The following is a 57,441-nucleotide window of genomic DNA, read 5'->3' as shown; positions in this document are numbered from 1 at the left end:
ATCCGGATCGCGCAGCATGACGTAACAGAGACCGACCACCAGCCCCAGATAGCCCAGCCCCGCGACGGACAGCCGCCAACTGCGCCGCCAGGCCGCGTAAGCGAGGACGACAGCCCAGGTCAGCGTGCCGAACGACAGCAGGACGCCGACCGCGCCCGCGGCCGTCACGGTGACGCTCATCCAGCGCGGAGGCCGCCAGGGCACACCCACCCCCAGGCCGCCCGGCATGGCGGCCGCACCACCGACGGCCGTTGCGGGCAAGGCCCAGCCGACCGGGGCGGTCGGCGGCGGCGCGGGCGACAGGGCGGTCGGCGGGGCGGTCGGCGGGGCGGTCGGCGGCGGCGCGGGCGGCGGGGCAACGGCCACGGGAGCCGACGGCGTGGCTGGGGAGTCGTCGACCGCGGGTGTCGGCGCGGCCGTCGGGCCGCCTGCGATCGCCGGAGCCACAGCCACGGACACCGACGCGGTGGCGACGGCTTCCGGGCGCGGCTCGGCCACGTCCGGCACCGGGGCCGTCGAGGCGGCGGGCAGGCCGAGCGACGGGTCGGAACGCAGGATGCGCCGGTGCAGCTCTTGGAGAGCGTTCCCCGGAGCGATGCCGTACTCCTCGCGCAGCAGCTCGCCGACCTCCCGGTACGCGGCGAGCGCCTCGGCCTGCCGGCCACTGCGGTAGAGGGCGAGCATGAGGTGCTGCCGCAGCCGCTCCCGCAGCGGGAACTCCGCCACCAACTCCACCAGCTCGCCGGTGAGCTCACGGTGCCGGCCCAGGTGCAGCTCCAGCTCGACCCGGGTCTCCAGCGCGGCGGCGCGCAGCTCGACCAGCCGGAACCGCGCCGAGTCGAAGAGCGGGCCGGAGAGCCCGGCCAGCGGCTCGCCCCGCCACAGCTCGGTGGCCGCCCGCAGCTCGGCGACCGCCTCAGCCATCCGGCTCTCCACCCGGAGCTGCTGCGCCCGGCGTACCGACCGTTCGAGCCGGACGGCGTCCACCGACTCCGGCGGCACCCGCAGCACGTAGCCCCCCTCGGTCAGGGTGAGCACCTGGCCGGGCGTACGCGGGGAGCGGTCCGGCTCGAGCACCCGCCGCAGCCCGGCGACGTACTTCTGCACCACGTTCGGGCCGTTCGCCGGCGAATCCTCCGGCCAGACGGCGTCGACGATCTGCCCGGTCGGCACGGGGCGGCCAGCGGAGAGCAGCAGGACGGCCAGCACGGCGCGTTGCTTGCCAGGGCCGATGTCGATCTCGTGGTCGCCGTGCCAGGCACGCTGAGGGCCGAGAATCTCGAAGCGCAACGTTGCTGACATGCGATTTCCGCTCCTGACAACCCCGGCTCGTGCCGGCGGCAGCCGCACGGCAGTCGGACGGCAGCATAGCGGCAGCGATTCGGCAGAGGCCTCCCACAACATCGTCTCCGGCAACCGCCAGACGTGCGAGAAAGAGATCTGCCATGACACAGCACACCCGTACCGCCGGGCGCCTCCGCCGGGTCGTCACCAGCACCGCCGCCGCCCTGGCCGCGACCGTCCTCGTCTCGGGGTGCGCAGCGGGGTCCGGTCCGGCTGCACCGGCCACGGGGGCCGAGCCGACGCCGAAGGAGACGCTGCTCGCCGCCGTCCCCGACGACACGGACGGACGATTCCGCTTCGCCGGCAAGGATTCCGACACCAACCTCTCCGGCCTGGTCGATCCGGCCGCGAAGGGGGTGGAGCTGACCATGGTCGTCAAGGATGCCGAGCTGGGCCTCACCACCCGGATGACGTTCTTGATCGTGTCCGAGCGGGTCTGGATGAAGGTGAAGTTCACCGGCGCGGATGGCCTCACCGGCCTGCCGAAGCTGCCGGACCGCTGGCTGGAGCTGGACCGCGCCAAGCTCGCCGACGCCGAAGCCGCGCCGGTCTGGGAGGGCGCCGACGTGGGCAACGCGGGCCCGCTGATCGAGGCGGCGACGGCGGTCGAGGAGAAGGGCGACCGGAAGTACGCCGGCGCGATCGACCTCACCGCCGGCACGGCAGCCGAGGTGCTGGACGCCGAGCAGATGACCGCGCTGGGCGCGGCGGCGAAGGCGGTGCCCTTCACGGCAGAGGTGGGGCCGGACGGCAACCTCAGCCGGCTGACCCTCCAACTGCCGGCCGCCGGGGACCACAAGGCGTACGCGTACGTCGTGGAGTACCGCGACTACGGCAGCGCGCCGCAGGTGACCGCGCCCACGGGCGCCGCCGCCCAGAAGGCGCCGAAGGCCGCGTACGACCTGCTCAACGGCTGACCGACGGGAAGACGCTCGGGGAGGGACGCGGCCACACGGGGGGCCGCGCCCCTTTCCGTTCTCTCCCGCCTCCCTCGTTGATCAAGAGGTTTGCGTCAGCCTGCGCGAGCAGAGTGGCGCAAACCTCTTGATCAACACAGCTCAGCGACGGCTGGGGAGGGCGCGGAGGAGGGGGGACAGGCGGGACTTCAGGCTGGCCAGGCCGCCGGGGAAGAAGTACACCGCCAGGATGAAGACCGTGCCCAGGACGAACAGCGGCTGGCTCAGCGGGCGGCTGAGCACCGCCGGCAGGCTCTCCACCGCGTCGCTGGTGCCGAAGGCGGTGAGGCGGTGGTCCAGGTACATGTACAGGATGCCGCCGAGCACCGGCCCCCACCGGGTGCCCGGCCCGCCGAGCACCACCATGACCAGCAACGACAGGGTCAGCTCGCTGGACGTGATGTGCGGCGACGCGCCGCCGACGATCAGGCAGTAGACCGCTCCCCCGCTCGCCGCCAGCCCGCCGGACAGGGTGAACGCGACCAGCTTGAACCGGTACGGGTCGAGCCCGAGCACCCCGATCCGCCGCTCGTCGTCGCGCAGCCCCGCCAGCACCCGCCCGGTCGGCGAGCCGGAGACCCGGTGCACGATGAACACCACCAGCGCGAGGTACGCCAGCGCCAGCCAGTACAGGTTGACCGTGTTCGCGACCCCGACCAGCCCGGCGGGCAGCCCGGAGACGTCCAGCGGCAGCCCCTCCTCGCCGCCGGTCAGCCCGCCGAAGTCCCGGGCCACCAGGATCGCCCCGACCTGGGCGAAGGCGAGGGTCACCATGGCGAACGCGATGCCGGCGGTGCGCAGCGCCACCGCGCCGAGCAGCCCGGCCAGGATCGTGCCGCCGGTGATCGTGAGCAGTGCGGCCTGCCACAGCGGCAGTCCGGCCCGGGTGACCAGGATGTCGGTGCCGTACACCCCGGCGGCGAAGTAGAGCGCGTGCCCGAAGGACAGCATCCCGGTCCGGCCGAACAGCAGGTCGTACCCGGCGGCGAGGCCGCCGAAGACCATACAGACGGCGAGCAGTTGCAGGGTGCCGGGCGAGTTCAGCGGCCCCTCGAACACCCCGGGCAGCGATACCGTCGAGTACGGCAGGATCGCCGCGACGACCAGCGCGACCAGCGGCAGGTACGGCCGCAGCCCGTGCCAGGCCCGCCGGCGCGGGGCCAGCTCGGCCGGCACCGCGGCGGGCGGGGCGGCGACGTCGGGGCTCTTGACCTCGGTCATGCGTGAGCCACCTTTCCGGCGATGCCCTGGGGGCGCAGCAGCAGCACCACGGCCAGCAGCGCGACGACGCACAGGTCGCCCACGCCGGAGGCGCCGTAGTAGTTGACGAACTGTTGCAGCAGGCCGACGGCGACCGCGGCGTACGCGGAGCCGACCACCGAGCCCATGCCGCCGATCACCACCACGATGAACGCGAAGATCAGCAGCGATCCGCCCTGGCCGGGCGAGACGGTGCCGAAGTAGACGCCGCCGATCGCGCCGGCCAGCGCGGCGGCGGCCCCGCCGATGGCGAAGACCAGGGTGAACGCCTTGCGCACGTCGATGCCGAGGGCGGTCACCATCTCCCGGTTCTCGACGCCGGCCCGGATGATCAGGCCGTACCGGGTCCAGCGCAGGAACGCCAGCAGCGCGGCCAGCACCAGCGCCGCGGCGACGATCAGCAGCAGCCCGCCGTTGGGCACCTGCGCGCCGAGCATGCCGGTGACGTCCCGCGTCCACCCGGGACGGGGGAACGGCCGGGCGTCCGCGCCCCAGGTGGCCTGGAGCAGCGCCACCCCGGCCAGCGACAGGCCGACGGTGACCAGCACCTGCTCGATGGTGCGCGAGTACAGCGGCCGGATCAGCACCAGCTCGACGAGTACGGCCACCACCGTGCCGGCGGCCACCCCGAAGGCGACGGCGAGCACGAAGCCCAGGCCCTCCGCGCCGGCGCCGGGCAGGTTCCCGGCCGCCCACCACGTCGCGTACGCGCCGACGCCGAGGAACAGCCCGTGCGCGAAGTTGAGCACGTCGGCGAGGCCGAAGACCAGCGACAGCCCGGAGGCGACGAGGAAGTACAGCGCGGCCAGGCCGAGCCCGGTCAGCGTCAGCAGCACGATCGTGCTCACGCGTGTACCTCCCCCGAGCCGACGCCGAGCAGGGACTTCGTCAGGGCCTGCTCCGACAGCAGCTCCCGGGCGTCACCGGCCCAGGCGACCCGGCCGGCGGAGAGCACCACCGCGTCCCGGGCCAACCGGCGGACCACGGCCAGGTTCTGCTCGACCAGCAGCACCGGCACGGACTCCGCGACCCGCTCCAGCACCTCGGCCACCTCGGTCACCACCTTCGGCGCCAACCCCTTGGTCGGCTCGTCCACCAGCAGCAGCCGGTTGTCGTTGAGCAGCACCCGGCCGATCGCGAGCATCTGCTGCTGCCCGCCGGAGAGCGAGCCGGCCCGCTGCCGCCCGCGCCGGTCCAGCTCTGGGAAGAGCGCGTAGACCCGGTCGTACGCCGGGGTGGTGCCCCGCTGCTCGGCGAGCCGCAGGTTCTCCGCGACGGTGAGCCCGGCGAAGACGCAGCGGTCCTCCGGCACGTAGCCGAGCCCACCGCGGACCAACCGGTGGGTGGGGCGGGCGAGCAGGCTCTGCCCGCCCATCCGCACGGTGCCGCGCGCCTCGCCGTTGCGGGGTGTCAGGCCGACGACGGCGCGCAGCGTCGTCGTCTTGCCGACGCCGTTGCGCCCGAGCAGCACGGTGACCCCGGTCGGCGCGACGCTGAACGACACCCCCTGAAGGATGTGCAGCCCCGCGATCCGCACCGACAGGTCCTCGACGGTCAGGATCGGTTCACTCACTGGCTGGCCTCCGATCGCGACTGCGGGGCTCGCAAACCCGGCTCACTCCTCGCGCTCACAGCGCCGCCTCCGATCGCGACTGCGGGGCTCGCAAACCCGGCTCACTCCTCGCGCTCACAGCGCCTCCCCCAGGTAGGCCTCCTGGACGGTGGCGTTGGCCATCACGGTCTCCGGGGTGTCGCAGGCGAGCAGCGCGCCGTGGTGCATCACGGCGATCCGGTCGGCCAGCTCCAGGATCACGTCCATGTGGTGCTCGACCATCAGCACCGACCGGCCGCTGTCGCCGGTCAGCGACTTGATCACCGCGACCAGTTCGGGCACGTCCTCGGCGCTGACCCCGGCCATCGGCTCGTCCAGCAGCATCACCCGGGGTTCCCCGGCCAGCAGCAGCGCGATCTCCAGCTTGCGCTTCTCGCCGTGGGCGAGGGTGCCGGCGAGCGCCGTACCCCGGTGGGCGAGGCCGACCCGGTCGAGCGCCGCGTCGGCGGCGGCGGCCACCTCCCGGTCGGCCGCCGCCCGCCGCCACAACTTCATCGAGCCACCCCGGTGCGCCTGTACGGCGAGCCGGACGTTCTCCCGCACCGAGAGCGAACCGAAGACCGAGGACGACTGGAAGGTACGCCCGAGGCCGAGCCGGGCCCGCTTGTGCGGCGGGAGCCCGGTGATGTCCTCGGAGTCCAGCGTGATCTGGCCGCCGGTCGGCGGTCGCAGGCCGGTGATCAGGTTGAACAGGGAGGTCTTGCCGGCGCCGTTCGGCCCGATGACGCCGAGGAACTCCCCGGGCGCCAGGTCGAGGCCGACGTCGTCGACGATGGCGACCTCACCGATCCGCCAGGTCAGACCGCGGGTGGCGAGCACTGGTCAGCCCTTCATCTGGGCGACCGGCGGCGCCGTCTCGTCGCCGGTCAGGGTCTTCTGGGCCGTCGCCGTGTACGCGGTGCCGCTGCCGGTGAGCTTCGCCTGGAACATCGGCTGGAGCAGGGCGTGGTCCTCGGCGCGAACGGTCATCTTGCCCTTGACCCCGTCGAAGCTCCAGCCCTCCAGGGCCTTGACCATCTTGTCCACGTCGTCGCCGCCCTCCTGCACGGCGCGGACGACCATCTGCGCGGCGGCGAAGCCGTCCGGGTGGAACAGGTCGAGGGTGCCGCCGGGGATCTTCGCCTTGGCGGCCTTGGCGGCCTTGGCGGCCTCGGTGTCGGCGGCGCCGTCGAACCAGTGCGACAGGAAGGAGATCTTGCTGCCCGCCGCGCCGAAGGTCGGCCAGGAGGCGCGGATGTCCAGGCCGGTGACGACCGTGGTGGAGGCGAGCACGCCCTGCTGGTCGAGGGTCTGCCACATCGCGGGGGCGGTGGTGCCGGCCCAGGCGACGAAGAGCAGGTCGGGCTTGGCGGCCTTGATCTGGCTGGCGAACGGGGTGAACTCCGTGGCGCTGGCCGGCGCGCGGACGCTGCTCACGGTCGCCCCGGCGCCGCCGATGACGGCCTTCACGGCCGCCTCGTTCGCGTCGCCGAACGCGCCGTCCTGGGCGAAGACGACCACCTTCTTGCCGGTCGGGTCGCCGATGAACGACTTCGCGGTCACCACGTCCTGGTACGACTGCCGCCCGGACCGGAAGGTGTACTTGTTCGCGGCGGTCACCGCGTCGGTCGCGGCCGGGCCGGAGATGAACAGGACCTTGTTCTGGGCGGCGATCGGGGCCACCTGGAGGGCCACGCCCGACGAGGTCGAGCCGGCGATGATCTTCGTGCCCTTGCCGATCAGGTCCTTGGCCGCGGAGACCGCCTTGGCCGGGTCGCCCGCGTCGTCGACCTCGGTGACCTCGATCTTCCGGTCGCCGACCTTGCCCGTGCCGTTCGTGGCGAAGTCCAGGCCGGCCTTGAACCCTTCAATGTACTGCTTGCCGTAGCTGGCCAGGGCTCCCGACTGGGAGTAGACCAGGCCGACCTTGACCGGGGCGGCGTCGCCGCCCCCGGAGGCGGTGTCCTGCGGGCTGCCACAGGCCGTGGCGGCGAGCGCCGCGGCCATCATCGTGGCGGACAGGAACGCCCGCCGCGTCGTCCGGACCGTCATTGCGACTCCACGTGAGGACTCGGAGGGGGAACTTCATGTGTCGGCTCAACCTAGAAGTGACGTCACCCACGGGCCATGTGGCCGAAACACATAAGTAACAGTGATGGGGTGGCCTAAGGGGACAACAGTCGGCCCGAAGTCCCTCTGCCCGCCACCCCCGGTGGCTGATCCTCCCACCGACCGCCCCGCCCGTGTGTCCCCGCCAGCCACCGCCACCGGCCACGTCAGGTGGCACGCCGCGTCCCGGCCCCACCCGCCCCGGCCCCAGCCCGCCCCCGCACCCGCCGCGGGTCACCATGCTGGCCGGCCGGGCCCCCACTGCGATGATCATGGGGTTGGCGGCAGAATCCGGCCCTGTGGGCGCCGCCAACCCCATGATCAGGCGGCAGGTGACTCGTCCCGCCACCGGTCCGCGGCCAGCCCGGGGCGGCCGGCGGGTGGGCGCATGGGTGGGGCAGCTCCACAGGCAGCGGAACGACATGTCCAACCCGCCAGCCCGCCACGCCCGACCCACCGGATCCCGAGCGGCCCGCCCCCCCCCCGGGGGGGGGCGGGCCGGCGAGGGGTGCGGAGTCAGGTCTGGTCAGCGGGTGGCGAGGCCCGCGCGGGCGGCGACGGCGGTGTCCGGGTGGTCCGAGAAGACGCCGTCGACGCCGAGGCCCAGGAACAGCTCGTACTCGGCGGTGATGTCGCCGCGGGCGTTCGGGTCGGCGCCGATGCGGAAGTCGACCGGGAGGAACTGGTTCTCCGCCCGGAACGTCCAGGCGTGCACGACCAGCCCGACCCGGTGGGCGTTCCGGACCAGGGCCGTCGGGGCGAGCAGGCGGCCGGCGGCGTCCCGGGGCACGATCAGGTTCTTGTGCGCGCCCACGCCGTCCGCGTACGAGGCGATCCACTCCAGGCCGGCGGCCGAGGCCAGGTCGGCGTAGGTGCGGGGATCGCCGGCGACGGTGAAGTCGTACGGGCGGCCGGAGGCGTCCATCAGCTGGGCCAGGTTGACGTCGATCATCTTGTCCAGCTTGCGCAGGTTGGCCGTCTCGAAGGACTGGATGACGACCGGGTCGTTGCGGTGGGTCAGCTTGTTGGCGCGCAGCACCGCGACCAGCGGCTCCTCCAGCGCAAGCCCGATCGAGGCGAAGTAGCTGGGGTGCTTGGTCTCCGGGTAGACGCCGATGGCGCGGCCCCGTGTCCGCCCCTCGGCCCGGGCCAGGTCGATGACCTCCTGGAGGGTCGGCACCTCGAACCGGCCGTCGAAGGCGGTGTTGGCCACCCGCACCTGCGGCAGCCGCTCCTTGGCCCGCAGCGTCTTCAGCTCGGCCAGGGTGAAGTCCTCGGTGAACCAGCCGGTCACCGCCACCCCGTCGATCGTCTTCGTCGCCTTGCGGGCGGCGAACTCCGGGCGGGCGGCGACGTCGGTCGTACCGGAGATCTCGTTCTCGTGCCGGGCGACGAGCTGGCCGTCCTTCGTCGAGACCAGGTCCGGCTCGACGTATTCGGCACCCATCCGGATGGCCAGCCGGTACGCCTCCAGGGTGTGCTCCGGCCGGTAGCCGCTGGCGCCCCGGTGGGCGATCACGAGCGGCCGGTCGGCGGCCCGGGACTGCTCGGGGCCGGGCTGCGGGCCGGCGGAGGCGCTCACGGCCGGCACCACCACGGCCGCCGCGAGCAGCGCGCCGGCCAGGCCGAGGGCGGGAAGGGTACGTCGCAACGCCGTCTCCTGTCGTCGAGGGATGGCGCCCAGCAGACCGGGTCCGGATGACGGCCAGTTGGTCCCGGGCCGACCGGAAGGTGAACCTCCGGGATGGGCGTTTCGGCCCCGACGTTCAGCCGGAAAAGGAAGATTGTCCCGTGCGCCGGTTCTTCCGTCATCCCGTACGGCTGGTGCCGTTCGGCTTCCTGGCGGCGATCCTGCTCGGCACCGGCCTGCTCATGCTGCCGGCAGCGACCAGCGAGCACCGGTTCACCCCGTTGTCCACCGCGCTGTTCACGGCGACGTCGGCGGTCTCGGTGACCGGCATGGCGATCAACGACACCCCGAACTACTGGAACGGCTTCGGGCTGGCGATGATCACCGTGCTCACCCAGGTCGGCGGCCTGGGCATCCTGTCCGGCGCCGCCCTGGTCGGCCTGGCGGTGTCCCGGCGGCTGGGCCTGCGCAACCGGCTGCTGGTGCAGGCGGAGACCGTCGAGTTCGGCATCGGCGACGTCGGCTGGCTGCTGGTCCGGATCGCGGGCACCGCGCTGGCCTGCGAGGCGGTGATGACGGCGATCCTCACCGCCCGGCTCTGGTGGGCGTACCACTACCCGCCCGGGCGGGCACTCTGGCACGGGGTGTTCCACGCCGTGCAGGCGTTCAACAACGGCGGCTTCACCCTCTACTCGGACGGGCTGCGCGCCTTCTCGCGCGATCCCTGGGTGACGCTGCCGCTGGCGCTGGGCGCGATCGTCGGCGGCCTCGGCTTCCCGGCGCTGTTCGAGGCGGTACGCGGGTGGCGGCGTCCGGCCAGGTGGCAGATCACCACCAAGCTGACCGTCTGGGGCACGGTGGTGCTGCTGGGGGCCGGCTTCGTCTACCTGCTGTTCGCCGAGTGGGGCAACCCGCGCACCATCGGCGCGTACGACGTGGCCGGAAAGGCGCTGGCCGCGTTCACCCAGATCGCGCTGAGCCGGACGGGCGGCTTCGACGTGATCGACGTGGCGCACCTGACCGAGGAGAGTTATCCGCTGCTGATCGTGCTGATGTTCATCGGCGGCGGCGCCGCCAGCACGGCCGGCGGGATCAAGGTGTCGACGTTCTTCCTGCTCGCCTTCGTCATCTGGGCCGAGCTGCGCGGCGAGCCGGACGTCACGGTCGGCCGCCGGCGGGTGGCCGAGGCCAGCCAGCGGCAGGCGCTGACCGTGGCGCTGTTGAGCGTGGCGCTGGTGGCCGCCGGCACGCTCGGGGTGGTCCTGCTCACCACCGGAGACCGCTTCTACCAGGCGCTCTTCGAGGTGACCTCGGCGTTCAGCACCACCGGGCTGACGATCGGGCTCGTCCAGCGGCTGCCCGAGCCCGGCGTGTACCTGATGACCCTCCTGATGTACATCGGCCGGGTCGGGCCGCTCACCCTCGGGTCGGCGATCGCGTTGAACACCCGGCGACGGCTGTACCGCTATCCGAAGGAGCAACCCTTTGTCGGCTAGAGGCGACCGCTACGACGGAATCGTGGTGATCGGGCTGGGCCGCTTCGGCTCCCACCTGGCGGGGGCGCTGGCCCATCTCGGCCACGAGGTGCTGGGCATGGACCGCGACGCCGAGCGCGTGCAGCGGTGGTCGTCCCGGCTCGACCGGGTGGTCCAGACGGACCCCACCGAGGAGGGGGCGCTGCGCCAGCTCGGGGTGGCCGACTTCCGGCGGGCGGTGGTCGCCATCGGCGCCTCGGTCGAGGCGAGCGTGCTGACCGTGCTGGCCCTGGTCGAGCTGGGCCTGCCGCAGATCTGGGCGCGGGCGACCTCGGAGAAGCACGCGAAGATCCTCGAATCGGTGGGCGCCCACCACGTGATCTTCCCGGAGGCGGAGACGGGCGAGCGGGTGGCGCACCTGATCGTCAGCAAGATGCTGGACTTCATCGAGTTCGGCGACGACTTCGCCATCGCGAAGGTACGGGTGCCCCCGCCCCTGGTCGGGCGGTCGCTGCGCGAGCTGGCGCCGGCCGACCGCTACGGGGTGCAGGTGGTCGGGGCGAAGCTGCCCGGGGAGCCGTTCCGCTACGCGGGCCCGGACACGGTCCTCACGGCCGGGAGCGTGCTGATCGTGGAGGGCAGCATCGCCCAGGTGCAGGGCTTCGCGGCACTGAGCTGAGCTGTGCGGCCACCCTAGTGTCTGCCGCCCTCCTTTCCCCTCGTCACCTTCCTTTTCCCTGGTCACCACCAGACTTGCCCTTGCCGGACTTCTCGGACTTGGCCGTGGACCCACCGCCCGACCTGCCGGACGAACCGGAGCCGGCGGCCTTCGTGGTCGACGTCTTCTTCGCGGTGGGCTTCGACGGGGGCTTGCTGGGCGGGGCGGTCGTCGGCACCGATCCGGCCACCCCGGAGACCTGCACCCCGCAGGTGGCGCCGCCGAGGCGGAACTCCACCGGCAGCGGGTTGGGGCCCGTGTACGTGCCGGTCAACGCGACCTTCTGGGACGCCCCGGGCGCCAGCGCGCCCGGTTGGGCGGCCGGTCGCACCTCCACGGTCCGGCCCTGCTGGCGTACCGTCGGGTCGGCCTTCGTGACGGTCTGCCGGCCCGGGAAGGTGAAGCTCATCGTCCAGTCGCGCAGCTCCCGGTCGCCGGTGTTGGTGAGGGTCAGCTCGGCCGTGAAGTCCTTGCCGGAGTCCCTGCGCAGCGCGTAGTCCACGGCGCACGGGGCGGGCTGCGGCAGCCCCATCCGGGCCTCGACGGGCCGCTCGGCCCCACCGCTGGCCGGGCTGCGGGACGTCACCCCCCACAGCGCGGCGGTCACCGCGACCAGGCCGGCCGCCGCCACGCCCGCCTCGACCGTGCGCCGCCGGGCCGCCCGCCGGCGGCGGGTACGGCCGGAGAACGGCAGCGCGTCGGTGTCCGACGACCAGGGCAGGATCGTGGTGCCGGCGTTCGCCACGGCCGCCGCGTCGGGCTCCGTCCCGTCGTACGACGCGGGCGCCGGCGAGACCGGCACGATGGCCAGCATCCCGGCCGCCGCGGCGAGGGTACGGGCCACCTCGGCGGTGGTGGGCCGGTCCTCCGGGCGCTTGGCGAGGCAGCGGCGGACCAGCTCGGCGACCTCGGCGGGGAGCCCGGTGACCTCGGGCATCGGCTCGGGGTCGTTGTACATGTGCGCGCGGAGCATCTGCGTGGTCGTGCTCGCCCGCCAGGGCAGCCGGCCGACGAGCATCCGGTACAGCAGCAGGCCGACGGCGTACCCGTCCGTGGCCGGGCTGACCTGGCCGTTGTCCAGCCGCTCCGGGGCCAGGTACGCGGGCGTGCCGAGCAGGGCGCCGTCCGGGCCCTTCTCGCTCTCTCCCACCAGCGCCGAGATGCCGAAGTCGACCACCTTCACCCCGGTCGGGGTGAGCATGACGTTGCCCGGGGTCACGTCCCGGTGCACGACGCCGCGGGCGTGCGCGGTGGCCAGCGCCGAGGCCACCTCCGCGCCGATCGTCACCGCCTCCCGCCAGGGCAACGCCCCGCCCCGGCCCAGCCGGGCGCTCAGCGAGTCGCCGTCGAGCAGCTCCATGACGACGTACGGCACGGTCAGCCCGAGCTGCTCGGACTCGCCGTAGTCGTACACGTTGGTGATGTTGGGGTGGCAGAGCCTGGCGGCGGCCTGCGCCTCGATCCGGATCCGGTGCCGGAACGCCTTGTCGCTGGCCAGCCGGGAGGCGAGCACCTTCACCGCCACCTGCCGGCCGAGCACCTCGTCGTACCCCCGCCACACGACGGACATGCCGCCCGCGCCCAGCTGCTCGATCAGCCGGTACCGCCCACCGAGCAGCTGCGCACCCCTACCGACCTCTGCGCCCATGGTCGCAGTTGTTGCCCGGGCCGCCCGGTCCTACACCTCGCAGGTCAGAATCGGTCAGCGAAGTCACCCGTTCAGGCGGTGGCGAGCAGCTGGTCCACGGGGGCGTAGTCGTCGGTGAGCACCAGCGCGTCCCCGACGAAGGCGGCCAGCGCGTCCCCGGAGAGCAGGCTGGCCGGCTCGGGCAGCACCGCCACCCGCTGCCCCAGCGCGTCCAGCGGCAGCGGCGCGTCGGACGCGACGATGAGGAAGTTGGCCCCCCGCTCGCCCGCGATGGCGGCCGGCGGGGCGACCAGGGCGACGTGCCGGAACGCGGCGGCGACCGTGGCCAGCTCGCTGCGGACGAACCGGCCGGGCGGGTAGTCGATGACGTTCTGCACGTACGTCCCGCCGGGGCGGAGCACCCGGTCGATCTCGACGGCCATCTCCCGCGTCGCCAGGTGCCAGGGCACCACGAGGTGCCCGAAGGCGTCCCCGACCACCAGGTCGCGGCTGTCGGCGGCCTCCCCGCCGAGCAGCACGCGGGCGTCGCCGACGACCGCCCGCAGCCCCGGCCCGGTGCGCACCCCCAGCTCCCGGCGGTCCAGCTCGACCAGGCCGCCGTCGATCTCGAAGACCAGGTTGTCGGTGCCGGGTCGGGTGGCGGTCAGGTACCGGGGCATGGTGAAGCCGCCGCCGCCCAGGTGCAGGGCGTCCAGCCGCCGCCCGGCCGGCGCGACGACGTCGGCGGCCGCGCCGATCCACTGCGTGTACGCGTACTCCAGGTGGGTCGGGTCGGTCAGGTCGACGTACGAGTGCTGGGCGGAGTTCAGCAGCAGCGTCCGCCCTCCCGGCCGGTGCGGGTCGGCCTCGACGCTGGCGCAGTGGTACGCCGTCTCCACGTCGCACGGGTTCGGGGCGACCGTGGTCAGCCCCGCGCCGGCCAGGCCGAGCACGGCGAGGGCGGCCCTGGACCGGGCCGGCCCGCCCGGCCCGGTCGGCCCCTGTCGGCGCAGGTATGCCCCGACCGCCAACCCGGTGAGCCCGAGCAGCGCCGCCAGGGCGAGCACGATGACGGTGCTGGGCAGCGCCGCCACCAGCACGAACCCGGTCAGCAGGGTGGCCGTGATGCCGCCGAGGGTGCCGATCCCGGAGAGCCGGCCGACCACCTGCCCGGTGCGGCGCAGGTCGGCGAGCTGGAGCTTGACCACCAGCGGGGTGACCGCCGCGAGCAGCGCCGCCGGCACGAACACGGCGAGCACGGTGAGCAGCAGTACGGCGCTGGCCGCCCCGCCGCGCAGCACCTCCCCGGCGTACCGGACGACCGGCAGGGTGACCGCGGTGGCGATGCCGGCGAGCACCAGCGCGGGGGCGATCAGGGTGCGCGGGTCCCGCCGGTCGGCCAGCCAGCCGCCGGTCCACGCCCCGTACGCGATGGCGGCGAGCGCGATGCCGATGACCGAGCTGGTCACCTGGAGGGTGACCCCGACGTACGGGCCGACCAGGCGCAGCGAGACGGTCTCCAGCACCAGCACGGCGCCGCTGGAGAGGAAGACCAGGAACGCGGCGAGCCCGTTGGGCAGCGCGCGGACGGGCGGCGGCGCGGGCCGCGGGGACTCCGTCACGACGTCGGACGATGAACTGCTCACCGTCGCGATGGTACGCAGCAAAGCTGGACGGCCAGGTCAGTACATCGACAGATGAACGTGGTTCGTGTGGTCGGCGGCGGGGCTGCCGCTGCCGCTGTACGCCCGCCACCCGGTGTTCGGCATCCAGATCTGCCGGTACCAGATCACGTAGAGCACCCCGAGCCGGCTGGCGTTGTTCTTGAAGTAGTTCGCCAGGCTGTCGCCGTACGCCTTGTCCCCGCCGGTGGCCGTCTCGTCCTTGAAGCCATTGGTGGCGGCGGAGAAGTCGCAGGCCCGGCCCTTGGGATGCTCGCCGCTGCCGCCGCTGCGGTAGCAGGAGACGTACCGCTTGTAGCCGGCGGCCTGGGCCTGCTGGAGCGCGTGCAGGGTGCGCGGGGTGATGCAACCGGAGGTGGTGGGGTCGTTCACGGAGCAGGACTCCGACGGCCAGGAGCCGTCCGGGTTGCGCGGGGCCGGGCGGGCCGAGGCGGAGCCGCCGCTGAACCCGGCGCCGGCGCCGGAGCTGACCCTGGCCAGCGCCAGTTCCGCCTCCCGCTTCTTCTTGGCCAGCACCGCGACCTGCTTCTGCTGCTCGCGGACCTCGATGTCGATGGCGATCTTTGCCTGGTCGGCCTCGGCCCGGGCGGCGGTCAGCTCGCGCAGCTTGCGGCCGTCCCGCTGGGCCATCACGTCCAGCTCCACCGCGCGTTGCAGGAACGCCTCCGGGGAGGCGCTCTGGATCAGCAGGGCCGGCGCGGTCACCCGCCCCAGCCGGTACGACTGCACGGCCACCTCGCCGACCTGCGCGGTCAGCCCCACCAGCCGCTCCTCGACCGCCGTCAGCTGGGCGGCCAGCGCCTTCTGCCGGCGCTTGGAGTTGTCGAGCTTCGCCTTGGCCTCGATGTGCCCCTTGGCGGCGGCCTCCAGCGCCTCGCGGAGCTGCTTGGTGCCGCCCTCGTTGGGCTCGGCGGAGGCGGGCGCCGCCGCGAAGCCGAGCACCAGCGCCACGGCGACGAGCAGCGCGGTCAGCGGCCCGGCGGGGCGACGCCGGATGAGGCTGGTCCTGGGCACTCCTGGGTCCCTTCCCTCGGCCGCCGGCCCCCGGTCGTCCACGGCGCGGCGGCGGTCCCGCCGGCGCCGGACGGCGGCCTGCTGGCGGACCGCGGGTCAGGATACCGGACCGCGCGGTGTCGGCCAGGGCCCGCGAACTGGCGGAACGTCGATGTCGGCGGACGGTAGCCGGGCTGTCGCCGACCGTCGGCCGCGCCGTGCGTCCGTCCCGGCTGGAGGCGGCGCCGGTGGGCGCGCCCGGACCCGGCTGCGCCCCCCCCTTTCAGGACGTCAGCAGCGCCTCGTGGACCTCGGCCCAGACCTGCTCGTTCGCCGCCACCAGCAGCCCCTCGCCCTCGTCGGCGGGATGGTACTCGCGGCCGTCGAACCGCCGGGCCACCCCGCCGGCCCCACGAACCAGCAGCACCCCGGGGACGTGGTCCCAGGGCAGCGTGCGCCAGAACAGCACGAACTGCTGGTCGCCGGCGAGCATGTCCAGGTACTCCCGGCCGGCGCAGTGCTGGCCGGGCAGCAGCTCGCCGATCCGCCGCCCACCGGCCTCGGCGGCCCGGCGGGCCTCGGGCGGCAGGAACCGGGTCATCGCCGTCCCCCGCAGCTCGCCCAGCGACGGCACCCGGTCGGCGGTCCGCACCGGCCGGCCGGCCAGCAGGGTGCCCTCCCCGACGCGGGCGACGCCCAGCGTCTCCGCCAGCGGGTCGAGCACCCACCCCGCGACCGGCTCGCCGTCGGTGAGCAGCGCGACCATCAGCGCGAACGGCCGCCGGCCGGCGGCGAAGTTGGCGGTGCCGTCGACCGGGTCCACCAGCCACACGTCCCCGCCCCCGCGCAGGTGACGCAGCAGGTCCGGGTCCTGCGCGACCGCCTCCTCGCCGACCACCACCGAGCCGGGACGCAGCCGCCGCAGCCCGGCGCCGATCAGCTCCTCGGCCCGCCGGTCGGCGACGGTGACCAGGTCGCCCGGCCCCTTCTCGCTGACGTCGGCGTCGTCCAGCCTGCGGAACAGCGGCAGCACCGCCTCCGCCGCGGCCCGGTGCAGCAGCTCGGCGACGTCGTCCAGGAGGGTGTCAGGCACGCGGCGGCAGCTTCACCACGCTGACGAAGAACTCGTCGATCTGCCGGACCACCGAGATGAACCGCTCGAAGTCGACCGGCTTGGTCACGTACGCGTTGGCGTGCAGCTGGTAGCTGCGCAGGATGTCCTCGTCGGCCTGGGACGTGGTGAGCACCACCACCGGGATGCGACAGAGCTCCTCGTCCTTCTTGATCTCCGCCAGCACCTCCCGGCCGTCCCGGCGAGGCAGGTTCAGGTCGAGCAGGATCAGGTCGGGCAGGACGACGTCCGCGTACTGCCCCTCCCGGCGCAGGTACGCCAGCGCCTCGGCGCCGTCGGAGACGACGGTCAGCCGGTTGCGCAGCTTGTGCTCCTCGAACGCCTCCTGGGTCATCAGGACGTCGCCCGGGTCGTCCTCCACCAGCAGGACCTCGATCGGGCTCCTGCCGTCCGCCGGCGAGGTCATGCCACCGTCTCCTTCACGTCACCCGCGCTGTCGCTGTCCGGGGCCGCGTCGGCCCCCTCCTCCGCCCGCGGCCCGGCCTGGCGGGGCGGCTCGGCCCCGTTCACGCCGTCCCCGGTCGACTCTCCGTCCCCGGCCGGCTCCGTGCCGTCGCCCGGCTCCGCGGCAGCCGCGGCCTCCGCGGCCGCCCGCGCCGCCTCGACGTCCTCGGGCAGGGCGGGCAGGGTGAACCGGATCGTGGTGCCCTCGGTGGTATCGGTGTCCACCCAGACCCGGCCGCCGTGGTACTCGACGATCTTCTTGGCGATCGCCAGGCCGATGCCGGTGCCCGGGTACGCGTCCTTGGAGTGCAGCCGCTGGAAGATGACGAAGATCTTGTCGGCGAACTCCGGCTCGATCCCGATGCCGTTGTCCCGGCAACTGACCTCCCACTCGTCGCCGACCAGCCGGGCGGAGACGTGCACCCGGGGCGGGACGTCGGGGCGACGGAACTTGACGGAGTTGCTGACCAGGTTGGCCAGCAGGTTGGTCAGCAGCGGCTCCTCGCCGCGGATCACCGGCAGCTCGCCCCAGGTCAGCTCCGCGTCGGCGTACTGCCGGGCGGACTCGGTCTGCCCGGCCACGTCGCCCATCACCCGGTTAAGGTCGACCTCGGTGAACCCGCTGGTGAGCCGGCCGATCCGGGAGAACGCCAGCAGGTCGTTGATCAGCCGCTGCATCCGCTGCGCGCCGTCCACCGCGAAGGCGATGTACTGGTCGGCCCGCTCGTCGAGCCGCCCCGCGTACCGGCGCTGGAGCAGCTGGCAGAAGCTGGCCACCTTACGCAGCGGCTCCTGCAGGTCGTGCGAGGCCACGTACGCGAACTGCTCCAGGTCCCGGTTGGAGCGGGTCAGCTCCTCGGCCTGCCTCTGGAGCTGGCCGTTGACCCACTCGATGCTTTCCCGGGCCTCGCGGACCTCGGCCAGCTCCTTGGCGATCTTCTGGCGCATCGCGTCCACGTCGCCGGCGAGCTGCTCCAGCTCCGGCGGGCCGGATCCGGTGATCCGGTGCTGGTAGTCGCCCGCGGCGACCTCGCGGACCTCCTCGGCCAGGCGGGTGAGCGGCCGCACCACGATCCGGTCCAGCGAGACCAGCAGCACCCCGCCGGCGACCACCACGACCAGCGCCGCCACGATCAGCAGCACCACCAGCAGCGTGCTGGTGCGGTAGATGGCCGCCGCGCCCTTCTCGCGCTCGTCGAGGATGCCCTGCTGAAGGCCGGTCAGCGAGGCGCGGATCACCTCGAAGCGCTGGCGCGACTCCTCGGTGATCAACGCCCGCCCCGCCGCCGTGCCGTCCTCGGCGGTCGTCCGGATCACCGGCTCGGCGACCGTCGCGCGCCACTGCGCGGCCTCCGCCTTCACCGCGTCGAGCCGCGGGACCAGGGCGGGGTACGCGCCGAGCAGGCCGCCCATCGACCGGTACAGCTCCTGCTCCCGCGCGCTGCCCTGCGTGTACGGCTCCAGCTCCCGCTGGTCGCCGGTCAGCGTGTACCCGCGGATGGCCGTCTCCTGGTCGACCAGCACGCTGAGCAGTTCCTGCGACTGGTCGCGCAGCGGACCGGTGCGGTCCAGCACCGCGTGGGTGTGCTCCCGGTTCTGCGCCGCCACCGCGATCTCGGCTGCCACCAGGGCGCCGAGCAGCACGCTGACGACGGCCAGCAGCGTCACGACCCGGCGGCGCAGCGTCCAGTTGTCGGGCTGCGGCGTCACCGGCCACCGCCCCGACTGGACCGTCACCGGCCACCGCCCCGCGTGACCAGGAGCATGGCCACGTCGTCGGCCAGCGGGCCGCCGTTGGCCTGCTCCGCCCGCCCGACCAGCCAGCCGGGCAGCTGGGCCAGCGGCACGGCGGCGGTGGCCGGGTCGTGCAGCAGCGCGGTCAGGCCGGGCACGTCGAGCCGCTCGTCGCCGTCGCCCACCCGGCCCTCGATCAGGCCGTCGGTGTACATCAGCAGGGACCAGTCATCGGTGTCGAGCTCCAGGTCGAAGGCCACGGGCCGGCGCGGCCGGACGCCGAGCAGCAGGCCGGCCGGCGCCGGCACCGGGGCGACCCTGTCCCCGCTGAGCAGCAGGGGCGGCGGATGCCCGGCGAGCCGCACGGTCATGGCGTTGCGGGTCAGGTCGAGCCGGGCGGTCGCCACCGTGGCGAAGATCTCCTGCAGCCGCCGCTCGCTCATCAGCACCTGCTCCAGGGCGGGCAGCACCTCGTCGTCGGGCACCCCGGCCAGCACCAGCGCGCGCCAGGCGACCCGCAGCTCGACGCCGAGCGCCGCCTCGTCCGCCCCGTGGCCGCAGACGTCCCCGACGATCAGGTCGACCCGGTCCGGCCGGGTCTGCACCACATCGAAGAAGTCCCCGCCGATCAGCGCGGCGTGCCGGCCGGGACGGTAGAGCGTGTGCACGGCGATCTCGTCGGTCGACATCAGCGGCTGGGGCAGCAGGCCCCGCTCCAGGCGGGCCGACTCGGCCTGGCGCAGCTCCACCTCGCGCAGCCGCCGGGCGTTCTCGTCGGCCCGCTTGCGCTCCACCGCGTACCGCAGCGCCCGGGCCAGCAGCACGCCGTCCACCTGGCCCTTGACCAGGTAGTCCTGCGCGCCCTCGGCGACCGCGGCGATGCCCAGGTGCTCGTCGGAGCGGCCCGTCAACACGCAGACCGCGGCGCCGCCGGCCATGTCCAGCACCCGGCGCAGCCCGTCCAGCCCCTGGGCGTCGGGCAGGCCCAGGTCGAGCAGGACGCAGTCCACGCCCGCCACCCGCTGCCGCGCCTCCCGCAGGCTGGCCGCGACCAGCAGGTCGATCGTCGAGTTTGTCTCGGCGAGCAGCTCGCCGACCAGGAACGCGTCGCCCTCGTCGTCCTCGACCAGCAGCACCCGCAGCCGCTCGCCGGGCGGCAGCACGGCATGCGGCTCGAAGCCACCGGCCGGGTGAGCCTGCGGCACGATGGCGGGGCCGGCCGGACCGGTCCCCCGGTTCGGCCTGGTCACCGCAGCGAGGCGCGGGAATTCGCTGGTGATGTCGGGCTCCTTCCAAGTGCCCTGCTGATCCTGTATCAGACAACGGTCGCACACAAACCGACGGTTCCGGCGCGGGCGGCACGCCCGGCTCACCGCCTGGCAACCAACAAAAACTACAGCGTTCAGGGGTGTCCCGCTTCCGGCCGCGGCGGTGCAGGATGGTGCCCACCCCCGGCCCCACCCCCCGAGGAGTCCCCGTGGGCGCACCGCTTCCCACCCGCGCCGCCGACCGGGCGCTGGCCCGGCCCCGCCGCCGGCCACTGGCCGCCGTCGCCGCGCTCGCCGCCCTGCTCGCGGTCGCCGCCACCGTCTCGTACGACCTGGCCACCCCCGACCCGCGCCCGACCGACGCGCCCGCGGGCGAGTTCAGCGCCGGCCGGGCGTACGAGAACGTGCGGGCGCTGGCCACCCGGCCGCACCCGGCGGGCAGCCCGGCGAACGACCAAACCCGCGCCCACGTCGAGGGCGTGCTGCGCGGACTGGGGCTGGAGACCACGGTGCAGGACACCGTCGCCGAGGAGGCCGGCCAGCTCAGCGGGGCCGCCGCCGGCGCGACCCTGGCCCGGGTCCGCAACGTGGTCGCCCGGCTCCCCGGCACCGACCCGACCGGCCGGGTGTTCCTGGTCGCCCACTACGACTCGGTGCAGTCCGGGCCGGGCGGCAACGACGACGCCGCCGGCACGTCCACGGTCCTGGAGGTGGCCCGGGCGCTGGCGGCCGGCCCCCGGCCCCGCAACGACATCGTGTTCGTGCTGACCGACGCCGAGGAGGCGTGCCTGTGCGGGGCGTCGGCGTTCGCCTCGGCGCACCCGCTGGCCGCCGACGGCGGGGTGGTGCTCAACCTGGAGGCGCGCGGCTCCACCGGGCCGGTGATCATGTTCGAGACGTCCCGGGACAACGCCGGGCTGGTGGACGTCTTCGGCCGGGCCGCCCCGCACCCGGTGGGCACGTCGTTCGCCGTGGAGATCTACCGCGCGCTGCCCAACGACACCGACTTCACCGCGTTCCTGGACCGGGGCTTCGCCGGGCTGAACTCGGCGTACATCGACGGGGGCGCGATCTACCACACGCCGCTGGACACCCCGGCGGCCATGGACCGGGCGAGCCTGCAACAGCACGGTGACAACGCGCTGGGCCTGGCCCGCGAGTTCGGCCGCGCCGACCTGACGGCGCTGCGCTCGGGGCACGACGCCACGTACTTCCCCGTCCCCGGCGGCCTGGCCCGCTACCCGGGGTGGCTGGTCCTGCCGCTGGCGCTGCTCGCGCTGGCCGCCGTGGCGGCGCTCGGCTGGCTGGCCCGACGACGGGGCCGGACGACGTACGGGCGGCTCGCCGCCGGGTTCGGGCTGGCCCTGGTGCCGATCGTCGCCGCGCCGCTGGCCGCGCCGCTGCTCTGGGCGGGGATCACCGCCGTCCGGCCCGGCTACGCCGAGCTGCTCGACCCGTACCGGCCGACGTGGTACCGGCTCGCCGTGGTGGCGCTCGCCGCCGCCGTCCTGCTCACCTGGTACGCGCTGACCCGCCGCCGGGTCGGCCCGGCCGCCCTGGCGATCGGCGGGCTGGGCTGGCTGGCCGTACTCGGGGTGGTGCTCGCGGTGCTGGTGCCCGGCGGGGCGTACCTGACCACCCTGCCGGCCCTGGCCGGGGCGCTGGCCGGGCTGGCCGCGCTCGGCCTGCGGCTCGACGGCCCCGGCCCGGTGGTCGCGGCGACCCTGGCCGGCGCGGTCGCCGTGGTCGTCCTGCTGCCGACCGTGGTGCTGCTGTTCCCCGCGCTCGGCATGGCGATGGGCGGGGTGGCCGCCCTGTTCGCGGCGCTGCTCGGGCTGGCCGCGCTGCCGGTGGTGGACCTGCTGCACCCCGAGGCGGGCGGGCAGCGCGGGCTGGTCGCCCTGCGCGCCCGCCGGGCCGGCGCGCTGCCGGCCGTCGCCGCCGGGCTCGCGGCGGCGGTGTTCGCCGGGGTCGGGCTGTCGGTCGACCGGTTCGACGCCGCCCACCCCGTGCCCACCCACCTGATGTACGCCCTCGACGCCGGCACCGGGCAGGCCCGCTGGCTCAGCGAGGAGGCCGACCCCCAGCCGTGGACCGCGCAGTACGTCGACGGCTTCGCCGAGGTACCGGACTTCCCCTTACTCGGCGAGGCGAAGGTGCGGGTGGGGCCGGCCCAGGCGGCGAACCTGCCCGCGCCCCGGTTGGAGATCCTCTCGGACACCCCGTCCGGGGAGCGGCGGACCCTGCGGGTGCGGGTCACCCCGCAGCGGCCGGTCCGGCTCGCGTCGCTGCACGTCGACGGGGCGACCGCAGTCGAGTCGGCGACGGTGAACGGGCGGCAGGTGGCGGGCGGCCCGGCCGCCGAAAATCGCCCGTGGGGGTTCGGGGTGGTGTTCCACGCCCCGCCGCCGGAGGGGATCGACGTCACGCTGGTGCTGCGGGCCGGGAGCCGACCTATGCTGCGGGTGACGGACGCCAGCGACGGCCTGGACGCGGTGCCGGGCTTCCGTCCCCGCCCGGCGCGCGTGGGGGTGGTCGGCTCGCACAGCTCGGAGATGTTGGCGGTGGCGCGCACGTACCCGCTGTGAGGCTTACGCGCTCGCCCTGCTACCCCCTCGACCGCGGACGCCGGCTAGTCAGTGCTGGTCGGCTCCCCGACGACATACACGCCCTTGCCCTGATGACCTTCGACCAACCCTTCCGCCTGCAGGATCAGCAGAGCGGATCGGACCGGTTCGGCAGAGACGCCGTAGTGGGCAGACATCTCACGTATCGAGGGCAGCTTCGCGCCCGGGCCGTACTCGCCCGACGCGACCTTGTCACGAATGTCCTGGGCGATGCGCTGACGGTCTGAGATTCGGGGCATGGCAACTCCTGGTAGGCCCCAAGATCCTCCCACGCCAACGCTCTGTCGGCCAAGACTTCGCCTGCTTAGCATGCTTGGTTCTTGCACTTTGCATGCTTTGAATTGTAGGTTTTCGGCAGGTGCCCGGCATCGGATCGCCTGGTAGGCAGCCGGCTTCCCGGTTGGGCATCCACCACCCGCTGGCACGGCTGGCGTCCCTCGTCAGCCGTGCCAGCACCTGACCGATCAGTCCAGCAACCAGAGCGGCCCTGCTGCCGTACTCGCCGAACAAGGCTGCGGTGGCAGGGCGGGGCGGTCTCCGCCGGCCGGCAGGCGGCGGAGACTGCCCCCTCCACCACTACCGACGCGATCCGACAAAGGGCGATCACCCGTGCGCGACCTGTTCCGTCGGCTGACGGGCCGACGCGAGACACCACGTCCGACACAGCACGCCAGGCCACCGCAGGTGCGGCGGCCCCTGCGGCCGTCTCAGGTCCGCTACCGGCACTTCAACGAGCGCCGGCGCGGCCTCGACCCCGTCGAGATCCGATCGTTCCTGCACGAGGTGGCCGACGAACTGGCCGTCGCGCAGCGGGAGCTGGTCGCGGTGCAGGAGGAGAACGTACGGATCAAGAACGCCCTGCGCACGTGGCAAAGCGCCCAGGCGGCGAACCGCCGCTACCGATGACCGGCCGCTGGGTGATCCACCTGCCGATCACCGCACCGACCTGCTCCGGGCACGGATCTTCGCCCGTACCGCCGCCCGGGTGCTCGCCCGGCTCAGCGCCCGCGTCGAGCCGGGCGGGGTGACCGTGTCGGCCGAGGACGAACAGCACGTACGCCACTGGGTCTTCTGCGACCGGCTCCTACCCGGCGGCGGCCGGTGCGCCCTGCCGGTCGACCACACCGCGCCCTGCTCACGACTGCCCAAGATCCGCACAACTTCAGGGAAACTGTCCCCTGAACGCGCAAGATGGCGACATTTTCCCTGAAGTTGCTGGCCCCCGCCAGCGAGGGTCGGGCCGCCGCTAATCCTACTTCCAGCGGAAGTGGACGAAGAGGCGGCCGAAGTTCTTCGAGTCCTTCTCGACCCGGTGGTAGAGCTGCTTGACGTCCTTCTGGTCGAGGAACCGCAGCACCCGCTTCTTGAGCTGCCCGGAGCCCTTGCCGGGGATGATCTCGACGAGGGTGGCCTTCTTCGCCACCGCCTCGTCCATGATCCCGCGCAGCGCGCGGTCGATGTCGTGGCCCTTGTTGAAGATGTCGTGCAGGTCCAGCTTGAGCTTCATCCCGCCTCCACCACCTGCGCAGCTCCCATGGCAGCCCATGCTAGGCGGTCCGCCGCCGGGCTGGCCGACCCGCGCCACCGCGCGGGCCGGCCCAGCTCCGTCTCAATGGCCGTTGCCGACCCGGCTCTCCACCCGGCGCAGCGCCTCGGCGTAGTCGGCGTTCGTCGAGTGCATCGCCGCCGCGATGCGCAGGTGCCGCAGCGCGTCCGCCGGGCGGTTCAGGCGCTCCAGCGTACGGCCGAGCACGTGGTGCGCGTAGTGGTCGCTGGGGTCGCGGGCCACCAGCTCCCGCAGCTGCTCCTCGGCGCGGTTGAGCTGGGCGGACTGGAAGTACGCCCGGGCCAGCAGCTGCCGTACGGAGGAGTTGGAGGGCTCGGCCTCGATGATCGGCTCCAGCAGCCGGGCCGCCCCGGACGGGTCGCCCATCTCGAAGTACATGGTCGCCCGTCGGTACTCCGCCAGAAGATCCATGGAGCCGCCTCCTCGTCTCGCGCCGGCACTGATCCGACGCTGACACAACACCGCGCGGATCGCGAGTGTTCCTTCGCCTACCGCAGTTCCCAGGCGCGCACGCCGCCCACTATGCCGGCGCTGTTGGGCACCACCACCACGTCGTCGCCCATCCGGGCCAGCTGGTCGGGGCGGATCAGCCGGGAGTTGCCCCCGCCCAGGTAGAGCCGGTCCCAGCGGAACACCGGGCGCAGCCCCTCCACCACCTGCCGGACCCGGCGGGACCAGAACCCGTCCCCGAGGCGGCGGCGTTCCACCTCCCCCACGTACGTGTCGTAGGTGGTGCCCCAGCGCACCGGCGCGTGCGACAGCTCCAGGTGCGGGGCGAGCACCCCGCCGTCGAACAGGGCGCTGCCCAGGCCCGTGCCGAGGGTGAGCACGAGCTCCAGCCCGGTGCCGGCGACCACCCCGGCGCCGTGCACCTCGGCGTCGTTGAGCACCAGCGCGGGCAGCCCGAACGCCTCCGCGACGGCCGTGCGCGCGTCGTACCCGGACCACTCGGCGAGCAGGTCGGGGTCGACCCTGCTGCGCGGGCCGGACCGGGTCACGTAGTGCGGGGTGGCCACGACCACGCCGTGCCGGACCATGCCGGGCATCCCGACGGTCACCCGGTCCGCCGGGGGCAGCCGCCCGGCGAGATCCAGCAGCGTCTTGACGAACAGCGTCGGCGGCAGGGGGTACGGGGTGGGCACCCGCAACGGTTGCGCCCGCATCGTCCCCGCCTCGTCGAGCACGGACGCCTTGATCCCGCCGCCGCCGCAGTCGATCGCGAGTGTGGTCATCACGCCCGTGAGTGTGCCTCGCGGCGGAGTGACGCACGCTACCGGTCGCCGAAATCCGGTGGACGCGGCGGATAGGCTCGGCCCTCGATGAGCGCCACGTTGGTTGTCAAGGATCTCGCCGCCGGGCACGGCGACCGGCTGCTGTTCTCCGGGCTCGATCTGGTGGTCGCCCCAGGCGACGTGATCGGGCTGGTCGGGGTGAACGGGGCCGGCAAGTCGACGCTGCTGCGTACCCTCGCGGGGCTGCTGCCCGTCGAGGCCGGCGGTGTCACGCTGAGCCCGCCCACCGCGACGGTCGGGCACCTGCCGCAGGAGCCGGAGCGCCGGCCGGGCGAGACGGTACGGGGCTTCCTGGCCCGGCGTACGGGCGTGGCGGCGGCCCAGGCGGCGTTGGACGCGGCGACGGAGGCGCTCACCGCCGGGGCGGCCGGCGCCGACGACGCGTACGCCGAGGCGCTGGAGCGCTGGCTCGACCTCGGCGGGGCGGACCTGGACGAGCGCGCCGAGCAGGTGGCCGACGAGCTGGGGCTCGGCGTCGACCTCGACCACCCGATGACCGGCCTCTCCGGCGGCCAGGCGGCCCGGGCCGGGCTGGCCTCGTTGCTGCTGAGCCGGTACGACGTCTTCCTGCTCGACGAGCCGACCAACGACCTGGACCTGGCCGGGCTGGACCGGCTGGAGCGCTTCGTCACGGGGCTGCGGGCCGGCACGGTGCTGGTCAGCCACGACCGGGAGTTCCTGACCCGCACGGTGACCCGGGTGCTGGAGCTGGACCTGCACCAGCAGCAGGTGCGCCACTACGGCGGCGGCTACGCGGCGTACCTGGAGGAGCGGGAGGTGGCCCGCCGCCAGGCCCGCGCCGAGTACGAGGAGTACGCCGAGACCCGCGCCGGCCTGGAGGCGCGCGCCCGCACGCAGCGCGCCTGGATGGAGAAGGGCGTGCGCAACGCCCGGCGCAAGGCCAGCGACCCGGACAAGCACGTCAAGCACTTCCGCGGCGAGACCTCGGAGAAGCAGGCGGCGAAGGCCCGGCAGACGGAACGGCTGATCGAGCGGCTGGAGGTGGTCGAGGAGCCGCGCAAGGAGTGGGAGCTGCGGATGGAGATCGCCGCCGCGCCCCGCGCCGGCGCCGTCGTGGCCTCGCTCCGCGACGCCGTGGTAGCCCGGGGCGGCTTCACCCTCGGCCCGGTGAACCTCCAGATCGACTGGGCCGACCGGGTGGCGATCACCGGGGCGAACGGCTCCGGCAAGACGACCCTGCTCGCCGCCCTGCTGGGTCGGCTGCCGCTGGACGCCGGGCACGCCGCGCTCGGCCCCGGCGTGGTGGTCGGCGAGGTGGACCAGGCCCGGGGACTGTTCCTCGGCGGGCAGCCGCTGCTGGACGCGTTCCGGCTGGCCGTACCGGAGATGTCGCCGGCGGACGCGCGGACGCTGCTGGCCAAGTTCGGCCTGCGGGCGGATCATGTGGTGCGGCCGGCCGCGTCGCTGTCGCCGGGCGAGCGGACCCGGGCGGCGCTGGCGCTGCTGCAGGGGCGCGGGGTGAACCTGCTGGTGCTGGACGAGCCGACCAACCACCTCGACCTGCCGGCCATCGAGCAGCTGGAGTCGGCGCTGGCCGGGTACCCCGGGACGCTGCTGCTGGTCACCCACGACCGGCGGATGCTGGCCGCGGTCGAGACGACCCGCCGGCTACGGGTGGAGGCCGGGCGGGTCGCCGAGGAGTGACGCCGTGCCGACGGGCGCCGGCGGGGTGACAATGACTCCATGCTCAAGTGGGAGTACGCGCTGTTGGTCCGCCGCCGCCAGGCGGCCAGCACGGACATCGGCTGGGAGATCGTCTTCATCTGGTACGGCCCGGACGGCTCGATGGTCGACGTCACGCCGTACGGCGACACGGCGCTGGCCCACCTGAACCGGGCCGGCGACCAGGGCTGGGAGCTGGTCGCGATGAGCGAGGATCCGTCCCTGCCGGGCAACAGCGAGCTGCACCGGTACCACCTCAAGCGGCCGAAGACGGCGGTCGCGCCGCCCCGGCAGCGGATCCGGGGCGCCGGCCGGGCGGCCCGGCGCCTCCCCCGCTGACGCGTTCCGTCAAGCGGCGGCCGGCCGCGCGTCCGACGGCGACGGGCGGCGGGGAGCATACCGCGCGCGGGAGCGGGTAACGGGCGCACCGGAGGTGGCCCATGGTCGTGCTGGCCCAGACGCCGCCCTCGGCCGAGCGGCTGCGGGCGGTCGACGACTTCCTCGCCGAGGCGTGGGCGGACCAGGCGTCGCACGACGACCGGCTGCGCGACCTGGCGGTCCAGGTGCGCTTCGACCGGGGGGTCGCCCACCTGACCGGCGAGGTCACCGACGCCGGGCAGTTACGGCTGGTGCGGGATCGGGTCGGCCGGCTCGCCGGGGTGTTCGGCGTCTGGAGCCGGGTCCGGGTGGCCGGCCGGGACCCGGTCGTGGTGGACCTGGGCTGCGGGGGCACCAAGCAGTACCCGGGCAACCTGGGGCTGGACATCCTCCCCGCCCCCGGCGTGGACGCCGTGGCCGACCTGTCCGGCTCGCTGCCGCTGGCCGACGACTCGGTGGACGTGCTGTTCGCGGTGCACATCCTGGAGCACCTGATCGACTTCCTGCCGCTGGTGGACGAGTGCCACCGGGTGCTCCGGCCGGGCGGCGTGCTGCACGTGATGAGCCCCTGGTGGGGGCACGTGAACGCGGTCGCGGACCCGACCCACGTCCGGCTGCTGGACGTCCAGACGTTCAAGGGGATCTGCCTCCAGCGGCCGCCGGGCGCCCCGCGCTGGTACCCGCTGCACGTCGGCTGCGACGGCGCCAGCATCTTCGCGGACCTGACCCCGCTCCCGCCCGACGCCACCCCGCCCCCGCCGTCCCACCTGTCCCGCTTCTTCGCCTGACGGGGGAGGCCGGGGGTCAGGGGGTGGTGCTCTCGCGGGGGGTCAGGCGGTAGGGGGCCGAGAGTTCCCTCGGGGGGGCCTGGCGGTCGCCGTCGAGGCGGTTGGCGAGCAGCTCGACCGCGAGCCGCGCGATCCGCTCCTTGTCGGGGGCGATGGTGGTCAGGGTGGGGATCGAGAAGCGGCCGTCCTCGATGTCGTCGAAGCCGGCCACGGCGACGTCGGCGGGGACGCGCAGTCCCGCCTCGTGCAGCGCGCGCAGGGCACCGAGGGCGAGCGTGTCGTTGAAGCAGAAGACGGCGTCGGGGCGTACCCCGGTAGCGAGCAGGTCGCGCATGGCGGCGGCACCGTCCGCGCGGTGCCAGCCCCGTGCGGGCGCGACGAGGCGCTCGTCGTACCCGATGCCGGCGTCGTCGAGGGCGGCGGCGTAGCCGGCCAGCCGGAGCCGGGCGCTGGCGCCCTCGGGGTTGCGCTGCGCGCCGATCGCGGCGATCCGGCGGCGGCCGAGAGCAACCAGGTGGGCGGTGACCTCCCGGGCCGCGGCCACGTTGTCGATCACCACATGGTCGGCCGGGCCGTGGTCGACGCGCTCGCCGAGCAGCACCAGCGGGGTGCCGTCCAGGTCGGCCAGGTCCTCGGCGGTGAGCGCCAGCGGGTTGAGGATCAGACCGTCGATGAGGTGGTCGCCGATGCCGGAGGCGGCCTTGTGTTCCTGTTCGCGCCCGCCGCCGGTCTGGTCGATGAGCACCGTCCAGCCCAGCTCGGCGGCGGCGGTGACGACGTGCCGGGCCAGCTCGGCGAAGTACGGGATGTCCAGCTCGGGCACGGCCAGCGCGATGACCCCGGTGCGCCCCTTGCGCAGATTGCGGGCGGACAGGTTGGGCCGGTAGTTGAGCTCGGCGATCGCCCGCTCCACCCGGGCCCGGGTGTCCGGCCGTACGTGCTGGTAGCCGTTGACCACGTTGGAGACGGTCTTCACCGAGACGCCGGCACGCTCCGCCACGTCCTTCAGCCTGTGTCGCACTTCCGCCCTCCCCGCTGGCCTGCCGGCACTTTACCGTGCCAGGACGCTGGCACAGCCCCTTTACAACGTTGGTTACAACGTTGTAGAAACCAGGGGCGCGGAGTGACGGCGATCACTCGGAGCACCGCACCGACAGCAGCACCACCGGGCGCCGGCCCGGCCCGACCTCCGCCGACGACCCGGGCCGGCCGGCGTACCCCGGTCGGCGGCCCCATCCCTGGGCGGCGCGCGCCGCCGCCCGGCCGACGCGACGAGAAAGGTGGCACCCCTTGCGGACCGCGCAGCTCACCATCGACCCGGCCTTCGCGATCGGGCCGGCCGACCGCCGGCTCTTCGGCTCCTTCGTCGAACACATGGGCCGCTGCGTGTACGGCGGGGTCTACGAGCCAGGCCACCCCACCGCCGACCCGCTCGGCCTGCGCGGCGACGTGCTGGGGCTGGCCCGGGAACTGGGCGTGACCGTGGTGCGCTACCCCGGCGGGAACTTCGTCTCCGGCTACCGCTGGGAGGACGGCGTCGGCCCGGTCGGCGATCGGCCGCGCCGGCTCGACCTGGCCTGGAAGACGATCGAGAGCAACGCGTTCGGGCTGGACGAGTTCATGACGTGGGCCGCCGCGGCCGGCGTCGAGCCGATGATGGCGGTCAACCTCGGCACCCGGGGCGTGCAGGAGGCGTGCGACCTGCTGGAGTACGCCAACCACCCCGGCGGGACCCGGCTGTCGGACCTGCGCCGCAAGCACGGCGCCGAGCAGCCGTACGGGGTGCGGCTGTGGTGCCTCGGCAACGAGTTGGACGGCCCGTGGCAGGTCGGCCACAAGACCGCCGACGAGTACGGGCGGCTCGCCGCCGAGACGGCCCGGGCGATGAAGCTGGTCGACCCCTCGATCAGCCTGGTCGCCTGCGGCAGTTCCAACCGCGGGATGCCGACGTTCGCCTCCTGGGAGGCGACGGTGCTGGAGCACACCTACGAGCACGTGGACTACATCTCCGCGCACACCTACTACGACCCGTCCGACGGCGACCGGGCCAGCATCCTGGCCTCGGCAGTGGACATGGACAACTTCATCACCGAGGTGGTGGCCACGGCCGACCACGTCGCCGCGAAGCAGCGGCACCGCCGCAGGCTGAAGATCTCCTTCGACGAGTGGAACGTCTGGTACCAGTCCCGCCTCCAGGCCGACCTGGACCGGCGCGGCTGGGTCGAGGCGCCCGCCCTGATCGAGGACGACTTCACCGCCGTCGACGCGGTGGTCGTCGGCGACCTGCTGATCACGCTGCTCCGGCACGCCGACCGGGTCGGAGTCGCCTGCCAGGCGCAGCTGGCCAACGTCATCGCCCCGATCCGCACCCGCACCGGCGGCCCCGCCTGGCGGCAGAGCATCTTCCACCCGTTCGCCCTCACCGCCCGGTACGCCCGCGGCACGGTGCTGCGCACCGAGCCGGTCTCGCCGACGTACGAGACGAAGCGGTACGGCGACGTGCCGGTGCTGGACACGGTGGCCGTGCACGACGGGGAGAGCGGGGAGCTGGCCGTCTTCGCGGTCAACCGGGGCTCGGCCGACCTCCCGGTGGACCTGGACCTGCGCGGCCTGCCGGGCCTGTCCGCCGTCGCCCACACCACCCTCGCCGCCGGCGACGACCCGACGGCGACGAACACCGAGGCCGAGCCCGACCGGGTGACGCCCCGGGAGCTGCCCGCCCCCACCTCCGACGGCGGCCGGTGCTCCGTGCGCCTGCCGGCCGTCTCCTGGAACCTGCTGCGCTTCGCGCCCGCACCGGCATAACCGCCGGGGCGTAGCGGCGCACGGTCTCGACGCCGGCGGCGGCCAGCGCACCGGCTCTCGAACAGGCACACTCATCCCGTCCCCAAGGAGTGATCCAGCATGATGCACAGCGAAATGAGCCGGCGCCGACTGCTCGGCCTCGGCGTCGGGCTCGGAGCCGCGGCCACGTTGACCCTCGCCGGGTGCGGCGGCGGCAGCGACGACAAGGGCGCCGCCGCGGGCAACGGCGGCAAGGACTACACGGGCCCCAAGGTCGACCTGAAGCTGTGGAACGGTTTCACGGGCGGCGACGGCGACATCTTCAAGAAGCTGGTCGAGCAGTTCAACAGCGAGCACCAGAACATCGCCGTGGCCGTCACCACCTACCGGTGGGACGACTACTACAGCAAGCTGCCCGGGGCCGTCTCCAGCGGCAACGGCCCGGACATCGCCGTCATGCACATGGACCAGCTGGCCACGTTCGCCGCCCGCGGCATCATTGCCGAGCTGGACGACGTGGCGAAGGCGCTGGAGCTCAGCGAGGCCGACTTCGCCCCCACGGTGTGGAAGGGCGGCCTCTACCACGACAAGCGGTACGGCATCCCGCTGGACATGCACCCGCTCGGCTTCTACTACAACAAGGCGGTCATGCAGAAGGCGGGCCTGGACCCGGCCAAGCCGCCGACGACGCGCGACGAGTACACCGCCGCGCTGACCGAGCTGAAGAAGTCCGGGGTGCAGGGCTTCTGGGTCAGCCCGTTCCAGTTCACCGGCGGCATGACCTTCTACTCGCTGCTGCACCAGTGGGGCGGCACCCTCTTCGACGCCGAGGTCGCGAAGGCCACCTTCAACTCCGACCAGGCGGTCGAGGCGTGCACCTGGCTGGTCGACATGATCAAGCAGGGGCACTCGCCGGCCAACGTCGGGCAGGACGCCGACTACCTGGCCTTCAAGAGCGGGAAGAACGCCTTCAACTGGAACGGCATCTGGCAGGTCAACGACCTGAAGAAGAGCCCGGACGTGCAGTGGGGTGTCGCCCCGCTGCCGCAGATCGGCAGCCAGCCGGCCGCCTGGGCGAACTCGCACAACTTCACCATCGTCAAGCAGCGCGGCGGCGACGGCAACAAGGTCGCCGGCGCCAAGGTGTTCATCAACTGGCTCAGCCAGCACTCGCTGGACTGGGCGGCCGGCGGGCAGGTGCCCGCCCGCAAGGCGGTGCGCGACAGCGCCGAGTTCAAGGCGCTCACCGAGGTCAACGCGCTCGCCCCCGAGCTGGAGTATGCGGCGTTCCCGCCGGCCGCGCCGGGCCTGGGCGAGGTGATGACCACCTTCTACACGTCCTTCAACGAGGCGGCGCTGGGCAAGAAATCGCCGAAGCAGGCGCTCGACGACGGGGTGGCCAAGGCGAACAAGCAGCTCGAGGACAACCGCAAGAAGTACGGGAGCTGATCCCCGGTGGCGGACGTGATCGAGGTCGGGGCGGCGCGCGGTGACGGGCCGCCCCCGGCGGCCGGGCGGAAACGCCGGGCGGCGAGCCGGCGCGGGCACGCCGCCACCCCGTACCTCTTCCTCGCGCCGTACCTGGTCCTGTTCGGACTGTTCGGGCTGGCCCCGATCCTGTTCGGGGTCTGGCTCAGCGTGCACCAGTGGGACCTGCAACTGCCCAACCGGCCCTTCGTCGGGCTGGAGAACTACCGGGACCTGTTCTCCAACGACTCGGCGGTCTACGGGGACTGGTGGTCCAGCGTGCGGGCCACCGCGATCTTCACGGTCCTGTCGGTGCCGCTGCTGCTGGTCGTACCGCTGGGCCTGGCCCTGCTGCTGAACCGCGAGTTCCCCGGCCGGACGTTCTTCCGGACCGTCTACTTCGCCCCGTACGTGCTCGGCGTGGCGGTGATCGGCCTGCTCTGGCGGTTCCTGCTCGACGCCAACCTGGGCCTGGTCAACCGGCTGCTCGGGGCGGTCGGGCTGCCGGGGGACACCCCGTGGGTGACCGACGTGCCGTGGGCGTGGGTCTCGCTGGTGGGGGTGACCGTCTGGTGGACCTCCGGCTTCAACGCCGTGATCTACCTGGCCGGCCTCCAGGACATCCCGCCGGAGCTGTACGAGGCGGCGCGCATCGACGGCGCGACCGCCTGGGACCGGTTCCGCCACGTCACGCTGCCCGGGCTGCGCCCGGTGCTGCTGTTCGTGCTGACCACCACGATCCTCGCCTCGGCGAACGTCTTCGGCCAGTCGTTCCTGATCACCCTGGGCGCGCCCGGCGAGCAGACCCGCACGGTGGTGTGGCGGATCGTGGACGAGGGGCTGCGGTACAACGACGCCGGTCAGGCCGCCGCGATGAGCATCGTGTTCGCGCTGGCGCTGGCCGTGGTCAGCGTCGTGAACTTCCGCCTCCTGCGCTACCGGGCAGACTGAGGGGCCGACCATGACGACACTCCGCCGCGCCGGCCGCTACACGGCCCTGGTGCTCCTGGCCCTGGTGTTCGTGGTGCCGCTGGTCTGGATGATCCTGACATCGCTGAAGACGTACGGCGGCGCGCAGCGGATCCCGCCGGACTGGCTGCCGAACCCGTTCTCCGGGTACGGCTACGACCGGATCCTGAACAACGCCGAGAGCCCGGTGCTGCGCTGGTTCCTCAACAGCATGCTGGCCGCCACGCTGCACGCGCTGCTGGTGCTGGCCACCGCCTCGGCGGCCGCGTACGCCCTGGCCCGGCTGCGCTTCCGCGGGCGCGGGGTGGGCTTCGCCCTGATCGTGGGCACCCTGTTCATCCCGCCCACCTCGCTGATCATCCCGAACTTCGTGATCGTGGAGCGGCTGGGCTGGCTCGACACCCTCGCCGCGGTCGTCGTGCCGAGCGCGGCGAGCGCGTTCGGGGTGTTCTTCCTGCGCCAGTTCTTCCTGTCCATCCCGGCCGAACTGGAGGAGGCGGCCGTCCTCGACGGCGCCAACCACTGGCAGGTCTTCACCCGGGTGCTGCTCCCGCTGTCGAAGCCGGCGCTGGCCACGCTCGCGGTGCTGTCGTTCCTCACCAACTGGAACGACTTCCTCTGGCCGATCTACGTGCTGTTCAGCCCGGAGCAGCTGACCCTGCCGCCGGGGCTGGGCCTGCTCCAGCGCGCGTACAACACGGACTACCCGGTGGTGATGGCGGGCGCGGTGCTGGCCAGCGTGCCGGTGCTGCTGCTGTTCGTTCTCGCCCAGCGGCACATCATCCAGGGCGTCTCGCGCAGCGGGCTGAAGGGATGACGGCCCGCTCGTGGCGGCGCGCTGCGGCCGCCCGCGCCGCCGTACCGCTCGCCGCCGCGCTGCTGGCCGCCGGCTGCGCCGGCCCGACCCCTTCGACCCCCCGGAGTGACGCGCGCATGTTCACCAACCCCGTGGTACGCACCAACGCCCCCGACCCGCAGGCGATCCGGGTCGGACAGACCTGGTACCTGTTCCACACCAACGGCGGCGGGCGCAACGTGCCCGTGCTCACCTCCCCCGACCTGGTCGACTGGGCCGAGGCCGGGGACGCGCTGCCGGAGCTGCCGGGCTGGGCAAACGGGGGAAAGACGTGGGCCCCGGAGGCGATCCAGCTCGCCCCGGGCCGCTTCGTGCTGTACTACACCGCGGCCGGGCGGAAGGCCGGCCGGCAGTGCGTCGGGCGGGCGGTGGCGAGCGCGCCGGAGGGGCCGTACCGGGACGACTCGGCGACCCCGCTCGTGTGCCAGGCGGAGCTGGGCGGGTCGATCGACGCCAGCCCGTACCGGGACGACGACGGCAGCCTCTGGCTGCTGTGGAAGAACGACGGCAACGCCGTCAGGATGGACACCTGGATCTGGGTGCAGCGCCTGTCCGCCGACGGGCTGCGGCTGGTCGGCAAGCCGACGCCGCTGCTGCGGCAGACCGAGCCGTGGGAGGGCAGGCTGGTCGAGGGCCCGTTCTTCCACCGCCGGGACGGCCGGCTGTACCTCTTCTTCGCCGCGAACGCGTACAACCGGAAGGTGTACGCCGAGGGGTACGCGGTCTGCGAGTCGCCCACCGGGCCGTGCGTCAAGGCCGCCGAGAACCCGATCCTGCGCAGCAACGCGGTCGCGTCCGGCCCCGGGCACGCCTCGATGGTCGTCAAGGACGGCCGGACGTGGCTGCTGTACCACGCCTGGCCGCCCGGGCAGGAGGGCACGACCGACCCGGGGCGCCAGGTCTGGCTGGACGAGGTCACCTGGGTCGACGGCCGGCCCGTCGTCCACGGCCCGACGGGCACCCCCCAGCCGCGCCCGTAGGGGGTGGCGGGAGGGGCGGATCTTGCGAGAACACTTGCGCCACCCCCGCCCGGTGTGAAAATTTCCTACCAGCGACAGACAGCCTGCGGCGAATCTTGCCGGATATGCCCCGGTGTCCGTCGTCTCTCCCCCTGCCACGCCGAGCCCCAACGAAGGGACGCACCGGATGAAGGCAACTCGGCTCAGAGCCGCCGGGCTGGCCGTAGCCCTCCTCGGCGCGCTCGTCGCCGCCTCCCCCACCGCCGCCAGCGCGGCGGAGACCGACGCGACCACGACCGCCACCACCTGCACGACCGATCCGGCCACGCCAAAGCGGCAGTTCCGGGCCCTGTGGATCGCGTCCGTGACGAACATCGACTGGCCCACCAAGGCGTCGCAGACCGCGCCCGACCAGATCGCCAAGCAGAAGGCGGAGTACCTGGCCTGGCTCGACCTGGCGCAGCGGCTCAACCACAACGCCGTCGTGGTCCAGGTCCGCCCCACCGCCGACGCGTTCTGGCCCTCGCAGGTCGAGCCGTGGTCGGAGTACCTGACCGGCGTGCGCGGGCAGGACCCGGGCTGGGACCCGCTGGCGTTCGTCGTCGAGGAGGCGCACAAGCGGAACCTGGAGTTCCACGCCTGGATGAACCCGTACCGGGTCTCCATGCCGGCCCCGGGCGGCGCCGGCGCGGACATCTCGAAGCTCGCGCCCAACCACCCGGTCCGGCAGCACCCGGACTGGACCTTCGCTTACCCGCCGGCCGGCGTCGCCGGCAGCCGGCTCTACTACAACCCCGGCATCCCCGAGGTCCGCGAGTTCGTCCAGACCGCGATGATGGACGCCGTCGAGCGGTACGACATCGACGGGGTGCACTTCGACGACTACTTCTACCCGTACCCGAGCGGCACGCACCAGGTGCCGGACGACGCGACCTTCGCGGCGTACAACCGGGGCTTCACCAACAAGGCCGACTGGCGGCGGGACAACATCAACCTGCTGATCCAGGAGATGAACGCCAAGATCAAGGCGGTCAAGCCGTGGGTGAAGTTCGGCGTCAGCCCGTTCGGCATCTGGCGCAACAAGTCGGCCCACCCGCTGGGCTCGGACACCACCGGAAGCCAGTCGTACGACATCATCTCGGCCGACACCCGTACGTGGATCAAGGAAGAGTGGATCGACTACGTCGTTCCCCAGCTGTACTGGTACATCGGGCAGTACCCGGCGGCCGACTACGCCCGCCTGGTGCCGTGGTGGGCCGAGCAGGTGCGCGGCACCCGCGTGCAGCTCTACATCGGCCAGGCCGACTACAAGAGCGGTGAGCCGGTCTACGGGTCGTTCTGGATGAACCCGCGCGAGCTGTCGGACCACCTGACGCTCAACCGGGCGTACCCGGAGGTGCTCGGCAACGTGCACTTCTCGGCCGTCCAGGTGCGGGCGAACCGGCTCGGGGCCACCGACATCTACGCCGCCGAGCACTACTCCCGCCCGGCCCTGGTGCCGGCGATGCCGCACCTGCCGGTCGAGCCGCTGCTGGCGCCGGTCGTCACGGACGTCGAGCGGCAGGACGACGGCGTACGGCTGAACTGGCGCCACCCCGCCGACGGGGCCGGACCGCTCGGCACGGCCACCTCGTACGCGATCTACCGGTTCGACGGGAACAGCCCGGCCGGCGCGTGTGACCTGGCCGACGCGTCCCACCTGGTCGCCACGGTCCGGGCCACCCCCGGCGCCGTGCAGTCCTGGGTGGACACCACCGCCGAGGCGGGCCTGCGGTACACCTACCACGTGACCGCGCTGGACCGGCTGTACAACGAGAGCCAGGCGAGCCCGCCGCGCTTCGTGCACTGACGCCCACGGCGAGAGGGCCCCGGGACGCCGCGTCGTCCCGGGGCTTTCGTCTGTTTCGACACATGCCACCAAACGTTGGCCTACGACACTCATCGATGTCTGTTCGATGATCGACACTGCTCTGACCCGGCGAGCCGCCGGCACCCCCCGTCCCCCAACGGAGGTACCCCCATGCGCAGACGACTCTCCACCCTCCTCGCCTCCGGCGCGCTCGCGCTGGCCGCCGTGCTGGGGGTCGCCTCCCCCGCCGCCGCCGTCACCACGACACAGAAGCTCAGCGTGCTGTCCAGCTGGACCCAGACGAGCGCCACCAGCTACAACGCCTGGAACAACGCCCGGCTCAACAAGGCCGCCTGGAGCGACTACGCCTTCGACTGGTCCACCGACTACTGCTCGTCCAGCCCGGACAACCCGCTCGGGTTCAACTTCAATCTCTCCTGCTACCGGCACGACTTCGGCTACCGCAACTACAAGGCGATGGGCCAGTTCTCGGCGAACAAGTCCCGGCTGGACAGCGCCTTCTACGAGGACCTGAAGCGGGTCTGCGCCACGTACAGCTCGCTGGTCCGGCCGGCCTGCTACAGCCTGGCCTGGACCTACTACCAGGCGGTCAGCGTCTTCGGCTCGGTCGCCGCGGTGAAGCAGGCCGACATCGACCGCGCCGCCCGGCTCCTGCCCGACGCCGAGCGCCGCGCCGTCGCCTGACCGGAACGAAAGGGGCTCTGCCGTCCGGCGGAGCCCCTTCGACGCGGTAGGGTCGCCCGGCTCAGGCCCGCTCCGTACGGCCGGCCGCCCGTCGCCCCGACTCCGCGCGCCGGCGGGGGACGGGAGCGCCGGCCGCGCCGAACCGCGCCGAGTCCGCGCCCAGGTCGGGGTGCTCCACGCCCAGCGCCAGCGCCGCCGCCTCCTCCAGGCCCAGCTCGCTGCCCTCGCCGTACGCGATGTCGAAGGCCGCGTCGCCCAGCGTGCCGCGCAGCTCCGCCTGCTGCTCCGCCCAGTAGGGGCCGTAGATGCCCGGCATCGAGCGCAGGCTCGCCCGGGTCGCCTCGGCCGCGCCGAACAGCCGGGCGGCGGTGCACGGGTCTCCCCCGTCGGCGCAGCGCACCGCGACCGCGTTGAGCGTGTCGCAGGCCCGCCGGTGGAAGCCGTGGGTCATCCGGGACCGCAGCGCGACCAGCAGGTGCTCGTGCGCCGCGACGAGATCGCCCCGGGCCAGCGCCACCATGCCGAGCAGCATGTCGACCGACCGGCGGCCCCGGTCCGCCGGGCGGGTCGCCTCGATCGGTCGCGCCGCGCCGAGCAGTTCCGCCGCCTCCGCCAGCGCGCCGCGCCGCCACAGCAGCTCGGCGAGGCGGAGTACGGCGAACAGCGCGTCGGACGCCACGTCCCGCTCGTGCGCCCAGTCGATGACCTCACGGCAGACCCGCTCGGCCTCGGCGAGCTGCCCCATGTCGATCAGCGGCGCGGCCCGCCCGGCCAGCACCCGGGCCAGCAGCCCCGCGTCGCCGGCCTGCCGGGCCGCCGCCTCGGCCTGCTGGGAGAAGCGCAGCTCCTCGGTGAACTCGCCGTCCGCGCCGGCGTGCAGCGAGTGCATGTGGTACGCCGCCGCCAGCTCGGCGTCCGGAATGGACTCGCCGGTCTCGGCGATCCGGCCGTAGAGCCGGAACAGCCAGAGTCGCCCCTCCCGGGCCAGCCCGCGCTCCCGCCACCACTGTTCCAGCGCGCCGGCCAGGCGCAGCCCGGCGCGGGCGCTGCCGCCGGTGGCGCACCAGCGCAGGGCGGCGCGCAACTCCTTCGCGAGCGGGTCGAGGGCGTACAGCGAGAGCGTCGCCGCACGGCCGTCCGGCCCCAGCCGGGCGCGCGTCAGCGCGTGCGTCGCCCAGGCCAGGTGCCGGTCCCGAGCCGCCCGCTCCTCGCCCGCCTGCACCAGCCGGCGGGCCGCGTACGCCCGGATCGGGTCGAGCATCCGATAGGTGCTGCCCGAGGCGTGCGGCTCGGCCAGGATCATCGACTTGTCCACCAGCACGGACAGCGGGTCGAGCGGATCGTCGTCGAGCAGCCACTCCACGGTCGGCAGGTCGACCGGCCCGGCGAAGACCGCCAGCCAGCGCAGCAGCCGCGCCGCCCGCGCCCCCAACGTCCGGTACGACCAACTGACGGTGGCCTGCAAGGTGAGGTGCCGCTCGCTGGCCGGTCGCCGCGCCACCGAGGCGTCCACGGCATCGCCGGACGCGGCCTTCACCAGGCCGACGGGATCCTGCGGGTCGCCCGTCCAGCCGCTCCCGGGCGGCGGGACCGGGTCCTGCCGGCCCGCGTCCAGCGTGCCGAGGACGTCGTCGAGGCGTTCCGCGAGCTGCCCGACGGAGAGCACCCGCAGCCGGGCGGCGGCCAACTCGATGGCGAGCGGCAGCCCGTCGAGCCGCCGTACCACCCGCCGCAGGTCGGCCGACTCGGCCGGGTCCGGTGCCCGCCCGCCCCGGGCCGCCGCCGTCCGGTCGAGCAGCAGCGCCACGGCGTCGCTCTCCGCGCCGTCCGGCCGGGGCTCCACGGACAGCGGCGGGATCCGCCACACCACCTCCCCCGGCAGCCCGAAGGACTCACGGCTGGTGGCCAGCACCCGCACGCCACCGCCGCCGGCGAGCAGCCGGGAGATCACCTCCGCCGACGCGGCCGGCTGGGCGTCGCAGGTGTCCAGCAGGACCAGCATCCGGCGTACGGCGGCGTACTCGACGAGGGTGTCCACCATGGGCCGGCCTGGCTCCGGGCGTAGCCCCAGCACGGCGGCGACCGCGAACGCCACGAGCCCCGGGTCGGTCACCGCGGCGACGTCGACGAACCAGATCCCGTCCGGGTACTCGTCGACCAGCCCGCCGGCCAGCTCGACGGCCAGCCGGGTCTTGCCGGCCCCGCCCGCGCCGAGCACGGTGACCAGCCGGTGCTCCCGCACCAGCCGCCGCAGTTCGGCCCGCTCGGCCTCCCGGCCGACGAACGAGGTGACCTGGGTCGGCAGGTTGTGCGCCGCCACGTCGGCGGTACGCGGGCGCGGGAACTGCCGTTCCAGGCCGGGCGCGACGAGCTGGAACAGCCGTTCCCGGTCGTCGAAGCCGCGCAGCCGGTGCAGGCCGAGGTCGAGCAGGGACGCGCCCTCCGGCAGCGACTCGGCGTGCCGGGCGGTGGCCCCCGAGCAGAGCACCTGCCCGCCGTGCGCCGCGGCGGCGACCCGGGCGGCGCGGTGCACCTCCGCGCTGGCGTACTCGCCGTCGCGCGGCTCGGCCCAGCCCGTGTGCAGTCCCATCCGGACCCGGGGCGCGGCCTCCGGAGCCGGCCACTCGTGGGTGGCCAGCGCACGCTGCGCCGTCAGGCAGGCGGTCAGCGCCGCGGCGGCGTCCGGGAACGCGATGAAGAACGAGTCGCCCTCGGTCAGCAGCTCCGCGCCCTGCGTACCGGCCAGGGTGCGGCGCAGCAGGCGGCGGTGTTCCCACAGCACCGGCCGGTACCCCGGGCCGAGCAGCTGGGCCAGGCGCGTCGAGCCTTCGATGTCGGTGAACACGAAGGTCACCCAGCCCGTCGGGAGGTGGATACCTGGCGACATGCGTCGAACCTCCGCCCGTGACGTTCGATACATGCTGCACTATGGTCGCACGGTCACGCATCGTGAGAACGGTCGGGCAGACGCCGACCCAAAGGTGCCAGTGGCGTCTGGCCCGGCGTCGCCGGCATCTCCGGCGTCGTCATACGCCGGCGGGGTCGAACGGGCACGATGACGGGCCGGCCGGGGCCCGGGGCCCCGCCGGAGGTCACCGCGTCAGGAGGCGGCGAGGGTGGGGGTCAGCAGCCGCAGCCGCCGCCGCAGCAGCCCCCGCCGGACGGGGCCGGGGCGGCGCCCGGGCCGCCGCGACCGGTCACGGCCACCGTGGACAGCAGCTTGACCGTGTCGGCGTGCCCCTGGGGGCAGGGCGCCGGCTCGCCGGCCTGCGCCATCGGACGGTTGACCTCGAAGGTGTCGCCGCAGGCGCGGCAGCGGAACTCGTACCGGGGCATGGCACAAGGGTACGACCGGTCCTGACGCCGAGCGGAACATGGGCGATACTCGACGGGTGGTGGACGGCGAGGAGAGCACGACGGATCGGCCCCTGCGTCCGGCCGCGCCCCCCGAGGAACCGGGCGGCGGCCCGGCGCACGGCCGGCTGCCCCGACCCCGCCGGCCGTGGCTGAGGTCGGAGCAGCCGACCGAGACGCCCGCGCCCGCCGAGGGGCCGGACGCCGTCGACGCCGCCGCGAAGCCCGAGAAGCCGGGAGACGCGACCGTAAAGGTCAAGGCGGACGGCGTCGAGGGCACCACGGCGGACGAGACCGGGGGCGTCAAGGCGGACGCTGTCGGGGACGCCCCCACGGCGGACGCAGCCACGGCGGACGCAGCCGAGGGCACCAAGGCGGACGAGGCAGGAGACGCCAAGGCGGACGCCACCGGGGACGCCAAGGCGGAGGAAGCCGAGGGCACCACGGCGGGCGAGGCAGGAGACGCCGGGACGGACGGCGTCGACGGCGGAAAGTCGGCCGGGGGCCGGCGGCGCCGGATGCCGTTCGCCCACGCCGTACGCATGCCTCCGCCGCGGCAGGCGGTGGCCGCCGCGGCGCGGGCCACCCGGGCGTGGTCGCGCCGGCCGGGCGGGCGCCTCACGGTGTCCGGGCTGTTCCTGCTCGCCCTGGTCGGGGCGACCGCGGCGGCCGGAGCGCTCGTGGTGCCGGCCACCGCGCCGAAGCCCCGTCCGGTCGCGGTCGACGCCACCGGCACCCCGGGCGGAGCCCTTCCCGGGATCTCCGGCGCGCCGGCGCCGACCGGGCTGCCCGGGTTCCCGGGCGCGACCGCCACGCCGGGCGGGCTGCCCGGCGTTCCGGCGGCGACCGGCCGGCCCGCCGACGCCCTCGCCGCGTGGGCCCAGCAGACCGGGGCGAAGGTGGGCATCTCGCCGGTCGCGATGCAGGCGTACGGCTACGCGGAGCTGGTGCTCGCGGAGACCAACCGCAGCTGCCAGCTCAGCTGGACCACACTGGCCGCGATCGGGTACGTCGAGTCCCGGCACGGGCAGGCCAACGGCGCGACGCTCGGGCCGGACGCGCGGGCGCTGCCGGAGATCATCGGCGACCCGCTCGACGGCAAGGGCGGCCGGTCGCTGATCAGGGACACCGACCGGGGGCTGCACGACCGGGACACCACCTACGACCGGGCGATCGGCCCGATGCAGTTCATCCCGACGACCTGGCAGGAGATCGGGGCGGACGCGGACAACGACGGCCGGAAGGATCCGCACGACCTGGACGACGCCGCCCTGGCCGCCGGCAACTACCTGTGCAAGGGCGGCCGGAACATGACGATCCCGGGCGACTGGTGGGGCGCCATCCTGTCATACAACGACGTCCGCCGATACGCGCAGGACGTCTTCGACAAGGCCAACGAGTACGGGGTCGCCAGCCGGCGTACGTGACGTGATCGCCTGCGTACATTGGAGAACTGGACACTTCCCCCGCGCTGCCGTTGACGGCAAGCTAGACGGGTGATGGTGCGCGAGTGGGATCCCCGGACCGCGTCGTCCGTCGAGATCGCGTCGCTACTGGACACGCTGAACGCGGTGTTCGCGGCCGACCTCCCACAGGATCCGCCCTGGCGGCAGAGTTCGCTGCGGGAGTACCTCTCCGAGGTGATGCCCGGCGAGCGGCGGATCTCGTGGGTGGCCCAGGCGGGGGCGGGCGCCGAGGGCGAGCCCGGCGCGATCCTCGGCCACGTCCAGGTGCTCATGCTCGGCGACATCGGCGTCCTGGAGGTGCTGGTCCACCCGTCGGTGCGCCGCAGCGGCCTGGGCCGGGACCTGGTCCGGCTGGCCGCCCGCCGGGTCTACCAGGAGGGCTTCCAGTCCATCGGCGTCGAGGTCGTCGGCGACACTCCGGCCGTGGCCTTCTACGAGGCGCTCGGCTTCAACCGGGAGTACGTGGAGACGCGCAGCGTGCTGGACCTGTCCGCGGTGGACTGGTCGGCGCTGGCCGCCATGGCCACGGGAGTCGGCGCGGGCTACCGCGTGGAGTTCTGCCCGGGCGGTCCGCCGGACGACCTGATCGAGGCGTACGCGCGGGCGAAGGCCGAGGTGCGCGACCTCGGCGACGGCGAACTGCGCCCCAGCTCGTACGACCCGGAGCGGCTGCGGGACAGCATCGACACACTGCACCGCCGGGGCATGAAGCCGTACATCGTGCTCGCCATCCACGACCGGACCGGCGAGGTGGCCGGGCTGACCGAGCTGGTCGTGCCGGCGCAGCACCCGACCCGGGCCGACCAGTACGACACGATCGTGGTGCAGGACCACCGGGGCTACGGAATCGACCGGGCGATCAAGGCGCGGATGCTGCTGGAGCTGCGCTCGGCCGAGCCGGAGCTGACCGAGGTGCAGACCTGGAACGCGCAGGCCAACGAGGCGATGCTCAAGGTCAACGCCGAGCTGGGCTACCGTCCCGACCGGGAGTGGTGCGAGTACAGCGTGGACGTGGCGGAGCTGGTGCACCGCCTCGACGCCGGCCGCTGACGCGCAAACAGGGCCGTCACCCGGTCGGCGGAACGCGCGGCGGTGGCGGCACGTGCCGGTACTTGGCCACCCGTACCTCCCACTGGCTGCGCCGGCGCATCGCGTCCCGCACCGCCCGGTTCCGATAGAAGGTCTCCGGCGGGCGGGCCAGCCCGTAGATGTCGGCCCACCACTCCCCCGGCTCCGGGTCGAGGATGGTGTCGAGGTGCGACGGGTAGCGCCGCCCCGCCCCGTCCCGCGCGTCGTCGCGGTCGCGCATCGGCTTGAGCACCCGGCCGAACTCGTCCACGACGGCGAGCCGGAAGCCCGCCACCGCGATGAGCCGGCGCAGCATGGCGATGCTGGGCACCAGCGCGCCCGCCTCGATCCGTCCGATGGTGGACGGATGCACTCCCGCCCACCGGGCCAGCTCCCGCTGGCTGGCGTCGGCGCGGCGGCGGACGGCCCGTACGATCCCGGCCGCCGGCCAGGGAATGTCGAACGGCTCGCTCAACATCGTCGGCTGCTCGTCGCCGCCAGCTTCGCCTCCCGGCCGGTCCGGACGGTCCGGACCGTCCGGCGCGTCCGGCGTGGGGCGCTCGGGTTGCTGCCGCCCGTCGGACTGGTCGTGCCGCTCCGGATGGCCAGGCTCGCGGTCGAAGGCTGCCATGAAATGCAGCCTTCCGTCAGCCGCCGGTCGTCCGCAATCCCGCCGGCCGCCCCTGTGGATAACCCGGCATCCTGCGGAAACCGCGGGCGCCGGGCCTCAGTCGACGCCCTGACCCGCCCGACCACCACATGCCTTTCACGGCCCTTTGCTCTGCACCCACTGGCGCAACCTTCACTGTCCGTCAGTTGTGCGCCGGGGGGTGCAGAGCAAAGGGCGAGAAGTGGAGCGTGGGTGGCAGGCGAGGAGAGGCAGCGCCGACGAGTCGATCACGGCATGCCCCGCCGGCGCGCCACGTGCTCCGCGACCACCCGTGCGGTCGCCGGCCACCAGTGCGGTCGCCGGCCACCCGTGCGGGTGGGCGCGCCGCCCGGTGCGGCCGGCGCGGGCGGTCCGGTGGCGGTCAGTAGCGCTGGCGCAGGAGCTGGGCGGCCTCGACCGCCCAGTAGGTGAGGATGATCTGGGCGCCGGCCCGGCGGATCGAGGTGAGCGTCTCCAGCATGACCCGTTCGCGGTCGATCCAGCCGTTCGCGGCGGCCGCCTCGACCATCGCGTACTCGCCGGAGACCTGGTAGGCCGCGACCGGGACGTCCACCGCGGCCCGGACCGCCGCCACCACGTCGAGGTAGGGCAGGGCCGGCTTGACCATCACCATGTCGGCGCCCTCGGCGACGTCCAGCTCCACCTCGCGCAGGGACTCGCGCAGGTTCGCCGGGTCCTGCTGGTAGGTGCGCCGGTCGCCCTCCAGGGCCGACTCCACCGCGTCCCGGAACGGTCCGTAGAACGCGGAGGCGTACTTCACGGCGTACGCGAGCACGGCGACGTCGGTATGGCCGGCGGCGTCGAGGGCCCGCCGGACGACGCCGACCTGGCCGTCCATCATCCCGGACGGCCCGACCACGTGGACCCCGGCGGCGGCCTGGGCGACCGCCATCTCGGCGTACGCGGCCAGGGTGGCGTCGTTGTCCACGCCGCCGTCGGGGGTGAGCAGCCCGCAGTGCCCGTGCGAGGTGAACTCGTCCAGGCAGAGGTCGCTCATGACCACGGTGGCGTCGCCGACCTCGGAGACCACATCCCGGATGGCGACGTTGAGGATGCCGTTCGGGTCGATCCCGCCGGAGCCGCGCTCGTCACGCGACGCCGGCACCCCGAACAGCATGATCCCGCCCACGCCGGCCTGCACCGCCTCCGCGGCCGCCTTGCGCAGCGAGTCCCGGGAGTGCTGGAGCACCCCCGGCAGCGAGGCGATCGGCCGTGGCTCGGTCAGCCCCTCCTTCACGAACATCGGCACGACCAGCTCGGCCGGGTCGACGCGGGTCTCGGTGACCAGCCGCCGCACGGCCGCGTTGCGGCGCAGCCGGCGGGGTCGGATCTCGGGGTACGGCACGGGGGCCTCCTGTCAGCGGAACCTGAGGGCGGTGGGGCCCTGCACCTTCGAGCCGCGGCGCTGCTTGGCCGGCATGGCGGCGAGCTTCTCGCGCAGCTCGACGGCGTAGGCGGCGAGCGCCTCCACCAGGTCGGGCACCGAGGCGTTCTGCGGCTGCACATCGACCCGCAGGCCGAACTCCGTCGCCGTCTCCGCCGTCTTGGGCCCGATGACGGCGACAACGGTACGCGTGTGCGGCTTCCCGGCGATGCCGACCAGGTTCCGCACCGTCGAGGACGACGTGAAGAGCACCGCGTCGAACCCGCCCGACTTGATCGCGTCCCGGATCTCGGCGGGCGGCGGGGCCGCCCGGACGGTCCGGTACGCGGTCACGTCGTCGACCTCCCAGCCGCGCTCGGTGAGCCCGGCGGCGAGGGTCTCGGTGGCGATGTCGGCGCGTGGCAGCAGCACCCGGCCCACCGGGTCGAGGATCTCGTCGTGCGGTGAGAACTCGGCCAGCAGCCCCTCGGACGACTGCTCGCCGGACGGGATCAGCTCCGGTTGGATGCCGAACGCGCGGACGGCGTCGGCGGTCGCCTCGCCGATACAGGCGATCTTGACACCGCCGAAGTGCCGGGCGTCCAGGCCGTGCTCGGCGAACTTCTCCCACACCGCGCGCACCGCGTTGACGGAGGTGAAGACCACCCAGGCGTACCGGCCGTCGACCAGGCCCTTGACCGCCCGCTCCATCTGGGCGGGGGTGCGCGGCGGCTCGACCGCGATGGTCGGCACCTCGCACGGGATGGCCCCGTACGCGCGCAGCCGGGCGCTCATCACGCCGGCCTGTTCCTTGGTCCGGGGTACGAGCACCTTCCAGCCGTACAGCGGCCGGTTCTCCCACCAGCTCAGCGTGTCCCGCTCGCCGACGCCCGCGCCGACGGTGAGCACGACGCGGCCGGTGAAGCCGAGTGCCGCCGCGACGAAGGAGTCCACGGTCGACGTGGTCGTGTACTGGGTCTCCCCCGTGCCGTCGCCGGTCACGCCCACGGCGGTGGTGCCGTCCACCCCGGCGGCGAGCAGACCGTCGCGCACGGCGGCCAGGTCGCCGGCGTCCACGGCGATCGCCAGCGAGCCCCGGTTGACGGCCGCGGCCAGCGCCTCGAAGTCCAGCGTGGTGACGTCCTCGACGTCGGCGGCGGTACGCACGCCGGGCAGCGGCAGGCCCGCGTACGTGGCCACGCCCTCGGCCTGACCGATGCCCGGCACCACCTCGAAGTGCGCCGCGGTACGCGCGACCGCCTGTACCTCCTTGACCACCGAATCGTGGCCGAACGGGTCGCCGGCGACCAGGTGCACCGCGTTCTGGCCGGACCGGGCGGCCGAGATCAGCACCTTCGCCACGTCCCCGGGCACGCCCTCGGCGGGGGTGAACTCGGCGTCGGGCTTGGCCTGGGCGCGGACGGCGTCGAGCAGCGACTCGGGGATGCCCCGGTCGTACACCACCTGGTCGGCGTCGACCAGGGCGTCGTGCGCCCGGCGGGTCAGCAGGCCCGGGTCGCCGGGGCCGGCCCCGACGAACGCGATGCGGCCTACGGGCTTACGGGTGCGGGTCATTCTGTGCTCCCAAATTGCTGGGTCCCCGGGCCGGCGTGTCCTTCTTGGCCGAGGATCGAGTCGGCGCCGAGTTCGAGGAGTTCGGCGGCGAGTGCCTTGCCGATCTCCGCCGCGTCGGCGGGCGTTCCGGTGCGGGACAGCCGGAGGTCTCGGGTACCGTCCGGGCTGATCACCGCCCCGCGCAGGTAGATCTCATGAACAACATCGCCTTCCGCGCCTGAGCCGGCCGGCTCGCCTTCGGCGACGATGGCGTAGGCGGCGACGGGTGCGCTGCACCCGGCCTCCAGGGTGGCCAGCAGCGCCCGTTCCGCGGTGACCGCGGCCCGGGACGGTGCGTGGTCGAGCACCGCGAGCAGCTCGACCAGGTCCGCGTCGTCGACGCGGCACTCCACGGCCAGCGCGCCCTGGGCGGGCGCGGGCAGCATGAGCATCGGGTCGAGCGTCTCGGTGATCACGTCGAGCCGGCCGATCCGGGCCAGCCCGGCCCGGGCCAGGACGACCGCGTCGAGATCGGCGTCCGGGCCGAGCACCCGCGTGAGGCGGGTGTCCACGTTGCCGCGGACCGGGGTGACCTCCAGCTGCATCCCGAGCGCGTGCAGCTGCGCGATGCGGCGCAGCGCGCCGGTGCCGACCAGGGCACCGGGTGGCAGTTCGGCGAGCGTCCGCCCGTCCCTGGCCACCAGCGCGTCGCGCGGGTCCTGCCGCTCCGGCACGGCCGCGATGTGCAGCCCGGGGGCCGCCGCGGTGGGCAGGTCCTTGTAGGAGTGCACCGCGAAGTCGATGGCCCGGGCGGCCAGGGCGTCGCGCAGCGCGGAGACGAACACGCCGACGCCGAGCCGGTGCACGGGGGCGGTCGAGCGGTCGCCCGCGGTGACCACCTCGACAAGTTCGACCTCGCGGCCGGTCGCGGCCGTGAGCGCGGCGGCGACCTGGCCGGACTGGGCCATCGCCAGCGCGCTGCCCCGGGTGCCGAGGCGCAGGGGGGCGGTCATCTCTCACCTCCGGGGTACGGGGTGGTCTCGGTGTCGACCACGTCGGGAACGGTGTCGACCGGGGACGTCTGCGGAACCTGGAGGTCGAACAGCTCGCGCAGCAGCGCGGCGTACTGGTCGCCGCCCGGCTCGGCGGCGAGCTGGCGGACCCGCACGGTGGGCTGGTGCAGCAGCCGCTGCACCACCCGGTGCACCGTCCGGGCGACCTCCGCGCGCTGCTCCTCGGTGAGGTCGGGGCGGCGCTGGGCCAGCCGGCGCAGCTCGGCGCTGACCACGTCCTCGGCCCGGCCGCGCAGCGCGGCCACGGTCGGGGCCACGTCGGCGCCGCGCAGCCAGGTGAGGAAGGACTCGACCTCGGCGGCCACGATCCGCTCGACGGCGGCCGCGTCGGTGGCGGCCGGCCCGTCGGCGAGCAGCGCCGCCATCCGGTCGATGTCGATCACCTCGACACCGTCCAGCTCGGCCACGCCCGCCTCCACGTCGCGCGGAACGGCGAGGTCGAGCAGGACCAGCGGACCCCGCCCGGGGGCGCGGCCGGCGAGCCCGCGGGCCACCACCTCGCGGGTGAGGACCGGTTCGGTGCTCGCCGTGGCGGCCACTACGATGTCCACTGTGGAGAGCACGTCGGTCAGCTCGGCCATCGGCGCCGCGCTGGCTCCGTACGACTCGGCCAGCCGCACGGCCCGGTCGGTCCCCCGGTTGGTCACGGTGAGCGGCCCCGCGCCGAGCCGGGAGAGCGTCGCCACGCCCAGCGCGCCCATCGCGCCGGCCCCGACCACCAGGGCGGGACGGCCGGCGAGGTCGCCGTCGAGCAGCGCGGCGGCCAGGTCGAGCGAGGCGGTGACCACGCTCTGGCCGGCCCGGTCGATGCCGGTCTCCGCGTGCGCCCGTTTCCCCACCCGCAGCGCCTGCTGCATCAGCTCGTGCAGCAGCCGGCCGGCGGCGTCGGCCCCGGTGGCCCAGTGGTACGCGTCACGGAGCTGGCCGAGGATCTGCGCCTCGCCGACGACCATCGAGTCCAGCCCGGCGGCGACCCGGAAGACGTGGTTGACGGCGGCGGCGTCGTAATGCACGTAGAGGTGGTTGGCCAGGGCGGCCGGTGGCGTCCCGGCGTGCTCGCCGAGGACGGCGCAGATGTCGCCGAGCCCACCGTGGAAACCGGACACGGCGGCGTAGACCTCCACCCGGTTGCAGGTGGAGACCAGCACCGCCTCGCTCACGTACGGCCGGGCGATCAGGCGGTCCAGGGTGCGGGTGAGGTCGGCGGGGGCGACCGCCAGCTGCTCCAGGGCGGCGACCGGAGCGGTGCGGTAGGACGTGCCGACGACGAGGAGTTTCACGTGCCGGTCGCCTCCTGGGTGTCGGTCTCCGTGAGCCCGCCGGGCAGGGCGGTGAGGGCGGACCCGCCGGTGGCGGGCAACGCGGTCAGCGACGCCTTGCGGTGCTCGTGGAAGGACAGGATCTGCAGCTCGATGGCGAGGTCGACCTTGCGCACGTCGACGCCCTCCGGCACCGAGAGTACGCACGGCGCGAAGTTGAGGATGCTCGTCACGCCGACCTCGACCAGCTGGTCGGCGACGGCCTGGGCGGCGCCGGCCGGGGTGGCGATCACGCCGATCGCGATCGACTCCTCGGCGGCGATCCGGGGCAGCTCGTCGACGTGCCGGACGACCAGGCCGTTGATCTCCTCGCCCACCCGGGACGGGTCCGCGTCGAGCAGCACGGCGATCCGGAAGCCGCGGCTGGCGAAGCCGTCGTAGCCGGCCAGGGCGTGACCGAGGTTACCCACGCCGACCAGCGCGACGGCCCGCCGCTGGGTGAGCCCGAGCACGAACTCGATCTGGTCGACCAGCAGGGCGACGTCGTAGCCGACCCCGCGGGTGCCGTACGAGCCGAGGTGGGAGAGGTCCTTGCGGAGCTTCGCGGAGTTGACCCCGGCGGCGCTGGCCAGCCCCTCGCTGGAAATGGTCTCGTGGCCGGACTCGGCGAGGTTGTGCAGGGCGCGGAGGTACTCGGGGAGCCGCGCGACGGTCGCCTCGGGCAGGTCCGGAAGCGCCGGTACGGCACCGGCGCGACCGGGCGCGCCAGGGTGACGGTGCTGACTCATGAGACTCCGTGCGGTGCGATCCTCGGCCAGCTCCAGCGGCCGGCCGTGTCGGGACTCCCGCTGGCGACCGAGATTGCCGGCTGAGCTAGCAGGACGCGTCGGAATTACAGAGTAGGCGCTTGTGAAGAGACGCACAAATCGCGATCTTGAAGACCGGCGACCCGCCCCCACCTGCCCCTCCGTCCCACAAGATCGTTATGCGGACCCCTGTTCGGCCGCGCGCCGATTATTGCTCAATCCCGACTTCTTTCACCAATCACACGCCCCGATGGCCGGCCCGCGGTAGGGCTGGCACCACCCGGAACGGGTGGCCGGCGGGATGGGACACGGGGCGCCGCGCTACCTAGCCTCGGACCATGACCGCCGCCACCGTGGACGACCCGCCCGCCGCCTCCCGCCAACTGCTCCGCGACTCCGGGTACGTCCTGCTCGGTTTTCCCCTGGCGTTGGCCAGCTTCGTGGTGCTGCTGGTGGGGCTGGCGCTCGGCGTGGGGCTGGTGGTGACGGTGATCGGCCTGCCGGTGCTCGCCGGGGCCCTGTCCGTCGCCCGCGGCCTGGCCGACGTCGAACGGCTGCGGCTGCCGACCGTGCTCCGGCAGTCCCGGGTACGCCCCGACTACCGCCGCCCCGAACCGGGTGCCGGCCCCTGGCGGCGGATCCTCGCACCGATCCGGGACGCGCAGTCCTGGCTCGACCTGGCCCACGGAATCCTCAAGCTCCCCGTGGCCATCGTCACCTTCGTGGTGACCGTCACCTGGTGGGCCGGCGCGGTCGTCGGCACCCTCTACTGGGCGTACGACTGGGCCATTCCGCACCCGCCGGAGAACGAGGAGCTGAGCGAACTGCTCGGCCTGGGTGGATCGGCCGCCGCCCGGATCGGCCTGAACTGCGCGATCGGCGTGTTCTTCCTGATCACGCTGCCGCTCGTGGCGCGGGGCTGCGCGCTGCTCCAGGCCGCCTTCGCCCGCGCTCTGCTGACCGGCGTGGCCGAGATGCGCAGCCGGATCACGGTGCTGGAGGAGCAGAAGCGGGCGGCGGTCTCCGCGGAGGCGGCGGCGCTGCGCCGGCTGGAGCGGGACATCCACGACGGCCCGCAGCAGCGCCTCGTCCGGCTCGCCATGGACCTGAGCCGGGCCCGCCACCAGCTCGTCACCGACCCCGAGGCGGCCGGCCGGACGCTGGACGAGGCGGCCACCCAGACCCGGGAGACGCTCGCCGAGTTGCGCGCCCTCTCCCGGGGCATCGCCCCGCCGATCCTGGTCGACCGCGGGCTGCCCAGCGCCCTGGCCGCCCTCGCCGGGCGCGGCCTGATCCCGGTGGAGCTGCCCGGGTGGCCGCCGGCGGCACCGTCCTCGACCCGGAGGTGGTCGGCCAACTGCTCGTGCGGCGGCGGCGCGACGACCCGCTGCGCGAGCTGACCCCGCGCGAGCGGGAGGTGCTGGCCCTGATGGCGGAGGGCCACTCGAACACCGCCATCGCCCACGCCCTGGTGGTCACCGACGGGGCGGTGGAGAAGCACGTCCGCAACATCTTCACGAAGCTGGGCCTGCCACCGGACACCACCCAGCACCGCCGCGTCCTGGCCGTCCTGGCCTACCTGCGCACCTGACCCGGCCCCCCGCGCCGCCCCCACGGGGCGGAGGTCGCGTCAGGGGAGGGTGGCGGCCAGGGTCACCGCCTCCGTGAGGGTGTCCGCGACCGGGTGGCCGGAGGCGCCCAGCCGGTCCGGGTCGGTGAAGCCGCCGGTGTAGAGGACGGCCCGGCCGCCGACGGACAGGGCGGCGTCGGCGTCGTCGAGCGAGTCGCCGATCAGCACCACCTCGCGGCCGTCCACCCCCAGCTCGGTCAGGTGGCGCGCCAGCGACTCCGCCTTGCGGTCCCCGCCGGTCGTGGCGCGCAGCCCGTCCACCCGGGCGAACCGGCCCGTCAGCCCGTAGGTGCGCACGGCCGGCACCAGCTCGTCGTGGAACCACATGGACAGCAGCGACTGGCTGCCGGGCCAGGCGGCCATCGCCACCGCCGCGTCGTCGGCCAGCGCGCAGGTGGTCAGCCCCTCCCGGTACGCGTCGTGGAAGATCCGGTCCAGCCGGCCGAACTCCTCGTCGTCGACGGCCCGCGCCAGCACCTCGGCGTAGTAGTCGGCGACCGGCCGGCGGAACCGCACCCGGTGCTCGGCGGTGGTCACGCTCGGCCCGCCCACGCTGGCGAACGCGGCGTTGGTGGCGGTCACCACCAGGCTGAGGTCGTTGAGCAGGGTGCCGTTCCAGTCCCACACCAGATGGGGGCGCGTAGGGATCATGGGCAGCACCATAGGGCCCGCCCGCCACCGCCCCGGGCACGGGGCGCGGGCCTGGGCGCGCTCAGAGCTGCGGGGTCGTCAGGTCCCGCAGCAGCCGGTCCTCCTCCACCCGCCAGTAGCCGTGCTCCTTGCCGTCGAGCAGCACCACCGGCAGCCGGTCGCCGTACTCGCGCTCCAGCTCGACGTCGTCGGTCACGTCCCACTCCACCCACCGGTCCCCGGTGACCGCCACCACCCGGTCGAGCGCCGCCTTGGCGTCGTCGCAGAGGTGGCAGCCGGGCCGGGTGATCAGGGTGAGCCGGGCGTCAGTGGCCATCGGGTACCTCCGTGCTGGTGTCGGCCGGGAACGGCACCGGCCTGAGCTGGGTCTTGCGCACCTTCCCGATCGCCGAGTGCGGCAGCGTGTCGACGAACTCGACGGCGGTCGGGCACTTGAACCGGGCCAGGTTACGGGCGCAGTGGGCGAGCAGCTCCTCGCCGGTCACCGGGCGACCCGGCGCCGGCACCACGTACGCCCGGACAGTCTCCCCGGTCCGCGGGTGCGGCACACCCAGTACGGCCGACTCGGCCACGCCGGGATGCGCGGCGAGCACCAGCTCGACCTCGTGCGGGTAGACGTTGAAGCCGTTGACCAGGATCAGCTCGCCGAGCCGGTCGACCAGGAACAGGTCCCCGTCGGCGTCGGCGTACGCGACGTCGCCCGTGGCCCACCAGCCGTCCGCGTCCGGGCCGCCCCGGCCGTCCGGCCAGTACCCGGCGAACAGGTTCGCCCCGCGTACCACGATCTCGCCGGGGTCGGTGCCCGGCGAGCCGACGGTCAGGTCCAGCTCGTCGGCGTCGTCGTCCGGCTCGGCCACCCCGTCGCGCCACAGGTCGGCCCCGTCCGCGCCGACGAGGCGCAGCTCGACGCCGGGCAGCGGGCGGCCGATCGAGCCGGCCTTCGGCGACCCGCCGACCAGGGTGGAGGTGAGCACCGGGGCGGTCTCGGTGAGGCCGTACCCGACGTGCACCGCGCGGCCGGTCGCCTCGGTGAAGCGCGCGGCGACGGCGGGCTCCAGCGGGGCCGCGCCGCAGACCGCCAGCCGGACCGATGCCATGGCCGCCGTCACCGCGTCGCGGTCCGCCGTTGACCAGGCCAGGAACATCGACGGTACGCCGACGAGCACGCTTACCCGGTGCCGGGCGATCTCGGCGAGCGCGCCGGGCGACGCGACATCCTCGACCAGCACCCCGGTCGCGCCGTGGTGGACGACGGCCCCCAGCCCCGAGTTCAGCCCGTACGCGTGGAACAGCGGCAGGGCCAGCAGCACGGTGTCCTCGGGCCCGACCACCGGCGGGGAGATCCGCGCCACCTGCGCGTGGTTGGCGGCGAGCGCCCGGTGCGGCAGCATCGCACCCTTCGGCAGTCCCTCCGTGCCCGAGGTGTAGAGCAGGGTGGCCAGGTCGTCGCCGCGTCGCGGGAACTCCGCGTCGGCGGCCCGCTCCCCGGCGCCCGCGTCCCGGGTCGGCTCCCGGTCGCCCGCGGCGGTCGGCGGGGCGGTGTGCACCGCGGCGAGCGCGGGCAGCTGCCCGGCGCAGCCGGCGACCAGGCCCCGGACCCGGTCGGTGCAGATCAGCACGGTGGCGCCGGAGTCGGCCAGGACGTGCCGCAGCTCCGGGCCGGTGAAGCCGGGGTTCACCGGCACCGCGACCAGGCCGGCGCGCAGCGTGCCCAGATAGCTGATCACGAAGTCGGGCGTGTTGGGCAGGGCGATCGCGACCCGCGCCGGGTGCCCCGCGCCGCCGGTCGGCGGGGCCGGCCGGGTGCCCGGGGCGGCCGCTGGTGGGACCCGCTCGGTCACGGAGGGTGGGCGGCCGTCCGGCGCGGCGGCGGCCAGGGCCCGCGCGACGGCGGTGACGGCGGCGTCCAGTTCGGACCAGGTCAGGGTGGTGTCCCGCCAGCGCAGCGCGGGGCGGTCGCCGTGGTCGACGGCCGCCCGGCGCAGCCGGTCGGCGAGGTTCGGGGCGGAGCTGTCAGCTGCGTCCTGCACGGTCGCTGAGTCTGGCACAGCGCCGGGCCGCCGACCATGCCCGAGCGCGTCGCCGTGGGGAACAAAGCGCCGTTGCGCCCCCGGGGAGGCGGCGAAACCTCCCCCGCCGCCGTGCGCCGAGGGCCGCCGGCGGGCCGGTCGACGGGCCCGGCCCGGCGGCCTGACCTGGGACTGGAACCGAACCACCCGCCGCGCCGAAAGTCAATCGCACACGACGGACAACCGGTCCGCCATCGGTGCGACGGAGCGGGAAATACTTCCGCTCTGTGTAACGGACTTGCCACGCGCGGGTGACGTTGGCCCTATCATCACTCGGGTCGGCTCACCCCATTTGCCGTGAGTCGACACCCCTCAGCCCGAGGAGGCCCCCGTGCCTGTGAGCGCATTGGACCAGCACCTCAAGGGGATCTGCCGCACGTCGGCACGTCCCGGACGAGCCCTGCCCGACCACCGTGGACGCGCCCGCACCGCGGCGTCCCGGGGGCCGGCGTCGCGCGGGACCGGGGAGGCACGGTGACCAGCTACGGCTACGTTGAGCGACTGAACGGACTGACCGCGGCCGCCCGGGCCGCCCTCAACGAACGGCTCGCCGCCGGGGGCTCGGCCGACGACCTGTCGAGGCTCGCGGTGCGCGGCGACGGGACGTCCCGGCGGCTGCGCAACCGGTCGCACCACAACGAGGCACCCGCCCGCCCGGCCACGCCCGGCGGCAACGGCGGCCGGGTCGCACTGCCCGACCGGCCGACCATGCCGGCCCAGGGCCGGCGCAGCGCCGACACCCCGTCGGCCGCCGATCCGTCCACCACGGAGACGGCGGTGCTGCCGGCGGTGCCGGCGGCCGGGGCGACGGGCGGCGGGCCGACCGGCTACCCCAGCCGTCCCGACCCCTCCGACCCGGCGACCGAGGTCTGGGCCCTCGTCGAGCGCGCCCAGGCCGGCGAGGCCGAGGCCTTCGGCCTGCTCTACGACCGGTACGTCGACACCGTCTTCCGGTTCGTCTACTTCCGGGTCGGCAACCGCCAACTGGCCGAGGACCTCACGTCGGACACGTTCCTGCGGGCCCTCAAGCGGATCGGCAGCTTCACCTGGCAGGGCCGCGACCTCGGCGCCTGGCTCGTGACGATCGCCCGGAACCTGGTCGCCGACCACTTCAAGTCCGGCCGCTACCGGTTGGAGGTGACCACCGGCGACGTGCTGGACGCCGACCGCGAGGACCGCGGTCCGGAGGGCAGCCCGGAGGCCGCGGTGGTCGAGCACATCACGAACGTCGCCCTGCTCACCGCCGTCAAGCAGCTCAACCCGGAGCAGCAGGAGTGCATCGTGCTGCGGTTCCTCCAGGGCTTCTCGGTGGCCGAGACCGCCCGGGCGATGGGCAAGAACGAGGGCGCGATCAAGGCCCTGCAGTACCGCGCGGTCCGGGCCCTGGCCCGGCTGCTGCCCGACGGCTTCCAACCCTGACCTGATGGCCGGCCGGGCCGGCCACCGCTCCGTCGGCGGGAACTCGACGCCGTCGTGGGTCGCCCGCCGACGCGGCGGTAACCGCCCGCACCGGCCGGCCGCCGCGCCGAGGTTCGGCGCGGACCGTACGCCTCTTCCCGCCGTTCGGCGCTCAGCCTCCCGCGCCGATCACTCTTCGTGATTTCGGCTCCGCCGGCCCCGTAACCGGTGCCCGGCGCGGAGCGTTGCTCCGGATGCGACCGGTGGTTGCCCCGCATCTCCCGGGTCCCACGGTCCGGGCAGCGCGCCCGCCACGGCACCACGCCTGTCGGCACACGCGGCACCGGTCGCCGGCGACGACAGCGGCCGACCGGCCGCGACCAGCGAGAGGAGGTGCCTGCGGTGGACAGCAACCTCTTCTCCCGCCGGCGCGCCGAGCGCTTCGCGCAGCTTCTCGACGAAGCCAACGGCGGCCGGCGTCACCACGTCCGGTCCCGCGCCGACGACCAGCTCGCCGCGCTCGTCGCGGTCGCCCGCCAGCTCGGCGCCGATCCGCCGGCCGGGGAGGTGGACCCGGACTTCCGCGCCGGGCTGCGCGCGATGCTGCTCGCCACGGCCGAACGGGAGGGCGTGGGCGCCGCCGCCGTGCCGGGCGGGCCCGAGCCGGCCGGCCAGCGGGGTGCCGCGGGCACCGGTCAGCGAAGCTTCCTGCCCGCGGTGACCGCCCGCCGGGCCCGAGCCCGGGGCGCCATCCTGATCGGGGTGGCCGCCGGGGCCATCGCCGTCTCCGGCATCTCCGCCGCCAGCGAGAACGCGGTGCCCGGCGACGCCCTGTACGGGATGAAGCGGTCGACGGAACGGGCCCAGCTCGCGCTGGCCAGCTCGGACCTCAGCCGGGGGCAGCTCTTCCTCGACTTCGCCCGTACCCGGCTCGGCGAGGCCGACGAGCTGCGCGGGGACCGGCTCGGCTTCGCGGCCGTCCTCGACGACATGGACTCCGACACCCGCCAGGGCGTACGCCTGCTGACCACCACGGCCGTGCAGCGCTCCGATCCGGCCGGCCTGGACGCGGTGGACACGTTCCTCGCCGGGCAGCGCCGGGCGGTCGGCAAGCTGCTCGACGGGGCCGGCCGGGCGGAACGCGACCGGGTCCGCCGGTCGTTGGCCCTGCTGGAGGAGGTCCGGGAACGGTC

49 protein-coding genes and 3 pseudogenes (2 of these 52 running past the window's edge) are annotated in these 57,441 nt (G+C 74.0%); 22 read left to right on the top strand and 30 right to left on the bottom strand.

Annotated features, from left to right (window positions below):
- Nucleotides 1-1,302 carry the 5' portion of a BTAD domain-containing putative transcriptional regulator gene (locus ABGB16_RS09550; RefSeq protein WP_347667611.1) on the bottom strand. It extends 477 nt beyond the left edge of the window, so only the first 1,302 of its 1,779 coding nucleotides appear in the window; its start codon is at nt 1,300-1,302; its stop codon lies off the left edge, out of view.
- Nucleotides 1,303-1,445: 143 nt separating this feature from the next.
- Between ABGB16_RS09550 and ABGB16_RS09545 the strand changes: the two genes are divergently transcribed.
- Nucleotides 1,446-2,261, top strand: coding sequence for a hypothetical protein (locus tag ABGB16_RS09545; RefSeq protein ID WP_347667610.1), 816 nt, complete (start codon nt 1,446-1,448; stop codon nt 2,259-2,261).
- A gap of 141 nt (nt 2,262-2,402) precedes the next feature.
- Here the strand turns inward: ABGB16_RS09545 and ABGB16_RS09540 are convergent, their stop codons facing one another.
- The 6 genes from ABGB16_RS09540 to ABGB16_RS09515 form a co-directional block, all read right to left on the bottom strand.
- Nucleotides 2,403-3,521, bottom strand: coding sequence for a branched-chain amino acid ABC transporter permease (locus ABGB16_RS09540; protein WP_347667609.1), 1,119 nt, complete (start codon nt 3,519-3,521; stop codon nt 2,403-2,405).
- Complete coding sequence (locus ABGB16_RS09535) at nt 3,518-4,408, bottom strand: branched-chain amino acid ABC transporter permease (protein ID WP_347667608.1); 891 nt, start codon at nt 4,406-4,408, stop codon at nt 3,518-3,520. Before ABGB16_RS09535 ends, ABGB16_RS09540 begins: the two co-directional genes overlap by 4 nt.
- Nucleotides 4,405-5,133, bottom strand: coding sequence for an ABC transporter ATP-binding protein (locus ABGB16_RS09530; RefSeq protein WP_347667607.1), 729 nt, complete (start codon nt 5,131-5,133; stop codon nt 4,405-4,407). The genes ABGB16_RS09535 and ABGB16_RS09530 overlap by 4 nt, the downstream gene beginning before the upstream one ends.
- Before the next feature lie 114 nt (nt 5,134-5,247).
- Entirely contained in the window at nt 5,248-5,991 is a 744-nt protein-coding gene (locus ABGB16_RS09525; protein WP_347667606.1) for an ABC transporter ATP-binding protein, read from the bottom strand.
- Nucleotides 5,992-5,994: 3 nt separating this feature from the next.
- On the bottom strand, nt 5,995-7,203 hold the full coding sequence (locus ABGB16_RS09520) for a substrate-binding domain-containing protein (RefSeq protein ID WP_347667605.1): 1,209 nt from the start codon (nt 7,201-7,203) through the stop codon (nt 5,995-5,997).
- A gap of 583 nt (nt 7,204-7,786) precedes the next feature.
- Entirely contained in the window at nt 7,787-8,911 is a 1,125-nt protein-coding gene (locus ABGB16_RS09515) for a glycerophosphodiester phosphodiesterase (RefSeq protein WP_347667604.1), read from the bottom strand.
- A gap of 140 nt (nt 8,912-9,051) precedes the next feature.
- Between ABGB16_RS09515 and ABGB16_RS09510 the strand changes: the two genes are divergently transcribed.
- Nucleotides 9,052-10,386, top strand: coding sequence for a potassium transporter TrkG (locus tag ABGB16_RS09510; RefSeq protein WP_347667603.1), 1,335 nt, complete (start codon nt 9,052-9,054; stop codon nt 10,384-10,386).
- Complete coding sequence (locus ABGB16_RS09505) at nt 10,376-11,044, top strand: TrkA family potassium uptake protein (RefSeq protein WP_347667602.1); 669 nt, start codon at nt 10,376-10,378, stop codon at nt 11,042-11,044. The genes ABGB16_RS09510 and ABGB16_RS09505 overlap by 11 nt, the downstream gene beginning before the upstream one ends.
- A gap of 43 nt (nt 11,045-11,087) precedes the next feature.
- Here the strand turns inward: ABGB16_RS09505 and ABGB16_RS09500 are convergent, their stop codons facing one another.
- From ABGB16_RS09500 to ABGB16_RS09470, 7 genes are all read right to left on the bottom strand, one after another.
- Nucleotides 11,088-12,731: a serine/threonine-protein kinase gene (locus ABGB16_RS09500; RefSeq protein ID WP_347667601.1), complete on the bottom strand. Its 1,644-nt coding sequence runs from the start codon at nt 12,729-12,731 to the stop codon at nt 11,088-11,090.
- Between the two features lie 71 nt (nt 12,732-12,802).
- Entirely contained in the window at nt 12,803-14,356 is a 1,554-nt protein-coding gene (locus ABGB16_RS09495) for a fused MFS/spermidine synthase (protein ID WP_347667600.1), read from the bottom strand.
- Nucleotides 14,357-14,392: 36 nt separating this feature from the next.
- Nucleotides 14,393-15,406 (bottom strand): hypothetical protein, encoded by a 1,014-nt coding sequence (locus tag ABGB16_RS09490; protein ID WP_347667599.1) that lies wholly within the window; start codon nt 15,404-15,406, stop codon nt 14,393-14,395.
- Nucleotides 15,407-15,668: 262 nt separating this feature from the next.
- Nucleotides 15,669-16,478: an inositol monophosphatase gene (locus ABGB16_RS09485; RefSeq protein WP_347667598.1), complete on the bottom strand. Its 810-nt coding sequence runs from the start codon at nt 16,476-16,478 to the stop codon at nt 15,669-15,671.
- Nucleotides 16,471-16,923 (bottom strand): response regulator, encoded by a 453-nt coding sequence (locus ABGB16_RS09480; protein ID WP_347667597.1) that lies wholly within the window; start codon nt 16,921-16,923, stop codon nt 16,471-16,473. Before ABGB16_RS09480 ends, ABGB16_RS09485 begins: the two co-directional genes overlap by 8 nt.
- Nucleotides 16,920-18,671, bottom strand: coding sequence for an ATP-binding protein (locus tag ABGB16_RS09475; RefSeq protein WP_347667596.1), 1,752 nt, complete (start codon nt 18,669-18,671; stop codon nt 16,920-16,922). Before ABGB16_RS09475 ends, ABGB16_RS09480 begins: the two co-directional genes overlap by 4 nt.
- Nucleotides 18,672-18,694: 23 nt before the next feature.
- Complete coding sequence (locus ABGB16_RS09470; protein ID WP_347667595.1) at nt 18,695-19,945, bottom strand: fused response regulator/phosphatase; 1,251 nt, start codon at nt 19,943-19,945, stop codon at nt 18,695-18,697.
- Nucleotides 19,946-20,172: 227 nt separating this feature from the next.
- On the opposite strand from ABGB16_RS09470, the gene ABGB16_RS09465 reads away from it, so the two are divergent.
- Nucleotides 20,173-22,551, top strand: a complete 2,379-nt coding sequence (locus ABGB16_RS09465; protein ID WP_347667594.1) for a M28 family peptidase — start codon at nt 20,173-20,175, stop codon at nt 22,549-22,551.
- 44 nt (nt 22,552-22,595) lie between these two features.
- On the opposite strand, the gene ABGB16_RS09460 is transcribed toward ABGB16_RS09465, so the two are convergent.
- Entirely contained in the window at nt 22,596-22,829 is a 234-nt protein-coding gene (locus tag ABGB16_RS09460) for a winged helix-turn-helix domain-containing protein (RefSeq protein ID WP_347667593.1), read from the bottom strand.
- A 391-nt stretch (nt 22,830-23,220) separates the two neighbouring features.
- On the opposite strand from ABGB16_RS09460, the gene ABGB16_RS09455 reads away from it, so the two are divergent.
- The gene (locus tag ABGB16_RS09455) at nt 23,221-23,496 is read left to right on the top strand and encodes a hypothetical protein (RefSeq protein ID WP_347667633.1); all 276 of its coding nucleotides are present in this window, start codon (nt 23,221-23,223) and stop codon (nt 23,494-23,496) included.
- Nucleotides 23,493-23,800: pseudogene (locus tag ABGB16_RS09450) on the top strand (hypothetical protein). Before ABGB16_RS09455 ends, ABGB16_RS09450 begins: the two are co-directional and overlap by 4 nt.
- 42 nt (nt 23,801-23,842) lie before the next feature.
- Here the strand turns inward: ABGB16_RS09450 and ABGB16_RS09445 are convergent.
- From ABGB16_RS09445 to ABGB16_RS09435, 3 genes are all read right to left on the bottom strand, one after another.
- Nucleotides 23,843-24,097, bottom strand: coding sequence for a Smr/MutS family protein (locus ABGB16_RS09445; protein ID WP_013736060.1), 255 nt, complete (start codon nt 24,095-24,097; stop codon nt 23,843-23,845).
- 102 nt (nt 24,098-24,199) lie between these two features.
- The gene (locus ABGB16_RS09440) at nt 24,200-24,568 is read right to left on the bottom strand and encodes a tetratricopeptide repeat protein (protein ID WP_347667592.1); all 369 of its coding nucleotides are present in this window, start codon (nt 24,566-24,568) and stop codon (nt 24,200-24,202) included.
- 77 nt (nt 24,569-24,645) lie between these two features.
- Nucleotides 24,646-25,392 carry an ROK family protein gene (locus ABGB16_RS09435; protein ID WP_347667591.1) on the bottom strand — a complete coding sequence of 249 codons (747 nt, stop codon included), beginning with the start codon at nt 25,390-25,392 and terminating at the stop codon, nt 24,646-24,648.
- Between the two features lie 84 nt (nt 25,393-25,476).
- Here ABGB16_RS09435 and ABGB16_RS09430 point away from each other — a divergent pair, with 84 nt between their 5' ends.
- The 3 genes from ABGB16_RS09430 to ABGB16_RS09420 all read left to right on the top strand — a co-directional run bounded on the left by ABGB16_RS09430 (nt 25,477) and on the right by ABGB16_RS09420 (nt 28,298).
- Nucleotides 25,477-27,114 (top strand): ABC-F family ATP-binding cassette domain-containing protein, encoded by a 1,638-nt coding sequence (locus ABGB16_RS09430; protein WP_347667590.1) that lies wholly within the window; start codon nt 25,477-25,479, stop codon nt 27,112-27,114.
- Nucleotides 27,115-27,153: 39 nt separating this feature from the next.
- Nucleotides 27,154-27,471 (top strand): hypothetical protein, encoded by a 318-nt coding sequence (locus ABGB16_RS09425; RefSeq protein ID WP_347667589.1) that lies wholly within the window; start codon nt 27,154-27,156, stop codon nt 27,469-27,471.
- Nucleotides 27,472-27,572: 101 nt separating this feature from the next.
- Nucleotides 27,573-28,298, top strand: coding sequence for a methyltransferase domain-containing protein (locus ABGB16_RS09420; RefSeq protein ID WP_347667588.1), 726 nt, complete (start codon nt 27,573-27,575; stop codon nt 28,296-28,298).
- A 16-nt stretch (nt 28,299-28,314) separates the two neighbouring features.
- Here the strand turns inward: ABGB16_RS09420 and ABGB16_RS09415 are convergent, their stop codons facing one another.
- Nucleotides 28,315-29,319, bottom strand: coding sequence for a LacI family DNA-binding transcriptional regulator (locus ABGB16_RS09415; protein ID WP_347667587.1), 1,005 nt, complete (start codon nt 29,317-29,319; stop codon nt 28,315-28,317).
- Nucleotides 29,320-29,588: 269 nt separating this feature from the next.
- On the opposite strand from ABGB16_RS09415, the gene ABGB16_RS09410 reads away from it, so the two are divergent.
- The 7 genes from ABGB16_RS09410 to ABGB16_RS09380 all read left to right on the top strand — a co-directional run bounded on the left by ABGB16_RS09410 (nt 29,589) and on the right by ABGB16_RS09380 (nt 37,887).
- Nucleotides 29,589-31,103, top strand: coding sequence for an alpha-N-arabinofuranosidase (locus ABGB16_RS09410; RefSeq protein ID WP_347667586.1), 1,515 nt, complete (start codon nt 29,589-29,591; stop codon nt 31,101-31,103).
- Nucleotides 31,104-31,202: 99 nt separating this feature from the next.
- Nucleotides 31,203-32,531 carry an ABC transporter substrate-binding protein gene (locus tag ABGB16_RS09405; RefSeq protein WP_347667585.1) on the top strand — a complete coding sequence of 443 codons (1,329 nt, stop codon included), beginning with the start codon at nt 31,203-31,205 and terminating at the stop codon, nt 32,529-32,531.
- Between the two features lie 6 nt (nt 32,532-32,537).
- A complete protein-coding gene (locus tag ABGB16_RS09400) occupies nt 32,538-33,500 on the top strand; it encodes a sugar ABC transporter permease (protein WP_347667584.1) in 963 nt (320 codons plus the stop codon).
- A 10-nt stretch (nt 33,501-33,510) separates the two neighbouring features.
- Nucleotides 33,511-34,335 (top strand): carbohydrate ABC transporter permease, encoded by an 825-nt coding sequence (locus ABGB16_RS09395; RefSeq protein WP_347667583.1) that lies wholly within the window; start codon nt 33,511-33,513, stop codon nt 34,333-34,335.
- A complete protein-coding gene (locus tag ABGB16_RS09390; RefSeq protein ID WP_347667582.1) occupies nt 34,332-35,354 on the top strand; it encodes a glycoside hydrolase family 43 protein in 1,023 nt (340 codons plus the stop codon). Before ABGB16_RS09395 ends, ABGB16_RS09390 begins: the two co-directional genes overlap by 4 nt.
- Nucleotides 35,355-35,520: 166 nt before the next feature.
- Nucleotides 35,521-37,182: a family 10 glycosylhydrolase gene (locus ABGB16_RS09385; RefSeq protein WP_347667581.1), complete on the top strand. Its 1,662-nt coding sequence runs from the start codon at nt 35,521-35,523 to the stop codon at nt 37,180-37,182.
- Nucleotides 37,183-37,353: 171 nt separating this feature from the next.
- A complete protein-coding gene (locus tag ABGB16_RS09380) occupies nt 37,354-37,887 on the top strand; it encodes a phospholipase (RefSeq protein ID WP_347667580.1) in 534 nt (177 codons plus the stop codon).
- Nucleotides 37,888-37,948: 61 nt separating this feature from the next.
- Here the strand turns inward: ABGB16_RS09380 and ABGB16_RS09375 are convergent, their stop codons facing one another.
- Both ABGB16_RS09375 and ABGB16_RS09370 read right to left on the bottom strand, forming a co-directional pair.
- On the bottom strand, nt 37,949-40,774 hold the full coding sequence (locus ABGB16_RS09375; RefSeq protein ID WP_347667579.1) for an adenylate/guanylate cyclase domain-containing protein: 2,826 nt from the start codon (nt 40,772-40,774) through the stop codon (nt 37,949-37,951).
- Between the two features lie 236 nt (nt 40,775-41,010).
- A complete protein-coding gene (locus ABGB16_RS09370) occupies nt 41,011-41,223 on the bottom strand; it encodes a zinc ribbon domain-containing protein (protein WP_347667578.1) in 213 nt (70 codons plus the stop codon).
- A gap of 56 nt (nt 41,224-41,279) precedes the next feature.
- Here ABGB16_RS09370 and ABGB16_RS09365 point away from each other — a divergent pair, with 56 nt between their 5' ends.
- Together ABGB16_RS09365 and ABGB16_RS09360 are read left to right on the top strand one after the other, a co-directional pair.
- On the top strand, nt 41,280-42,668 hold the full coding sequence (locus tag ABGB16_RS09365) for a lytic murein transglycosylase (RefSeq protein ID WP_347667632.1): 1,389 nt from the start codon (nt 41,280-41,282) through the stop codon (nt 42,666-42,668).
- 72 nt (nt 42,669-42,740) lie between these two features.
- Complete coding sequence (locus ABGB16_RS09360) at nt 42,741-43,757, top strand: GNAT family N-acetyltransferase (protein WP_347667631.1); 1,017 nt, start codon at nt 42,741-42,743, stop codon at nt 43,755-43,757.
- A gap of 16 nt (nt 43,758-43,773) precedes the next feature.
- Here the strand turns inward: ABGB16_RS09360 and ABGB16_RS09355 are convergent, their stop codons facing one another.
- The 6 genes from ABGB16_RS09355 to ABGB16_RS09330 form a co-directional block, all read right to left on the bottom strand.
- Complete coding sequence (locus ABGB16_RS09355) at nt 43,774-44,406, bottom strand: helix-turn-helix domain-containing protein (RefSeq protein ID WP_347667577.1); 633 nt, start codon at nt 44,404-44,406, stop codon at nt 43,774-43,776.
- A gap of 400 nt (nt 44,407-44,806) precedes the next feature.
- On the bottom strand, nt 44,807-45,790 hold the full coding sequence (hemB, locus tag ABGB16_RS09350) for a porphobilinogen synthase (protein ID WP_347667576.1): 984 nt from the start codon (nt 45,788-45,790) through the stop codon (nt 44,807-44,809).
- A gap of 12 nt (nt 45,791-45,802) precedes the next feature.
- Entirely contained in the window at nt 45,803-47,383 is a 1,581-nt protein-coding gene (locus ABGB16_RS09345) for a uroporphyrinogen-III synthase (protein WP_347667575.1), read from the bottom strand.
- Nucleotides 47,380-48,375 (bottom strand): hydroxymethylbilane synthase, encoded by a 996-nt coding sequence (gene hemC, locus ABGB16_RS09340; RefSeq protein WP_347667574.1) that lies wholly within the window; start codon nt 48,373-48,375, stop codon nt 47,380-47,382. Before hemC ends, ABGB16_RS09345 begins: the two co-directional genes overlap by 4 nt.
- Nucleotides 48,372-49,715, bottom strand: coding sequence for a glutamyl-tRNA reductase (locus ABGB16_RS09335; RefSeq protein WP_347667573.1), 1,344 nt, complete (start codon nt 49,713-49,715; stop codon nt 48,372-48,374). The genes hemC and ABGB16_RS09335 overlap by 4 nt, the downstream gene beginning before the upstream one ends.
- Nucleotides 49,712-50,482: a redox-sensing transcriptional repressor Rex gene (locus ABGB16_RS09330; RefSeq protein WP_347667572.1), complete on the bottom strand. Its 771-nt coding sequence runs from the start codon at nt 50,480-50,482 to the stop codon at nt 49,712-49,714. Before ABGB16_RS09330 ends, ABGB16_RS09335 begins: the two co-directional genes overlap by 4 nt.
- 356 nt (nt 50,483-50,838) lie before the next feature.
- Between ABGB16_RS09330 and ABGB16_RS09325 the strand changes: the two are divergent.
- Together ABGB16_RS09325 and ABGB16_RS09320 are read left to right on the top strand one after the other, a co-directional pair.
- Nucleotides 50,839-51,807: pseudogene (locus ABGB16_RS09325) on the top strand (sensor domain-containing protein); the annotation flags it as partial.
- 2 nt (nt 51,808-51,809) lie between these two features.
- Nucleotides 51,810-52,091 (top strand): annotated as a pseudogene (locus ABGB16_RS09320) (LuxR C-terminal-related transcriptional regulator); the annotation flags it as partial.
- A 39-nt stretch (nt 52,092-52,130) separates the two neighbouring features.
- Here ABGB16_RS09320 and ABGB16_RS09315 read toward each other — a convergent pair.
- The 3 genes from ABGB16_RS09315 to ABGB16_RS09305 all read right to left on the bottom strand — a co-directional run bounded on the left by ABGB16_RS09315 (nt 52,131) and on the right by ABGB16_RS09305 (nt 54,811).
- Entirely contained in the window at nt 52,131-52,781 is a 651-nt protein-coding gene (locus ABGB16_RS09315; protein ID WP_347667571.1) for an HAD hydrolase-like protein, read from the bottom strand.
- Between the two features lie 61 nt (nt 52,782-52,842).
- Nucleotides 52,843-53,097, bottom strand: coding sequence for a glutaredoxin family protein (locus tag ABGB16_RS09310; RefSeq protein ID WP_347667570.1), 255 nt, complete (start codon nt 53,095-53,097; stop codon nt 52,843-52,845).
- Nucleotides 53,087-54,811 (bottom strand): AMP-binding protein, encoded by a 1,725-nt coding sequence (locus tag ABGB16_RS09305; RefSeq protein WP_347667569.1) that lies wholly within the window; start codon nt 54,809-54,811, stop codon nt 53,087-53,089. Before ABGB16_RS09305 ends, ABGB16_RS09310 begins: the two co-directional genes overlap by 11 nt.
- Nucleotides 54,812-55,324: 513 nt before the next feature.
- On the opposite strand from ABGB16_RS09305, the gene ABGB16_RS09300 reads away from it, so the two are divergent.
- The gene (locus ABGB16_RS09300; protein WP_347667568.1) at nt 55,325-56,269 is read left to right on the top strand and encodes an ECF subfamily RNA polymerase sigma factor, BldN family; all 945 of its coding nucleotides are present in this window, start codon (nt 55,325-55,327) and stop codon (nt 56,267-56,269) included.
- A gap of 381 nt (nt 56,270-56,650) precedes the next feature.
- Nucleotides 56,651-57,441 carry the 5' portion of a DUF5667 domain-containing protein gene (locus ABGB16_RS09295; protein ID WP_347667567.1) on the top strand. Its footprint extends 97 nt past the window's final position, so 791 of the gene's 888 nt are visible here — the first part of the coding sequence; it begins with the start codon at nt 56,651-56,653; its stop codon lies beyond the right edge, outside the window.

It is taken from the genome of Micromonospora sp. B11E3 (assembly GCF_039871625.1).
GTDB lineage: Bacteria > Actinomycetota > Actinomycetes > Mycobacteriales > Micromonosporaceae > Micromonospora.
The sequence above is the reverse complement of the archived record's forward strand: the minus strand, read 5'-3'. Positions and strand labels throughout refer to the sequence as shown.

Coding starts and splice junctions, on each gene's coding strand:
- ABGB16_RS09545 (WP_347667610.1), top strand. CDS start 1,446: ATGACACAGCACACCCGTACCGCCGGGCGCCTCCGCCGGGTCGTCACC.
- ABGB16_RS09540 (WP_347667609.1), bottom strand. CDS start 3,521: ATGACCGAGGTCAAGAGCCCCGACGTCGCCGCCCCGCCCGCCGCGGTG.
- ABGB16_RS09520 (WP_347667605.1), bottom strand. CDS start 7,203: ATGACGGTCCGGACGACGCGGCGGGCGTTCCTGTCCGCCACGATGATG.
- ABGB16_RS09500 (WP_347667601.1), bottom strand. CDS start 12,731: ATGGGCGCAGAGGTCGGTAGGGGTGCGCAGCTGCTCGGTGGGCGGTAC.
- ABGB16_RS09480 (WP_347667597.1), bottom strand. CDS start 16,923: ATGACCTCGCCGGCGGACGGCAGGAGCCCGATCGAGGTCCTGCTGGTG.
- ABGB16_RS09460 (WP_347667593.1), bottom strand. CDS start 22,829: ATGCCCCGAATCTCAGACCGTCAGCGCATCGCCCAGGACATTCGTGAC.
- ABGB16_RS09445 (WP_013736060.1), bottom strand. CDS start 24,097: ATGAAGCTCAAGCTGGACCTGCACGACATCTTCAACAAGGGCCACGAC.
- ABGB16_RS09440 (WP_347667592.1), bottom strand. CDS start 24,568: ATGGATCTTCTGGCGGAGTACCGACGGGCGACCATGTACTTCGAGATG.
- ABGB16_RS09430 (WP_347667590.1), top strand. CDS start 25,477: ATGAGCGCCACGTTGGTTGTCAAGGATCTCGCCGCCGGGCACGGCGAC.
- ABGB16_RS09425 (WP_347667589.1), top strand. CDS start 27,154: ATGCTCAAGTGGGAGTACGCGCTGTTGGTCCGCCGCCGCCAGGCGGCC.
- ABGB16_RS09420 (WP_347667588.1), top strand. CDS start 27,573: ATGGTCGTGCTGGCCCAGACGCCGCCCTCGGCCGAGCGGCTGCGGGCG.
- ABGB16_RS09405 (WP_347667585.1), top strand. CDS start 31,203: ATGATGCACAGCGAAATGAGCCGGCGCCGACTGCTCGGCCTCGGCGTC.
- ABGB16_RS09395 (WP_347667583.1), top strand. CDS start 33,511: ATGACGACACTCCGCCGCGCCGGCCGCTACACGGCCCTGGTGCTCCTG.
- ABGB16_RS09390 (WP_347667582.1), top strand. CDS start 34,332: ATGACGGCCCGCTCGTGGCGGCGCGCTGCGGCCGCCCGCGCCGCCGTA.
- ABGB16_RS09385 (WP_347667581.1), top strand. CDS start 35,521: ATGAAGGCAACTCGGCTCAGAGCCGCCGGGCTGGCCGTAGCCCTCCTC.
- ABGB16_RS09380 (WP_347667580.1), top strand. CDS start 37,354: ATGCGCAGACGACTCTCCACCCTCCTCGCCTCCGGCGCGCTCGCGCTG.
- ABGB16_RS09375 (WP_347667579.1), bottom strand. CDS start 40,774: ATGTCGCCAGGTATCCACCTCCCGACGGGCTGGGTGACCTTCGTGTTC.
- ABGB16_RS09370 (WP_347667578.1), bottom strand. CDS start 41,223: ATGCCCCGGTACGAGTTCCGCTGCCGCGCCTGCGGCGACACCTTCGAG.
- ABGB16_RS09360 (WP_347667631.1), top strand. CDS start 42,741: ATGGTGCGCGAGTGGGATCCCCGGACCGCGTCGTCCGTCGAGATCGCG.
- ABGB16_RS09355 (WP_347667577.1), bottom strand. CDS start 44,406: ATGGCAGCCTTCGACCGCGAGCCTGGCCATCCGGAGCGGCACGACCAG.
- ABGB16_RS09345 (WP_347667575.1), bottom strand. CDS start 47,383: ATGACCCGCACCCGTAAGCCCGTAGGCCGCATCGCGTTCGTCGGGGCC.
- hemC (WP_347667574.1), bottom strand. CDS start 48,375: ATGACCGCCCCCCTGCGCCTCGGCACCCGGGGCAGCGCGCTGGCGATG.
- ABGB16_RS09330 (WP_347667572.1), bottom strand. CDS start 50,482: ATGAGTCAGCACCGTCACCCTGGCGCGCCCGGTCGCGCCGGTGCCGTA.
- ABGB16_RS09315 (WP_347667571.1), bottom strand. CDS start 52,781: ATGATCCCTACGCGCCCCCATCTGGTGTGGGACTGGAACGGCACCCTG.
- ABGB16_RS09310 (WP_347667570.1), bottom strand. CDS start 53,097: ATGGCCACTGACGCCCGGCTCACCCTGATCACCCGGCCCGGCTGCCAC.